We start from the raw sequence: 57671 nt of genomic DNA on the forward strand, positions 1-57671 counted from the left end.
AAAAAAATAAATTACTCAATTTTGCTTATATAGTTTCTCATAATCTTAAATCACAATCTGGAAATATTAGTTCACTTGTTCAATTAAGAGCATCTAATATGGTTGATGATGACGAGTTTTTCTCTTATGTTAATACTGTTTCTAATGAGTTAACGTCAACAATTGATAATCTTGTAGAATTAGTTAAAATACAAGGTAAGAAAGATTTTGATAGAGAAGGGCTTAGGGTAAATTGCTATTTAGATAAAGTTTTAAATATTTTAGTAGATGATATTCATAAAAGCAAAATTACTATTGTAAATAAAATTGATGAAAATTTCATTGTTAATTTTAATAAAAGTTACTTAGAAAGTATTTTATTAAACTTAACCTCAAATGCTATTAAATATTCCGATAAAAATAAAATAGCGTTTATTGAGTATTCTAAAGAATTGATTGATGGCCATTCTGTTTTAGTTGTGAAAGATAATGGCATTGGCATTGATTTAGAAAAACACAAGGATGAAATTTTTGGACTTTATAAAACGTTTCATGCAAATGAGAATTCCACGGGAATTGGACTACATATAACTAAGAATCAAATTGAATCCATGGGAGGAAAGATTGAAGTTGAAAGTAAAGTGAATGAAGGAACTGCATTTAAGGTTTATTTCTTGTAATAGTTGTATTTTTTTTGGTTAATCATGCAAATAAAAAGCCGTCTAAAATTTTAGACGGCTTTTTTATTTATGAGTTTGAAAAACTTATTTTGCAATATTTACAGCACGGGTTTCTCTAATTACAGTAATCTTCACTTGACCTGGATAAGTCATCTCTGTTTGAATTTTTTGTGAAATTTCAAATGACAAATTAGATGCCATGTCGTCTGAAACTTTTTCGCTCTCTACAATAACACGCAGTTCACGACCGGCTTGAATTGCATAGGCGCTTTTCACTCCATTAAATCCAAATGCAATTTCTTCAAGATCTTTTAAACGTTGAATATATGAATCTAATACTTGACGACGTGCGCCAGGTCTAGCTCCAGAGATAGCATCACAAACTTGGATAATTGGAGAAATTAAATATTTCATTTCAATCTCGTCGTGGTGAGCTCCGATTGCATTGCAAACTTCCTCTTTTTCGCCAAATTTTTCTGCCCATTGCATACCTAATAATGCGTGAGGCAAATCACTTTCTGCATCTGGAACTTTACCGATATCATGAAGTAAACCAGCACGTTTAGCTAATTTTACGTTCAATCCAAGTTCGGCAGCCATGATTCCACAAAGTTTGGAAACTTCTCTTGAGTGTTGCAATAAATTCTGACCATAAGAAGAACGGTATTTCATTCTGCCTACAATTTTTATTAACTCTGGATGTAAACCATGAATTCCTAAATCGATAACGGTACGTTTACCAACTTCGATAATTTCATCGTCGATTTGTTTGGTAGTTTTAGCAACAACTTCTTCAATTCTTGCTGGGTGAATTCTACCATCTGTAACTAATTTATGTAATGACAAACGAGCGATTTCTCTTCTCACAGGATCAAAACATGATAAAATAATAGCTTCTGGAGTATCGTCAACAATAATTTCTACACCAGTTGCAGCTTCAAGAGCACGAATGTTTCTACCTTCACGACCAATAATTCTACCTTTTACATCATCCGATTCTATGTTGAAAACAGAAACGCAATTTTCTACTGCTTCTTCCGTTCCAACACGTTGTATTGTTGAAATGATAACTTTTTTAGCTTCTTGTGCTGCAGTAAGTTTGGCTTCTTCAATAGTTTCTTGAATGTGTGCCATCGCTTTAGTTTTAGCTTCAGCTTTTAAACTTTCTACTAATTGTTCTTTGGCTTCTTCAGCAGATAAACCAGAAATTACTTCCAATTGTTCTACTTGACTTTTGTGCATTTTTTCAACTTCTTGATGCTTTTTGTCAAGAACTTCAATTTTGGCGTTGTATTCTAATGTTTTTGCTTCATAATCATCGTTTACTTTTTTAGCTTTCGATAATTCGCTAGAAACTTGAGATTCTTTATCTCTTATTCTTTTTTCAACTTCAGCCATTCTTTTGTCTTTGGCTAAAATTTCTTTTTCATGCTCTGATTTTAATTCTAAAAACTTTTCCTTTGCTTGTAAAAGTTTGTCTTTTTTGATGTTTTCAGCTTCTAAGTTTGCATCTTTTAAAATAGATGTTGCTTCCTTTTTTGCGTTCTTTATTAGATTAGAAACATTGCTTTTTTCGAGCATTTTTGCTACTGCAAAACCTCCTGCAAGTCCTACTATCACGCCGATAATTATAGATAATATGTCCATGGTTGTTAAAAAAATTTATATATAAAAAAAACCTACATTAATTGCTTGTATAAACTCGTAAGGACAAGTTTTGAGCTAACTCACTGTTCAAGTTTCCCAACTTAATGGGCTTACTATAGAAGCGAAGATTTACTCATTTTAATTTGTTAGTGTTGAGTTTACCAAAAATGAACTAATGTAGGCAGTATTTTTAGCTTATTTAAAAGAACGTGTTTATTGTGATATTATTGGTTGAGATAGTCATCTAGCAAACTATTTAATTTAGATAATCGTTCAATTGATTCTGAACCATCGATGGCGTTTGAAACATTTTTTTGTTCTAGTTGTGATGCAAATTGTAAGGCACACATTGCCAAAACATCTTGCTTATCTCTTACAGAATAGTTTTCTTCAAATTGCTTAATCATTACATCAATTTTCTTAGAAGCACTTCTCATTGCTTCCTCTTGCGACATATTTACCGTTAACGGATAAACTCGATCAGCAATTGATATTTTAATTTTAAGCTTTTCATCCATAGTTTTAATCTGCAAGCTGCGCTATACAGTAATCAATTTCACGAATTAATGAATTTATTTTTAGCTTCGTATCTCTTTTATAATCTTCACTGCCCAATAATGAATTCGTCATTTTTAGCGTTTCATAATCTTTTTTTAGCGTTTCAACTGCTGTATTTTGATTTTGAAATTCTGTAGCAGAAACCTTTAATTCTTGTTCCAACGCTTGATTTTTCCGTTCCAATTCGTTGATTTTTAAAAACAACTTTTGGATTTTACTTTCAAGAGTATCAATTATTTCTACAATCTCACTCATTCACGACACAATTCATTACTTTATCATACAAATTTATAATTCCTAATCTATTAAAGCAATATTTTTTGTAAAAAAGTTGATTTATTTTTTGCTTTACTTCTAATATTTTGTTTAATAGTTAGTTATATATAAGATTCTAACATTTATTTTTGAACTTAAGAACTTTTTTATATTTTAGCCAAAAACCATTTTAGCCATGAAGAACTTTTGTATTATTCTATTTTTTACAGTATTTGCAAGTGCACAAACTAAATATCCAACAGATTATTTTAGATCTCCATTAGATATACCGTTACAATTGTCAGGAAATTTTGGTGAATTACGTCCCAATCATTTTCATGCAGGTTTCGATTTTAAAACACAACAAAAAGAAGGTTTGAATGTTTATGCGGTTGCCGATGGTTATGTTTCCAGAATAAAAATCTCCAATTCAGGATATGGAAAAGCAATTTACATCACGCACTCAAATGGTTTTACCTCGGTTTATGGTCATTTGCAAAATGCAATTGGTGTAATTGATGAAAAAATTAAAGAAACGCAGTACAAAGAACAAGCTTACGAAGTCGAATTATTTTTAAAACCAACCGATTTATTGGTAAAGAAAGGAGAAATAATTGCTCTTTCAGGAAATACAGGTGGTTCTGAAGGTCCGCACTTGCATTTTGAATTTAGAGATTCTGCCACAGAAAAAATTATTAATCCGATGTTTTTTGGTTATGATAAATTAATTCCAGATTCCAAAAAACCTATTGTTTCTTCACTTTTAGTATATCCAATCGATGAAAATTCTGTTGCCAATCAATCGCAAAGACCTGTAAGTTTAAATTTATCCCTTCAAGCCGACGGTACTTATTTATCTGAAAAAGTATTGGCAATGGGAAAAATTGGCTTCGGAATAAGTGCTCACGATATTGATAATGTTTCGTACAATAATAATGGAACTTACAGAACCGAGTTATTATCTAATGGTAAAACAATTTTCGGATATCAATTTGATGAAATGGTTTTTGATGAAGCTCGTTACATTAATTATTTTATAGATTACAAACGATACAAAACAATGCATCAACGTGTTCAAAAATTGTTTTCTAAAAACCCATATCCGCTAAGTAATATATTTTCTCATATAAATGATGGTATTTTAGATATTTCGGTCAATTCGAATCAAATAAACCGTTTAGAAGTTTCTGATTTTAAAAATAATAAAACAGTGATCAATATTCCTATCGAATATTCGGTTCAAAAAACAACTTTGGCATCGGATGTTAAAAAGACACCTTATTTTATTAAATATGATCGTGAAGCCAATTTCGAAAAAGAAAATATATCGGTTTATTTTCCTGAAAAAACATTCTATGAAGATTTTTATTTGAACTTTGATGTAGCAAATAATTTTCTTACTTTACACGAAGATCTTGTTCCAGTTCATTCTAATTTTACTATCTCAATTGAAGACACAAAATCATCAGAAAAAGATAAAGAAAAAATGTTTATTGCTTCGGTTAGTGGAAATAAATTGTATTACATTACAACAAAATTAGTTGGAAACACGTTTTCTTGTAAAACCAGAAGTTTTGGAAAATTTACTTTAGCAAAAGATACAACAGCGCCAAGAATAAGTATTTCAAAACCTATTGAAGGTAAGTGGATTACAAATCAGAAAAGTGTAAATTTAACTATTTCAGATGATTTGTCTGGTATAAAAACCTTTAACGGATATTTAAACGGAAAATGGGTTTTATTCGAATATGAATCAAAACTTAAACGAATAACGCATGTATTTAAAGACGAATTTTTGCTTGATGGCGCCAATAATTTGAAAGTTGTTGTAACAGATAATGTCGGAAATTCAACTATCTTTGAAACTCAATTTAATAGAAGTCAAAAAAAATAAATATTGAAAACAAAAAATAACCTTTTATCCCTAATTTTCGTTTTATTCAGTTGCATCACTTTTGCACAAACAGCCAAAGTTACCGGAGTTGTTGTAGACGTTAATGAAAATCCTGTTCAAGGTGTAACGGTGAGTTATCAAAATAATTCGACAATAACTACAAAAGAAGGATTTTATGTAATTGAAATTCCAGCCAACAAAAAAGTAGTTTTAGTTTACACACATTCTGTTTTAAAAAGTATAACTGCGCCATTTCAATTAAAACAATACGAAATTTTAGAGTACAATCCTATAATGAGTGTTGAAGAACAACTTACTGAAGTTGTAATTACAAGCGATAGAAGACGAGTAGAAGGAATTACAAGTATTTCATCGGATGTTGTGAGAAAAAATCCAAATCTTAGTGGCGGAATCGAAAGCGTTATTAAAACATTACAAGGTGTTTCTTCAAATACCGAATTGAGTTCGGCTTATTCTGTTCGTGGTGGAAATTATGATGAAAACTTAGTTTATGTAAACGAAGTAGAAGTGTATCGTCCGTTTTTAGTACGTTCAGGTCAACAAGAAGGGTTGAGTTTTACAAATGTAGATTTAGTTCAGAATATCGATTTTTCTGCAGGTGGTTTTCAAGCAAAATTTGGAGATAAAATGTCGTCTGTTTTAGATATTACGTATCGAACTCCTAAGCAATTTGGAGCAACTTTTGAAGCAAGTTTCCTTGGCGGAAGCGCATCGGTTGATTTAATTTCGAAAGATAAAAGATGGACAGCAATTACCGGAATTCGTTATAGAGACAATTCGCTTTTGGTAAATAGTCAAGAAACACAAACCAATTACAGACCAACATTTGTTGATGTTCAAACGAATGTCAACTTCGATATGTCTGACAAATGGCAGTTTAGCTTTTTAGGAAATGCCTCTCAAAATAAGTACAACTATCAACCTTTAACGCGTCAAACTAACTTTGGAACAATAAGTGATCCAATTGCTTTACTCGTCTTTTATGATGGACAAGAGAATGATGAATATCAAACTTTATTCGGTGCTTTAAAAACCACTTATGTAGCATCAGAAAATTCAACTTATAAATTTATTGCTTCAACCTATCACACACAAGAACAAGAATACTATGATATTGATGCAGCTTATTCATTAGGTGAAGTGGATACAAATATTGGCTCAGAAACTTTTGGTGATGTAGCATTTAGTCGCGCAATTGGTTCGCAATTAAATCATGCACGAAATGATTTAGATGCGTTAATCATCAATGCTGAAATTAAAGGTTCACATAATGCTAAGAAAAAATTTCAAATAGATTGGGGTTTAAAATATACTCGTGAAGACATTCGCGATAGAATAGTAGAATGGGAAGTGATTGATTCGGCTGGTTTTTCTATAAATCCGCCAATTATTGATATTCCTGTAAATGACCAACCTTATAATCCTTATGTTGGTCCGCTTGTGCCTTTTCAAGATGTTCGCGCTACCAATTTTGTTACGATTGATCGTTTTTCGGGATTCGCACAGTTTAATACTAAAACGAATATAGGTTCGAATCAATTGAATATTAATTTTGGGGTAAGAGCGCACAATTGGTTGGTTTCTGGAGATAATATAAATGATTCTAAAAGTCAGACCGTATTTTCACCAAGAGCACAATTTGCACTTAAACCAAGTTGGAAAAATACCGATATGTTATTTAGGTTTTCAACTGGATTTTACTATCAACCACCATTTTACAGAGAACTTCGTGATTTAAATGGAGCAGTTCAACCCAATGTCAAAGCTCAGAAATCGGTGCATTTTGTTTTTTCAAATGATTATAATTTTACCCTTGGTGATGGCGATAATAAGAAAAAGTTCAAATTAGTTTCTGAAGCCTATTACAAAACAATGGATGATGTAAATACGTACACATTAGAAAATGTAAGAATTCGATATAGAGCTAATAATGAAGCAACGGCTTATGCTTACGGATTTGATGCTAGAATTAATGGTGAATTCGTAAAAGGAACCGAATCATGGTTTAGTTTTGGCTATTTAAAAACCGAAGAAAATCAAAATGGTAGAGGAAATATTGCTCGTCCAACAGATCAACGATTGAAATTTGGAATTCTATTTCAAGATTACATGCCCAACATTCCTAATGTGAAATTATATCTGAATTTGGTTTACAATACTGGTTTGCCTGGTGGTTCGCCATCGTATGCCGATGTGTATCAATACCAAAGTCGTCTTAGAGATTATCGTCGTGCCGATGTCGGATTTTCTTATGTATTTACAGAAAAAAATAATGAAAGAGCCGATGGACATTGGATGAAACGATTTCAGGATTTATCACTTGGTTTAGAAATTTTTAATTTATTTGACAATCAAAATGCGATAACAAATACATGGGTTCGTGATGCTTATACTAAAAATCAATACGGAATTCCAAACTACATGACAACGCGCGTTTTTAATTTGAAACTCACAGCGAAATTGTAGAAATATTCACTATTTTTGAATAAATAATTATACGAATGAAAAATTTCTCAACATACTTATTTCTTTCATCAATTTTACTTTTTGTAAGTTGTAAAGAAGAACCTAAAACTCCTAAAGTAATTTACGACGCAACTAATAAAGAACGATCACAACAAAAAATCGATACTTCAAAAATTTTAGTTTCGGATTTACCAATTCAAATGGAAGGAACTTCGGTTTTATTGTTTCCAATAGGCGAGTTTAGTGTTTCTAACGGAAGTTCTAAAGTGAAATACTCAAGTTCAGAAAGAGAGAGTTTTGTGGTTTCTAATTCAAGTGAATATGAAATTACTGGTTATTTGAGTAACTTCAAATTTCAACAAGTTGGATCAGATTCGTTATCTGTATTAACCGATAAACCAGTTTTAATAGAACGAGTAACCTACTTAAAAACATTTGCAGATAAAACAAAAAAGCATTTTCTTGTTTACGTTCTAGAAGACATGGATTCTAACAAAGACGGAAAATTAGACAGTAACGACATCAAAGATTTGTACATAAGTGATATCAGCGGAAGTAACTTCAAAAAACTTTCGACAGACTTTCAAGAACTAATCGATTGGAATATTATCGATTCACAAAACAGATTGTACTTTAGAACGATTGAGGACATTAATAAAAATGGCGCTTTCGACAAATCAGACAAAGTGCATTATCACTATGTAGATTTATTGGATAAAGAGTTGAAAGTTCTGGAGTTTAATCCTATTTAATTCAAGGTTTTAAAATAATATTAAGCTAAAAAAAACAATAGAAAGTTTCAATTTCTATTGTTTTTTTTAGTTTAATAATAAACACATCTATTTCGATAGTAGTTTTCTTTTTTACTTTATTTCATCATAACTGTTAATAAAGTTCCATGAAATTAATCCAGTTATATTAAAGAAGCAGTGCTTTTTTAATTCGTTGAATCATTTTTTAAAATTTTGTAGTTAAAAAAATATTTTGTGTATAGGAATGAAAGCGAAATCACAAATCCAATGTTTAAATAAGTATCGAAATTAAAAATAAATAATAAAATTAATATCGGGAAAACCGTTCCTAAGCATAAAACTGATAATGTTGAAAATTTAATCATATAAATAATTACTTTAGTTTTTCTTAGTTTTATGAATAAGAATTCTAAAATATAATGATAAACCACAAAAAATAAAATTGTATAAACTATTTTCATAAGTTAATTTAAGTTACCATAATTATCAAAGTTGAAAGGAATGATTTTTCTTTTTACTATAAGTCATTATATAAGAAATCACCTATTTTGATATTTCAAATATTGTAATATTGCGAATTAACTAAAATAAGTTTATTCTATTATACTTATTATTGACCTGCATAACTTAAAATTGATTTTTTTTAATTTTAATTTTTTAAAATATTTTTTTCTTCAATTAAAATGTCGCTTTCAACAAATCAGACAAAGTACATTAATACTATGCAGATTTATTTGATAAAGATCTGAAAGCTGTAGAGTTTTCGATAGTTAATTAATATGTATTTGTCCGGTTTTTGACAAGTAATAAATGTAACAAAATAATCCCAATGTTAAAACGATAAAAAAGGTTATCATTGCCAAGAATCCAAATAAAAGCAGTCGCACAATCACATCTCCTATAGTATGTTTTTTGTATAATTGAAGGTAAAGCCAAATCGTTGCTAAATAAATTGGAATAGACAAATAAGTTGCCACTGTCATGGTATATTTTGAGTCTACCAAAAGTAAGATAGGAGCAGCAGCTATTCCAATTATTAAACGTTGAGCAGATGCAAAGCAGTTAATTATTATATTTTCAATGTAATTATAACCATATTTCTTGAAAGATAGCCAAGACCAAATAGATAGTAACGGAATTAAAGTTAGTTCAAATAGTGCGTAGTGGCCAAAAAGCCAATGTATTATTTTAGGTATTTGATCAGTGATTTCATTTTTTTCAGCAACCATTTGTGAATAATCCATCTCTATATATAGGGATAGGAAACCACTCAAACCTGCTAATATAAATACCAATAAAATTGGTTTGTAATGTTTTATTCGTTTTCCTTCTAAAAATTCTCTAACGGTATCACCAGGACGAGTTAATAACTCCTTAATACTGTATAAAAAACCTTTGTTAACGTGCAGAAAGGTATATTGTAATTCCTCTTTAATAAAATGCCAATTTAACCGAACTGTATTGGTTTTTTGCCCACAATTAGAGCAAAAAATTCCTTCAAATGTATGTTCGCAGTTTTTACAAAGATTATGGTGCATAGTTTTTGTGTTTGTTTAATCAAAAATAGAATTTGTTTTGATTAATTCAAATTATTCGCAATGATTTATGTTAAATTATCAATTTAATAATTTAAATGTAAAAGTACAATTAACATAATGTCAATTCATTAGTTTATACTAATTAATAATTTAAAACAAACAGCTGATAACCAACGTTAAAGCGGTAACAACGATTTTAACAACTAGATTTATCATGATTTTTATTTTTTTAATTGTGAGTAAACATAGTCAATCCAATTTTTTGTAGTTTTATCGATGTAAACATCGGGTTTTATACCTTCTTTATCTACAGAAAATCCTTCATCAAGCCAATTTTGCCTATTTATTGGAATTCTCAAATTAATTACTTTACAAGGTGTTTTGTATGTCACTAGATTTCCATAATCCATCATTCCAGTCGAATTTTCTCCATAAACGCTAACTTTATCACTCTGTCTTGCAAGCATAGTAAATAATTCACCACTGCTTAAAGTGTTTTTATTTATCACTATTCCTACTTTTTTGGGAAAACTCATTTGTGAATCGAATTTTAAAATTGAAGACGCTGGTTTGTCGTCATAAATTTCATTATTGTGATTTTGCAAAAGATTTTTAAGTTCTAAATTTAAAGCTTCTTGTTTTTCTTTTGTCAAATTATTATAGTATTCTTGTAAATAGGTATCAAACCAAAGCTGAATATTACTTTTTGTAATTCGCATTTTAGAATTATAATCTACAATTGGTTTGGTGTACAAATAGGGCAATAATTGTTTTCCCACACTGTAGTCGCCGCCATCATTATCTTGTAAATCGATAATCCAATAAGGAGTTTTTTCAAGTTTGTCTTTATTATGTTTTAATAAAAATTCCAGTTGCTCGTAAGAGTTTCCATAAAAATTCGGAAAACTAAAAACGGCTAAATCCGAATTTATAAAATTTAATTTTGGTGCCTGTTTATCTTGCTGAATTTCATATTCGACAATATTTCTAACAACTTTTGAAGCAGAATTTTTATTCTCAAAAAAGATAATATCAAAATCTAAAATGTTATCTACAACTTTTACAGGATGATTAGATGTATCGTCTTTATCTCCAGCATAGAATGTTCCATTATAACTAGAATCTTTTTTTTCAATTACCATTTTTACTTCACCAGCTTTCCAATTGGAATTTTTAGATTCTAAAACAGTAGCATAAAATAAATTAGGTTGCATTTTTTTAACGGCTAATTTATAGTTGCTATTTTCCCAAATGCCTTCAACTTTGTCTTTTTTTGCATTTGATTTTAAGTATTTTTCAAATTCTATTTCAGAAATATTCAATTGTAAAATCTCTATTGTTTTGGATGTTTTTACAATAGCTGTTGTAGTTTTTTTTGGACTTATAAACTTTAATTGAATGTGTTTGTCTTTATAAAATGTCAACCATTTTTTTGTTTCAGCATAACACAAACTATCTGATTTTATGGTTGACAATTTTTCAATTGAATTCTTGGTCCAAACCTCATATTCTATTTGAGTTTGAGAATTGACTTTATCAAAATATCCTGCATAATTTTTTTCTACAGTATTTTTAACTGAATAGAATATACTATCGCAATTGCAATCTTGAGCATTAGAAGCGGTATAGATTACAATAAAAAGAAATGTATAAAATGATTTCATGTAAAATATTTTTATCAAATGTAGGATTAACATTGAACAAAAAATTGTAAAAATGTAATCTTATACAAATAACCAATTTACTTCACCATTCTCTTGTGATGAAATGTTTTTGAAGAACTTTTTTGGAGTTAAACCTGTTAATGATTTAAAATCTTTAATCAAATGCGATTGGTCATAGAAAAGCATATCATAACTCAAAGTTGTTAGATTGTTTTTAGCTTTGCTAGTCATCTGAGATTTTAAAGCTTCTCTAAACCTCTGGATTTTTTTAAAATCGGATGGTGATTTGCACAAATGCGACTCGAATTGTTTGCTTAAATTCTGACGAGAAGTTGCATGCTTTTTTGCTAATTCACTTATAGAATAATCTTTCTGAATATCAATTAGTAATTCATGTAAAAACGGATGTTGAAATCCAATTAGCTTTGACAACCAATAATTTTCAATCATTTCGCATTTTTTTTGAATTTCAGACTCTTTTAAAATAGTAGTAAAAGTGGTTTTATAATCATCAAATGGCTGAAAGTTAGAAAAAAAGTTGGAAGTAAAATTGCTTAATGTTTTATCGAGAAAGGCATTTATGCCAAGTGGTTTGAAATAAAAAGTTATTTCATTAATGTTGCCTTCGTAGCTTAGTTTGATGGGTTTTTTGTAGTGACAAATTAAATCAGAATTAAAATTGACTGTACTTTTTTCCTTTATAATTCCTTGATTTTCTAAATAAATAATTTCTGCATTTTCTACGATTGAAATGATGCTGTAATTATTTGGAAAAGTATAATATTCAATCGGTAAATCTGATTTAGAATTAGTCAAGAAGTAATAACCTTCAATGTAATTTTGAAGAATTTCATTTTTCGGTTTAAAGAATTTTATCTCCAATGTTTAGTTATTACGGAATTAAACTATCTACTTCTTGCTATATCAAAATATCACTTTCTAAATCAGATTTTTCTATTTCAAAATCAAATCCGAGTTTGTCTACCAATTCAATTACCAATTTTTTATACCAGTTTTCTGATTTTGGATGGATGTAAATTTTTTCTATTAATTGACAAATATCAACTTCAATTTTCAATCCGTCGTTTATTTTAATATCTTGTTCAGATAAATCAGCGATGATTCGAACCTCACGTTCATATTGAAAACTTTTTCGTTTAAATAAGAAAGGGAAGAACATATCGTCAAACGGAATGTACTCTTTTTTGTAATCGATATAATTTACTTCACCAATGTATTGATTAAAATCTTTCTCAACTTCCATAGCTTTTTGCAATCGCCCAATGGTAGATTGAATCGCCAAACCTTCACTATTTTGTGTAAAAATTTGCCACATTGCAAATGATTCATATTCGTTAATGTGCCAACTGCTTATCACAACTTTTTCACGATGCGATTTATAATAATTTAAAAATTCGGGATTGTTTACAGACAGTTTTTTGATTTCCTCAAAGGTTGGTTCGCTAAATGTTCCTTCGTATTGATCTTCAAATTTATCCGATCGTGACATGAATAATTTTCTAGAAAGAAGTAAATCCAAAAATTTAGATAAATCCAAGTACTTCCAAACAATTGTATCTGGATTTTCTGGAAGTGTAATATTTGGATTGTTTTTGTACATTACTCAAAACTTTGCATCATCACCAATTTAGAATAATTTCCGTTTAAAGCAAGAAGTTCATCATGTGTTCCTTGTTCTACAATTTTTCCTTTATTCATTACCACAATTTTATCTGCCTTTTGAATGGTAGAAAGTCGGTGCGCAATAACAATTGATGTTCTATTTTGCATCATATTTTCTAAAGCAACTTGAACAAATTTTTCACTTTCAGTATCTAATGCAGAAGTAGCTTCGTCCAAAATCATGATTGGTGGATTTTTTAGAACTGCTCTAGCGATAGAAAGACGTTGTTTTTGTCCGCCCGAAAGTTTGTTTCCGCTATCGCCAATGTTGGTTTCGATACCGTTTGGTAAATCTTTTACAAACTCATAGGCATTTGCAATTTTTAACGCTTCAATTATTTCATCATCGGTTGCATCTTGTTTGCCAATTTTTATATTATCTTTTATTGTTCCGTTAAACATGATACTGTCTTGAGTAACCAAGCCAGTTAATCCGCGCAACGATTGCATTGTTATATCTTTTATATTATGATTATCAATAAGAATTTCACCTTCATTTACATCATAGAAACGAGTTAATAAATTGGCAATCGTACTTTTTCCGGAACCTGATTGTCCAACAAGTGCAACTGTTTTTCCTTTTGGAATAGTAAGTGAAAAATTCTTTAAAACTGGTTCATCATTGTAGGCAAACGTAATGTTTTTTAAATTTATGTTTTCACTAAAGTGTTTTAATTCTGTAGCATTAACTTTGTCAGTTATTGTATTTTCAACTTCTAAAACTTCAAAGACACGTTCGGCTGCTGCCAACCCATTTTTAACTTGATACGATGCTTTTGAAATGGCTTTTGCGGGTGTTAAAATGTTGTAAGCTAAAGCGATGTAGGAAATAAACAAAGAGCCATCTAAAGATTTTTCGACTAAAACTAAATTTCCTCCGTAAAAAAGTAATACAGCAATAACAATGATACCTAGAAATTCTGACATTGGTGAAGCCAAATTATTCTTTTTTCCAATACTATTGGTTAATTTGTATAGTCGGTTTACAGAATTATTAAATGTTTGCGAAAAAAAGCTTTCAGCATTGTAGCTTTTTACTACTTTTAATCCTGATAAAGTTTCCTCTACAACAGAAATTAATTGTCCATTCTCTTGTTGTGCTCTAGCTGATTTACCTTTAAGGGATTTACCTATTTTAGAAATAATAAATCCAGAAATAGGTATAAATATAAATACAAATAAAGTTAGCTTCCAGCTTATATTAATCATCGCGATTAAAGAGAAAATAATTGTAAGCGGTTCTTTAACAATGAGTTCTAAAACCATGAAAAATGAATTTTGAACTTCATTAATATCACCCAACATTCGCGACATTATATCTCCTTTTCTTTTTTCAGAATAATAAGGAATAGGAAGTTCAATTATTTTTTTAAACATTTTCTCGCGTAAATCTCTAAGAACACCAGTTTTTAACTTTGTGAGATGTTGTAACCCTAAATATCCAAATAAATTTTTAAATAAAAAAGTTATTACAACTAGAGAAACTGTCAATAACAACGCATAATTATCACCGTAGGTTTCTGAATAATAATTTACATAGTAAAAAAGAGTATCGTTTAGGTAAGAATCAATTGTTGTAATTCCACCATAAACAGGTAATTCAGTGATTTTTTCCTCATTTCCGAAAAGCACTTTCAAAACTGGAAAAATCATCACCATTCCAATTGTTCCAAAAAGAGCATATAAAATATTATGAATAACGTTCCATACTACGTTATGCTTATATTTTTTTGCAAAAGGAATAATTTTTTTTAAATTTTCGTCCATTAGATCAAATTCATTCCAGCGATTATATTTTTAATTTTTTCGTCCAATTCTACTTCTACAGATTTAGCATCTTCAACCGAATCTAAAGTGGTATTTACACTAAAATAGAATTTAATTTTTGGTTCAGTTCCGCTTGGACGAGCGCAAATTTTAGAACCATCTTCAAGGTAATAAATTAAAACATTCGATTTTGGAATATTCAAAGATTCAATTTCGCCAGAAAACATATTTCTTGAAGTTGAATTATCGTAATCTTCAATACAAACCACTCGTTGTCCATCAATTTCAGAAACAGGATTTTCGCGTAAATCAATCATCATCTGATTAATTTCTTTCAATCCGTCAATACCTTTCTTGGTTAATGAAATTAGGTGTTCTTTATAAAATCCGTGGTCTACATATAAATTTAAAAGCTCATGGTATAATGTACTTCCAGCGGCTTTTGCTTGAGCAGCAATCTCGCAAACTAATAAAGTAGCGCCAACTGCATCTTTATCACGGACAGCAGCACCAACCATAAATCCGAAACTTTCTTCACCACCACCAATAAATTTCTGATTAGGAAAATCTTTAATCATTTTGGCAATCCATTTGAAACCTGTCAATCCAACTTTGCATTCAATTCCGTAAGCCGATGCTAATTCTTGCATCATCGGCGTTGAAACAATTGTTGAACCAATAAATTCGGTTCCAGTGATTTTTTCAGCACGTTTCCATTGTTCTAATAGAAATGCTGTCATGATAACCATGGTTTGGTTTCCGTTAAGTAAAACCATTTTACCTTCGGTATTTCTCACGGCAACACCAAGTCTGTCTGAATCTGGATCGGTTCCAATAACAATATCAGCATTTGTTTTCTCGGCTAATGCTAATGCCATTGTCAATGCTTCGGGCTCTTCGGGATTTGGAGATTTTACTGTTGGGAAATTTCCGTTTGGTTCAGCTTGTTCAGCAACAATATTTATATCGGTATAACCTGCTTTTGTCAAAACACTAGGAATCGATTTAATCGAAGTTCCATGTAACGAAGTGTAAACTATTTTTAAATTTTCTTTAGCCGATGTTGGCGTATTGAAACTACAATTTTCAACTGTAGATTTTTCAAAAGCGGCATCAACTTCAGTGTCAATATATTCTATTAAATTTTCGTTGGCTTCAAACTTAATTTCGTCATAATTCAATGCTTCAATTAGCTGAATAATTTCGCCATCTTGCGGTGGAACTAATTGTCCGCCATCTTGCCAATATACTTTGTAACCATTATATTCTGGCGGATTGTGAGATGCTGTCAACACAATTCCTGCATGACAATTTAAATGTCGCACAGCAAACGATAATTCTGGAGTAGTTCGCATATCACTAAATAAATACACATGAACTCCATTTGCAGAAAAAACATCAGCAACTACTTTCGCCAACGTGTTACTGTTATGACGACAATCATAAGCAATTGCCACTTTCAATTGTTCGCCAGGAAACGATTTTGTCATGTAATCAGACAAACCTTGCGTGTTCTTTCCTAACGTATATTTGTTAATTCGGTTGGTTCCAACGCCCATAATTCCGCGCATTCCACCAGTTCCAAACTCCAAATTTTTATAGAAACTTTCTTCCAATTCTTTCGGAGAAGAAGTCATCATTTCCTTAATTGCGTCTTGTGTAGATTCGTCAAATGTTGGTGTCAACCACTCATTAACTTTGTCTAATATATTTTGTTCAATGTGCATATACTTATTTTTTATTTGAAGCTATTCCTGCTTTCCATTTCAATCTTTTCCTTTTTAAAGAAAAAAGTAAAAGGATTTCCATTGCAATCAGGGCTAAGCCAATTTGTTAACTTAATTTTTTAAAATCAAGGTAGTTTTAAATTTGTAATCTTACATTTTCAAAACTATATCAATTCTCAAGTTTATAAATTTACTTCGGTAGCCACTTTATAACGTTCTTCATTGTTTTTTGTTCTAAGAATAATCTCGCCCAAAAATCCTGCAAGAAACAATTGTGTACCAATAATCATCGCCGTTAAAGCAATATAAAACAACGGATTATTAGTTACTAAAATTGTTTCGTAACCATTATACAATTTAAATAGTTTGAAAAATATTATAAAACCAGTTGAAACCAATCCAAGTAAAAACATCAACACTCCAAAAGCACCAAATAAATGCATCGGACGTTTTCCGTAACGTGATAAAAACCATATAGTTATCAAATCCAGAAATCCGTTTATAAAACGACTCATTCCAAATTTAGATTCGCCATATTTTCGAGCTTGATGAATAACAACTTTCTCTCCAATTTTTCCGAAACCAGCATTTTTTGCCAAAACCGGAATATAACGGTGCATTTCTCCCGAAACTTCTATGTTTTTTATAACAATATTCTTGTAAGCTTTCAATCCGCAATTAAAGTCATTTAAGTGAACGCCAGAAGTTTTTCTCGCAGCCCAATTGAATAATTTTGACGGTAAATTTTTAGAAACAACAGAGTCGTAACGTTTCTTTTTCCATCCAGAAACTAAGTCAAATTTTTGCTCAGTAATCATTTTAAAAAGTCCCGGAATTTCGTCTGGACTATCCTGCAAATCGGCATCCATTGTAATAATGACATCACCTTGAGCTTTTGCAAAACCAGCATGTAACGCTTGTGATTTCCCATAATTTCTTAAAAATTTGATACCTTTTACATTGGCATCTTTTTTAGAAAGTTCTTCTATGGTTTGCCACGAAGCATCGGTACTTCCATCATCAATAAAAATAACTTCATACGAATAATTGTGTTCTATCATGACTTTATAAATCCATGAATGCAACTCGGGTAACGATTCTTGTTCGTTTAATAATGGGATAACTATAGATAGATTCATTAAAATTCTTCTCTCCTTTTTGTTTTAAAAATTGCAGCTAATATTAAACCGAAGACACAACTTATTGCGATCGTAAAAAACATTCCTTTAAATTGTTCTAAAACTCCAAATTGATCTTGATTTTGTAATTTTTCAATTGTTTCATTGATTGCTTCTCTTGGAGTACCAAAACTTTCCATTAACTCTACTGTAAATTTTAATGTTAGGTCTTTAATAGTTTCTTTGGCTGCAGGATCTATAAAATTAAATAAAAGGACATTAAAAAGTACAGAAATAAATATACCAATTAAAGTATAGATAAAGTAAGTTGTAAATGCATTTTTAAAAGTAAATTCATCTTTAACTTCTTTTTTTGTTTTTACCATCAATATTATTGACAAAGTTAAACTTATAGCAATAGTTAATAATCCTAGCCACCATTTTGTAAAAAATTCTAGATTAATTACATAGATAAAAGTAGTTAATAATATTGATATCAACCCAGAAATAATTCCGAAAGTAACTCCGTTTTTCTTTACAATTGCGTTCATGTTTTTTTTGTTTAGATTAATTTACAAATATAGTAATTATCGATAGATTGTGTTAAAAAATAATTTGCACATAAACACGAAAAAAAATGCAACTAATTATTTGAATTATAAAAAATAGTTGTATTTTTGCACACTCAAATAAAAATATTAATTAAAAGTCGTAGCCAGTTGATACCTTTTAGTGTAAAAGCTTCACAACAAACTACTTCATAAACAAATAAAAGATTTACAAGATGAAACAAGGAATTCACCCAGAAAATTACAGATTAGTTGCTTTTAAAGACATGTCAAACGAAGATGTTTTTATTACTAAATCTACAGTAGAAACTAAAGAAACTATCACTCACGAAGGAGTTGAATATCCAGTTTACAAAATGGAGATTTCTAGAACGTCTCACCCATTTTACACAGGTAAATCTAAACTTATTGATACTGCAGGACGTATCGATAAATTCAAAACTAAATACGCTAAACACGCTAAATAATTATTTAGGTGTTCAAATTTTATTAAAACCTCGAATTTATTCGAGGTTTTTTTATGTAGCAAACTTTTGTAACTTTGACAAAACATTACTAATGATTTTAAATTTTGCTTTAAGCCATTAATCTGAAATCTGAAATCTGAAATCTGAAATTAAAATGAATTATATCTTATTTGACGGAACCGTTAGAAACGCACTTTTACCATTCACATTTACTCGACCTGTTGCCGAAATCCGCGTTGGAATTTTAACTATTCGTGAAAAGTGGGAGAAATATTTAGGTTATACAACTACAACGTTAACCGAAGAATACCTTTCAGAAAAATACCCAATGGTAGAAATGGAAGATAATGTAATGATCAACGCTTCTTTTTTACCCAACGATATTTTATCTGAAATGGTAAAAAATCTAGAGAAAAATCAAGCTATTTTTAAAGCAGATGAAGTAATTGCATTCTATACAAACGATACTCAAGAAGAAGTAGATTTTGATACTTATGAAATCATCGAATTCAATGAAGAATGCATCACGATCGAAAATACTTGGGATATTTTTGCCAAAAATGATATCGCACTAAGAGAAGATTTCGAATTAATTACAGACGATAGAACATCGCAACCCATTCCAAAATCGGTAAATGTAATTGCACCCGAAAATGTATTTATTGAAGAAGGAGCAAAGCTTGAATTTGTAACTTTAAACGCATCAACCGGACCAATTTACATCGGTAAGAATGCGGAAATTATGGAAGGTTCAGTAATTCGCGGACCATTTGCTTTATGCGAGTTTGGTAGAGTGAAATTAGCATCCAAAGTTTACGGCGCAACAACCGTTGGACCACATTCTGTTATTGGTGGCGAAGTCAGTAATTCGGTGCTTTTTGGTTATTCTAATAAAGGTCATGACGGATTTTTAGGAAATTCAGTTCTTGGAGAATGGTGTAATATTGGTGCCGATTCTAATAATTCGAACCTTAAAAATAATTACGAAGAAGTGCGTTTGTGGAGTTATGAAACAGAAGGTTTCGCCAAAACCGGACTACAATTCTGCGGATTAATGATGGGCGATCATAGTAAATGCGGAATCAACACAATGTTTAATACTGGAACTGTTGTTGGTGTTTCAACTAATATTTTTGGAAGCGGTTTTCCTAGAAATTTTATTCCGAGTTTCTCTTGGGGCGGCGCTTCTGGATTTACAACTTACTTAACCAACAAAGCTTTTCAAACTGCTAAAATTGTAATGGCAAGAAGAAATGTAGAATTTTCTGAAGAGGATGCTAAAATTTTAGAACACGTTTTTGAAGAAACTAAGAAATATAGAAAAGAGTAAAACTGTCATTCTAATTTGGCTGAAAACCAAAACTAATATCTCCTGCATATCCAACTTCTGTAGTATCCCATGGATAAAGTTGGGTTTGAGGTTGTACATTCAGAAAATTATATCCAGTTATTGAAATGTTTCCAACAATTACAGGATAAGTAACACTAGAATCATCACTTTTCTTATAATAATACCAATCATTAGCGCAACAAGTAATCATGTATTCTTTGTCCTTTGTCAACGATAGTGGAGTTATGTTTTTTGAAGTTTCTTTGTCCGCTTTTACATAGGTGATAATTTCTGTCTTGTAAACTGCCTGAGTGGCAACATCCCAAATCGTTACACGCAAATTGGTTTGATTATCGGGCAATTTTACCGTTATTTTTTTGATAACTCCATTGGTATTTGGAATGAACCTTAAACCAAATTCAAAATAGTTTGAATTAATATGAGGAGGTTCTTGTTGATCAAAACCTGCATTTTTTATGTAATCTTTCAATGGATTTTCTGTAGCATCGGAATTATCAGTACTGCACGATAGTGCGGCGATTATAACAAATAGCATTACTAGTATTCTAAAATAATTTCTCATAATGATTTATAATAAATGCAAATATATAATCAACTATCGGAAATTTTTCAATTAATTTTTTTATTTACTATAAACAGCGTTAAAATTTATATGTAAATTTGCACTCTCAATTTTTTGACAACGATTTCATTAATTGAGGTTACTTATGGAAAACAGAAAAAAAGTCGCATTCTACACTTTAGGATGCAAATTGAACTTCTCAGAAACTTCTACCATTGCGAGAAATTTTCAAGACGAAGGTTTTGATAGAGTAGATTTTGAAGAAGTTGCCGATATGTACGTGATTAACACGTGTTCAGTAACTGAGAATGCTGACAAACAATTCAAGCAAATTGTAAAAAAAGCCATGAAACTTAACGACAAAGCATTTGTTGCTGCCGTTGGTTGTTATGCGCAATTAAAACCCGAAGAATTGGCTGCAGTTGATGGAGTCGATTTAGTTCTTGGTGCTACAGAAAAATTTAAAATTATCGATTATATCAATGATTTGTCCAAAAATGACATGGGCGAAGTACATTCATGCGAAATTGAAGAAGCCGATTTCTATGTAGGAAGTTATTCTATTGGTGACAGAACTCGTGCTTTTCTAAAAGTTCAAGATGGTTGCGATTACAAATGTACGTATTGCACCATTCCGTTGGCAAGAGGAATTTCAAGAAGTGATGCATTAGAAAATGTATTGAAAAACGCTTACGAAATTTCACAACAAGGTATAAAAGAAATCGTTCTTACTGGTGTAAATATTGGTGATTACGGAAAAGGAGAATTCGGAAATAAAAAACACGAACATACTTTCCTAGATTTAGTAAAGGCTTTAGACGAAGTAGAAGGGATTGAACGTTTACGAATTTCTTCTATAGAACCAAATCTTTTGAAAAACGAAACTATTGATTTTGTTTCAAAAAGTAGAACATTTGTCCCTCATTTTCATATTCCACTACAATCTGGAAGTAATGAAATTTTGGGTAAAATGAAACGCCGTTACCAACGTGAAGTTTACGTAGATAGAGTTGAAAATATCAGAAAAGTAATGCCTCATGCTTGTATTGGAGTAGATGTAATTGTAGGTTTTCCGGGAGAAACCGACGAACATTTTTTGGAAACCTATAATTTCTTAAACGAATTGGATATTTCATATTTACACGTTTTTACGTATTCCGAAAGAGACAATACTGAAGCGGCAACTATGGAAAATGTTGTCCCGATGAATGTTCGCTCTAAAAGAAGTAAGATGTTACGAGGATTATCAGTTAAAAAACGTCGTGCGTTTTACGAAAGTCAAATAGGAACTAACCGAACCGTTTTATTTGAATCAGAAAATAAAGAAGGTTACATTCACGGATTTACAGAAAATTACGTAAAAGTAAAAACACCTTGGAATCCAGAATTAGTAAATACTTTACACGAAATTAATTTGACAAGAATTGACGAAGATGGAAGCGTGCGAATGGAGTTTAGTGAAATTAAGAATTCCAAATTATCGTAATTCGTAATTTTTAATTCGTAATTAATTTAATACTTGTAGTGAAACCTAATCTTAGTAATCCTAAAAACAGTTTCGCTGTATTGTTCGATAAATTCAAATTTGTTTCTGCCAGGTTGTTTAAATTCGATGATTCGTTCACCCGAAATTTCGTAGTACATTCCGTTTCCCTCAAACATGAATCGTTTACCATTTGTTCGATAAGCCGAACGCGTAAATTCAAATTCTGATAAATTCCAGGTAGTTAAATTGGCGTCTAAATCTTCAATATCAGAATACAAACCTTCTGTAATCTCAGTTTTACAACCATAATATTTCTGAATAGTTTCAAAAAAAGCGATAATGTTGAGGTTAAGTTCTTCAGAATTCATTTGATAAAAATAAATAAAAAATCCCAAATTCGAATACTGTTATTGGAATTTGGGATTTGTTTTTTTTGGAATTTCTAATTATATCTTAATTCCCGGAGGCAATAAATCTCTATAAATAGTGTTTTTTCTAAAAAATAATGCAATTTTTGGAAGAATTGGAACTACTTTTAACTTGCGTTCGTAAGCAATTTCCATAATGTTTTTTAGTAAATCGTTGATGAAATTTTCATCTGTAAATCCTTCTGGAACATTAATTCTAGTTAGAAATATTTTCTTTTCTTGGAAAGAATATTCAACCGAAATCAGCTTTCCATCAACTAAAGTTTCAAATTGTCGAGCAAAAGTGTTGTCTTTAATTTCCATTTTTTCTAAAATTAACTCTGAGTTCATGTATAAGTGGGATAAATAAATTAATTTTATGCAAATTTCGGAATAAATTATGGATAAAACTACCGAAAATAAGTTAAAGTTATGACTAAAATTCCAGTATATTTTATGCCAGGATTAGCTGCTAGTTCGTCTATTTTTGAGCGTATTGAATTGCCCAAAGATACTTTCGAAATGCATTTACTAGAATGGTTTTTACCTAATAAAAATGAATCGTTGCAAAGTTATGCTAAGCGAATGGCCGAAAAAGTAAAACACGATAATGCCGTTTTAGTTGGTGTTTCTTTCGGAGGCGTTTTAGTTCAAGAAATGGCTCAATTTCTAAATTTGAAAAAATTAATTATCGTTTCAAGTGTAAAATGCAACGCCGAATTACCACGAAGGTTAAAGCTTGCCAAAACAACAAAAGCATACAAATTATTGCCAACTGGATTGATGCAAGATGTTGAATTACTTACAAAATATGCTTTTGGAGATGTTTTAAAAAAGAAATTAAAACTCTACGAACAGTATTTGCACAGGCGAGAAAAAGACTATTTAGATTGGGCAATTGAACAAATGGTTTGCTGGGAAAGAGTAGAAGTAGACGCTAAAGTCATTCATATTCAAGGTGATGCCGATGAGGTTTTTCCAGTAAAAAACATCAAGAATTTTATAAATATTAAAGGAGGAACGCATTTGATGATTTTAAATCGATTTAGATGGTTCAATCAAAACTTGCCCAAAATCATTTTAGACCAACAAATATAGGTTTTCGGCTTAGTTTTTGTAGTTTTGTATATAACAAAAGAATTGAAAGATGAAAAAGATACAAGTATTTGGAGCTACATTATTTTTAGTATTTGCCAGCGGATTATTTATTTATTCTATAAATGGCAGTCAAAAAGAGAAAATGCTCAAAGAAGGAACAACGCAATACTTTCCAACCGAAGTTGATTTTGCTGGAGAAAAAGCTCCTTTGCAAATTGCCGATGTAAAAGAACGATTTGATAGAGAATTATTGGTAAACGCCAATCTGCATTCGTCAACAATTTTAGTAATAAAGCGTGCCAATCGCGCATTTCCAATCATTGAACCTATATTAAAACAATACGGAGTTCCAGACGATTTTAAATATTTGGCTGTAATTGAAAGCGCATTAGTAAACGCCGTTTCATCAGCTGGAGCAAGAGGCGTTTGGCAATTTATGCCAGAAACCGCGAAAGAAAAAGGAATGGAAGTTAGTGAAACCGTTGACGAACGTTACCATTTGCAAAAATCTACCGAAGCCGCATGTAAATATTTACTAAAGGCAAAAGAAAAATTTGGCTCTTGGACACTTGCTGCTGCATCCTATAATGGCGGAATGACTGGTGTAAACAATAAAATTGATGAGCAAAAAGTAAATGATTATTATGATTTATTGCTTACTGATGAAACATCTAGATATGTTTTCAGAATTTTAGCCTTAAAAGAAATTATGAAAAATCCATCATTGTATGGTTTTGATATAGCTAAATATGAATTGTATTCTAATATTCCAACCAAAATCGTAACCGTTGATAGCACAATTACCGACTTAGCAACATTTGCAAAAGCACAAGGAATAAATTATAAAATATTAAAAATTCACAATCCGTGGTTGCGCGATAAAAAATTAGCCAATCCAACAAAGAAAGTCTATCAAATAGAAATTCCAACGCAAGGTTATTAGTGCTCAGTATTCAGTGTTCAGTTGGCAGGAATATTTTGTCCATAAAAAAAGTTCGCAACTTTTGCGAACTTTTTTATTTAAGTATCATAATAACTGATTACTGAACACTGAACACTGCCAACTAAATCTTTTTCATCTGGTCTTTCATCATTTTAATTTGGTCTTTTAACATACCTTGTTTGTCTAGTTTTTTAACTTCGGCAATCAAGTTGGTCGCTTCTAGTTTTCTTCTTCTAGAAAGCGCTACGCCAGCTAAGTTTAATTTTGCAACAGCTAAATCCATATCCATGCTTAAACCAAGTTCAATTGCTTTTTTAAAGTATTTTTCAGCTTGAATTAAATTGGTTTGCGACAACATAATTCCGTTTAAGTAATTGTAATAACCTTGTTGTTTGCGCACCAAAGCCGTTTCTGGATTTTTAATTTTGTCTAACCAAGATTTAGCTCCAGGGAAATTTTGCTTACGTAATTGTAAGAAAGCCATTAAAATATATTCATTTTTGAAATAAAGAAACAACGGAATCAAAGATAATAATATAAGGAAAATCCCATTTCCAATGTTGCTTTCAGTAAACTGCCATATCGCAGCAATAAAGATTAATCCGGTTAAAACAAGTTTGATATTTTTGTGAAACATAATTTTGTATTTTTGAGGTTGCAAAGATAATAAATAGAAATTAAAATATTTTTAAAAAACTACTTGCAAGTAATAAAAATCATTGTATATTTGCACTCGGTTTAAAAAAGACCTCAAGAAAAGATTATTATACGATTTTAAAGATAAAAAGCAATGAGCAAAAGAACGTTTCAACCATCGAAAAGAAAAAGAAGAAATAAACACGGATTTATGGACAGAATGGCTTCTGCAAATGGAAGAAAAGTCCTTGCGCGTCGTAGAGCTAAAGGAAGACATAAGTTAACTGTATCTTCAGAACCAAGACACAAAAAATAATGATTAGTTTCTAATCAATATCTAGCCGTTACTTTTATTAGTAGCGGCTTTTTTTTAAACTTGTTCATAAATTTTGATAATTTTTAGAAGCTAGTTCCTGCTATTCGTTGCAATCTTTTTAATTTTGCACTCCGCAAGCTCCGAACAAAATTAAAAAGGATTTCCACTGCTATCAGGGCTAAGCATATCAGTAAAGTTCAGTTTTAAATTTATACTATATTTTAAATTTATTAACTAAAGGTTTCATAACAACAACACAACAAACAAACTACAATGCCAAAAGACAATTCAATCAAATCGGTTTTAATTATTGGTTCAGGTCCAATCGTTATTGGGCAAGCATGCGAATTTGACTACGCTGGTTCACAATCGGCACGTTCCATTCGTGAAGAAGGAATTGAAGTAATTCTTATCAATTCCAATCCAGCAACAATCATGACTGACCCAAGTATGGCCGATCATGTTTATTTATTGCCATTAACAACCAAATCCATTATCCAAATCCTAAAAGAACATCCTCAAATTGATGCTGTTCTTCCTACAATGGGCGGACAAACAGCGTTAAATCTTTGTTTAGAAGCCGACGAAAAAGGAATTTGGGAAGACTTTAATGTAAAAATGATTGGTGTCGATGTAAATGCAATCAATATTACCGAAGACAGAGAACAATTCAAACAATTATTAGAACGAATCGGAATTCCAGCCGCGCCAGCAAAAACAGCAACTTCATTCTTAAAAGGAAAAGAAATTGCTCAAGAATTTGGTTTTCCATTGGTAATTCGTCCATCGTTTACTCTTGGTGGAACTGGAGCAGCATTTGTACACAACAAAGAAGAATTTGACGAAAAACTAACCTACGGTTTAGAAATGTCACCAATTCATGAAGTCTTGATTGATAAAGCTTTACTGGGTTGGAAAGAATACGAACTAGAACTTTTACGTGATAAAAATGACAACGTAGTTATCATCTGTTCGATAGAAAATATGGATCCAATGGGAATTCATACAGGAGATTCGATTACGGTTGCGCCTGCGATGACTTTATCGGATACAACGTTTCAAAAGATGCGTGATATGGCAATTCTGATGATGCGTTCTATCGGAAATTTTGCCGGAGGTTGTAACGTGCAATTCGCCGTTTCACCAGATGAGAAGGAAGATATCGTTGCCATCGAAATCAATCCGAGAGTTTCGCGTTCTTCTGCTTTGGCGTCAAAAGCTACTGGTTATCCAATTGCAAAAATCGCTTCTAAATTGGCTTTAGGTTACAACTTAGACGAACTTCAAAACCAAATTACAAAATCAACTTCAGCTTTATTCGAACCAACTTTAGATTACGTAATCGTAAAAATACCAAGATGGAATTTCGACAAATTTGAAGGCGCCGATAGAACTTTAGGACTTCAAATGAAATCTGTTGGTGAAGTTATGGGAATTGGTCGTTCGTTTCAAGAAGCGCTTCACAAAGCAACGCAATCACTTGAAATTAAGAGAAACGGACTTGGAGCAGACGGAAAAGGTTATAAAAACTACGAACAAATTATTGAGAAATTAACTTTCGCAAGTTGGGATAGAGTTTTTGTAATTTACGATGCTATTGCGATGGGAATTCCGTTGAGCAGAATTCACGAAATTACTAAAATTGACATGTGGTTCTTGAAACAATACGAAGAATTGTATTCGTTGGAAAGAGAAATCACAAACTATAAAATAGATACTTTGCCAAAAGAATTATTACTTGAAGCAAAGCAAAAAGGTTACGGAGACAGACAAATTGCACACATGTTGGGTTGTTTGGAAAGTCAGGTTTATAAATTGCGTGATGACATGAACATCAAGCGTGTTTATAAATTGGTGGATACTTGTGCTGCCGAATTTAAAGCAAAAACTCCTTATTACTATTCAACTTTTGAAGCAGAAATTCAAACGGCAAACGGCGAAAGATACGTTCACAATGAAAGTATTGTAACCGATAAAAAGAAAGTCGTTGTTTTAGGTTCTGGTCCAAATAGAATTGGGCAAGGAATTGAATTTGACTATTCTTGTGTTCACGGAGTTTTAGCTGCGAAAGAATGTGGTTACGAAACGATTATGATAAACTGTAATCCAGAAACGGTTTCAACCGATTTTGATACGGCGGATAAATTGTATTTCGAACCAGTTTTTTGGGAACACATTTACGACATCATTCGCCACGAAAAACCAGAAGGTGTAATTGTGCAACTTGGTGGTCAAACCGCTTTAAAACTAGCAGAAAAATTATCTAAATACGGAATCAAAATTCTTGGAACTTCATTCGATGCCTTAGATTTAGCCGAAGATAGAGGACGTTTTTCAGAATTATTAACCGAATTAAATATTCCGTTTCCACAATTCGGAATTGCTGAAAGTGCTGACGAAGCTTCGAAATTAGCAGATACTTTAGACTTTCCGTTATTAGTTCGTCCTTCTTATGTTTTGGGTGGACAAGGAATGAAAATTGTCATCAACAAACAAGAATTAGAAGAACATGTAATTGATTTATTAAAATCGATTCCAGGAAATAAATTGCTACTTGACCATTATCTTGATGGAGCAATTGAAGCTGAAGCCGATGCGATTTGCGACGGAGAAAATGTGTACATCATAGGAATTATGGAGCACATCGAACCATGCGGAATTCACTCAGGTGATTCTAACGCGACTTTGCCACCATTTAATTTAGGTGAATTTGTAATGCAACAAATAAAAGATCACACAAAGAAAATTGCTTTGGCTTTACGAACAGTTGGATTAATAAACATCCAATTTGCGATAAAAGACGATACGGTTTACATCATCGAAGCCAACCCAAGAGCATCGAGAACGGTTCCGTTTATTGCAAAAGCTTATGGTGAACCTTATGTGAATTATGCAACCAAAGTAATGCTAGGCGAAAACAAAGTAACCGATTTTACTTTCAATCCGCAGTTGAAAGGTTATGCGATTAAGCAACCCGTTTTCTCTTTCAGTAAATTTAAAGATGTAAACAAAGCACTCGGACCAGAAATGAAATCGACAGGTGAAAGCATTTTGTTTATAGATGATTTAAAAGACGATCAATTCTACGAATTATACAGCAGACGAAAAATGTATTTGAGTAAATAAAATAAAAAATCCCGAGTAACATCGGGATTTTTTTTTGGAAATGCGCTTCCATTTTATCGACTAAATACATAGCCTGTGTGGTTTAAAGACTATATTTTCCTTTAAACGATTTTTAGACTTGGTTAAAAGTAATCTTTCTAAATTTGATTTATAATTACAAACAAGTAACTGTTGGTTATGAATAAAATTTTCAATCCTATTTACAGACAAGACTATTTTGAGGGTTATTTTGTGGGTGTGAATCCTAATTCTCAAATTGATATAAATATTACAAACGAAGCATTTTCAACAGGATTTAATGCAGGAAGAATGGATTATGAAAGTTGGAACGGAGGCTTATCTAACGGAATTCCAAAACGAGTAATTACCAAAGAAATTCTTGAAGATTTCCTTCTAGCAGGATTATTAGGTTTAAACATCGACACTAACGATTACACACCTTTTCAGTTAAATGTTTTATCCAAATGGTACCAAAGCGGTACAGAAAAATACGAACCCAACCACAGCTTGTATCTATTTTCTGTTCTAGAAGAAAAAGGGATAAGTGTTAAGAATGAGACTTTTTATTTGTAGGTGTTTTTTTTGGATTTGATCTTGGAATGCGGCCACAAGAAGTTGCGTAATTCATTAACTAACAATTATAAATATAGGCAAACCTTTGATTCAGCAAAATGAATTCTGACAAAAACCAAGCCTAGCAATTTCTTGAAACTGCTGTTATGTGACGTTATTATTTCAACGTAACAATTTGTTGTGATTTTTTTTCATACTTTTGTGTCCTGTATTATAATACGGAAGTAAAAAACTTATGGCAATTTATTTAATTACATACGATTTGAGTTCAGAGGATAAGGATTATACATCATTATATTCTGCGATTGAAAATCTTGGGAATGCTAAACGAATATTAAAATCAGTTTGGCTAGTTAAAGTTAAAAATCTGAAAGCTAATGATATTTCTCAAAGCTTAAGATCAGTTATGGACGAAAGAGATTTGCTATATGTTGTAAAGAATGATGATTTGGATAGACAGGGTTGGATGCATTCAAGTAACTGGCAGTGGTTGAAAGATAATACAACTCAATTATGATAAGAGAAATTTCTTTACATAATTATAAGTGCTTTGAAGAGGAAGTTTTTGAGTTATCAGAGATAAATTTATTTTTCGGATTAAATGGGAGAGGTAAGTCAAGCGTATTACAAGCGATTTTGTTAATGTCTCAATCTATTCATGAAATTGATTCTTTAAAGGAATTAATTATATCAGCCAATTTTTTGAAGTTGGGTGGATTCAATGATATAAAGAATTCAGACTCTAAAAAAGAGTTTATTAAGTTTGAATTTAAGACTGACGTTGAAAAAATGGAAAGTTTTGGATTTGAATATATTAAAAATCAGCAATTATCCGAAAGAGGAATATTGAACGAATTTGAGTTAAACGGTATAAAAAGTTCCGAAGAGTCAATTTCTGATTCAGAAACAACAGCAAGTATTAATAAATCTATTAATTATAAAGACGACTCTCGTATTCTTAATATTTTTAAAAACATACATTATGTAAGTGCTGATCGAGTAGGGCCAAGATTATATGTAGATAAATTTGGAATTGGAAATTTAGAAAAAACAGATTCTAGAGGTGAAAATTCAATAAATATATTGTCTTCTTACACAGAAAAGTTAAATGAGAAATTATTCATTGGAAATGAAATACCAAAAAATTTAATTGAATTATGTCAAATGTGGCTCAGTTATATTTTTGATGGAGCAAATATTGAGATAAATAGTAAAGGAGAAAGTGTTTTGACATTAAAAATGAATCCTAGAGATGGAAAATTATATAAGTCAGTAAATGTTGGATTTGGTTATAGCTATATTCTTTCTATTGTATTAACATGTCTTTTGGCAAAAGAAAATGATATCGTAATTTTTGAAAATCCAGAGGCTCATTTGCACCCCAAAGCACAATCAAGGTTAACTCACTTATTTGCCAGATTATCACTTAGTAAAGTTCAATTATTTATTGAAAGTCATAGTGAACATATTTTAAATGGATTAAGAGTTAGTGTGTCCAACAAAAACTGTTCAATTAATGAAAAAACTGTCAGTTCTTATTTCTTTGGGGAGAATTTTAAAATTGAAAAACTAAATATTGATAGTAAAGGTTTTATTAATAATTGGCCAAAAGATTTTTTTGACCAAACAGATATAGATAATTCATTAATATTTAATCATTCAAGAATTTAATGATTGCTAATTTTTATATTATTCCTGAATCTTTAAGTAGTAGTAGCTTGAATGATGAACAGTTTTTATCTTCATTAGAAAATTTTATTTCTGAATATTATAAAATTGTAGAGTTTAAAGAAGAAAACAAGATAATTATTCAAGATAAAATATATGAAATTATTTTACCTAATGGAAAATCTTTAGCGGAATTTATATATTCCGATAATCCAAATTTTGAAGGTAAGGATATATCAATTAAAAAGTTTTTATCAAGTGTTTTTTCTAAATTAGTTCACGAAGAATTTTCTATTGATGATATAAAAGATAGGATTAAAAGTAATTCTATTGATTCTTGTTACGGGATTATTTCTTTGTCAAAAATCAAAGATATTGCTGATGAAAATCAAATTATTTATGATAAAAATTCGTGGTTAAATTTTAGGCGATATCATTTGGGTTTATTTTTTGGCGATGCAAAATACTTTATTGATGAATGCAAGAAGTATTATACTGAATTATTTTTCCACGAAAACAATTACACTTCTACAGGTAAAATTTTAGATGGATTTTCAAACAAAATTATATTTCATTTAAGTTGTTTGAATGACAAGTTGCCAAGTTTATTAATTAAAAAAAATTATAACAATCATACTGAATTACTCACTAATTTTTCAATTGAAGCATCCTTAGATGATCTAGCTTCTTTAGAAGGTGGAAATAAAGATAGATTAAAATTTAGCTTTAAAAATAAAGATGGCAAAATTGAAAGTATAGTTTGTGAACCTCATATGAAATTATGTTGTAATGATACATCAGATGGACATCATTATTATCATAGGATTTACTTTTATTTTGGAAAAGAAAATGTTGAAAATTGTAAAATACTTGTTGGTCATATAGGCGAACACTTATAATGTCACACAACTTATTTCTTGGCACCACAAACAAATATTTACAAACACTTATGGTCATCTGTAAATGTTTGAAAATTGTTTTACATCCGTAAATATATGAAAAATCCTCAACTGCTTTACAATTGAGGATTGGTGAATTTATTAAAATGGGAAAGTTATTTTTTCTTTAAAACTTTGTATTCTTCGTAGCATTGGCTTATCGCGTCCATAATTTGCATATCGTTGGCGGTTTCTATAAACGATTGTGAATAGTTGCAATGTTGTAGAATTTCGGGAATGTCGTTCTTGTCTATTCCTAGTAAAACAGCTAGTGTTTCTCTATCAAATTTAGATTCCAATAAATTACGAACAGTGTCGTCTTTACGCATTTCTTTTAGCTTTTTTAACTCCTTAGGTTTGTTTCCAAAGAAATTATAAAGCATGTCGGCTGGATTAAATATAGAGTTTAAAACTCTTGAGAATGCGTTTGGTGAGCGATCGCCAATTTCGTAAGCATTTGGTAGTCCAGAGATGCTGTATCGGTAATTTTCAACTTCTGGAATTAATTTTGTGTCAATTTCTAAATATCCTGTAAGTTGGTATCGTTTTACTACAACTTCCTCAAGTGCGATGGCTTTTTCTGTAAGTTGTATTTTGGCATTTCCGTTTTTAATCCAGTCGCTTGTTACTCTAACTTTTATCGATTGAAATCCGATAGAGGTAATATGTAGTGTATCGCTTTGGGTTACATCAATTTCAAAATACCCTTTTGCATTGGTCATGGTACCTTTAACTTTATTAACATTTATGATGTTTACATTCGCTAAAGGAAGTAAAGTATTGTTGCTTACAATGGTTCCTGTTACTTTTTTGCTAGTTTGAATTTCCTGCGAAAAAGTTAGTGTTGTGGTAAATAGTAATAAAAAAGCTATAAAATATTTCATGTCTTTATTTGAAGGTTTAAAAGTATAAAACTCTGCAAGAAATCATATAGGATTGGCTAATTATTATAAGAAAATTAACAAATGCGTAAGGGTTTTTAAACGAAAAAATCCAAATCCCAATAGTTTATCATTGGAATTTGGATTTTTAAAAGTTGTTATTTTTGAGAATTAACTTCTTCTTGGTCTTCTAGTTTTAGCATCATCAAATGAACGACTTGCTGGTCTATCAGAACTACCTTCAGAGCGTCTTGGAGCACTTTCTCTTTGAGAAGAACCTGGTTCTCTTCTTGGGGCTGCGCTTTTAAATCCGCCTTCTCTTGCTGGTCTGTCAGATGAAAATCCGCCTTCTCTTCTTGGAGCTGAACTTCTTTCGTTTCTATCTGTTCTTGGTCCGAAACTTCCGCTTCTTGGAGCCGAACTTCTGTCGCCAGAATTTCTATCGCCTCTAAATCCGCCACCGCTTCTTCCACCACCAAATCCGCCGCCACTTCTTCCGTTGTGGTCACGTCTTTCACGGCTTCCGCCATCATTTTTAGAAATTTCTACGTTGATTCTTCTTCCGTTAAGGTCAAATCCGTTAAGAACAGACATTACTTTATCAGTATGTTCGCCATCAGTATTAAAGAAAGAGAAACCTTCTTTAACATCAACTTTAAACACGTCATCACGACCTAAGTCTAACGTTTCTTTCAAGAAATCTTTCAATTGCATCCAATCGAAATCGTCTCTAGAACCAATGTTTACAAAATATCTAACTGGATCACCAGCTCTAATTTCTCTTGGCTCAGAACTTCTTTCGCTTCTTTCTCCTTTTTCACCAGATAAGTCGCGTTTCTTTTTGTAGTAATTGATGAATCTGTTGAATTCTACAGAAACCATTTTCTTGATTAATTCTTCTTTAGTTAAACCATCAAGAACTTCGTTGATTGCCGGTAAATAGTTGTCTATTTCGTGGTCAACTTCGGTATCTTTAATTTTATTAGCTAAGTGCAACAATTGAATTTCACAGATTTCAATTCCAGATGGGATTGTTTTTTCTTCAAATTTTTGTTGGATGATTCTTTCGATAGACGAAATTTTACGCAACTCACTTTTAGTGATAATTACGATAGAAGTTCCTAATTTACCAGCACGACCAGTACGGCCAGAACGGTGATTGTAGGTTTCAATTTCATCTGGCAATTGATAATTTACTACGTGAGTAATATTATCAACGTCAATTCCACGTGCGGCAACGTCTGTCGCAACAAGCATTTGAATTTGACGACCTCTAAACGATTTCATTACGCCATCACGTTGCGCTTGAGATAAATCTCCGTGCAATGCAGCAGCACTATAACCATCTTCAATTAATTTTTCTGCAACAGCTTGTGTATCACGTTTTGTTCTACAAAAAACTACAGAAAAAATATCTGGATTAGCATCGGCTAAACGCTTTAAAGCTTCGTAACGGTCACGAGCATTCACACAATAAAATTCGTGAGAAACTGTAGCCGAACCTGAATTTTTGCTACCAACAGTAACTTCTGCTGGATCGTGCATAAATTTCTTTGCAATTCTTGCTACTTCTGCAGGCATTGTTGCAGAGAATAACCAAGTATTTTTTTCATCTGGAGTATCGGATAAAATCGATACAATGTCTTCATAAAAACCCATGTTCAACATCTCATCTGCTTCGTCAAGAATACAGAAGTTGATGTTTTTGATGTTTACAAGACCACGATTTATCATGTCTTGCATTCTACCTGGAGTTGCCACAATAATTTGTGCACCTCTTTTAATGTCTCGGGCTTGTTCTGTAATGCTTGCACCACCATAAACTGCCACTGTATTAATACCTTTTACGTATTTAGAGTATTGTTTAATTTCGTTGGTGATTTGTAAGCATAGCTCACGCGTTGGTGATAAAATTAACGCTTGTGTACTTCTGTCTTCGGCATCGATTTTCTGTATTAGCGGAAAACCAAATGCTGCTGTTTTCCCTGTACCTGTTTGTGCTAAAGCTACTAAGTCTGTGTTTTTTTCCAATAAGACTGGAATGGCTTTTTCTTGCACTTCTGACGGATTCTCAAATCCTAGATCTTTGATCGCCAGCAGTAACGACTCATTCAGACCTAATTGTTCAAATTTATTCATAAAGTATTTTAAAATTGGGTGCAAAGGTAGGTTTTAAATACGATATAAACTAATTTGTTTGTATTTGATAATCAGTAGGTTGTGATTTTTAACTTTAGGATAACAAATAGAAAAACTATTTTGTCTTTACTATTTGTAAAAAAAAATACGGTTATTGTAAGAATTCAATCAATTGTTTTACGGCAATTCCTCGGTGACTTATTGTTGACTTTTCTTCAATGGTAAGCTCTGCGAAAGTTTTAGTGTATTTATCGGCTACAAATATTGGATCGTAACCAAAACCATTGTCTCCAATTTTTTCATCAATGATTTTTCCGTTGATGATTCCAGTAAAAAGGTGTTGTTCGCCATTTAGATTCAAACAAATAACTGTTTTGAAATTGGCTTTTCGGTTGGTTTTATCTTTAAGATTGGACAATAATTTGTTCATGTTATTATCGTCATTTTTGGGTTCGCCAGCATATCTTGCCGAAAAAACTCCTGGTTCACCGTTTAATGCATCGACTTCTAAACCAGAATCGTCTGCAAAACAATTGAACCCATATTTTTCTGTTACATAATTGGCTTTCAAAACTGCATTTCCCTCAATTGTATCAGCAGTTTCTGGAATTTCTTCGGTGCAACCAATGTCTTCCAAACTTACAATCTCAATAGTAGAAGAAACCAAGAGTTGAATTTCACGAATCTTATTTTTATTATTTGAAGCAAAAACTAGTTTCATAGCTATAATTTGAAAGGATTAACTTGATTTTGTAAAACTACGATAATCACTTTTAATCGACAATTGTAATCTATAGTTTAATCTTATTTTATCAAAATAAAACCATATTCAAATTGTTTCCGTATATAACTTCACCCAAATTAAACTTATAGTTCTATGAAACAAAAATTACTTACCATTTTTGTGACTGCAATTCTGTTATTGTTCTTCCAAAATACAGCTTTTTCTCAGTATATAATAGGCAGTAAAAACATAGATTTCAATCAGAAATCATTGCATAATTTCACTACTATTTTTGATTCCAAGCAAAATCAATTGTCTATTAATGAAGTTCTTAAAATAGATAAAACTAAATTTAATCCGCTAAATGATGAAAATCATGATTTAGGATTTACAGCAGATAACTATTGGCTGCATTTTTCGGTAAAGAACGAAACAAATAGTGATTTAAAATATTATTTAGAATCGTCTCGACCTATTGTTGATGTTGCCAACTTCTATAAAGTGATCGGTAATAAAGTGGTAAGTATCCAAAAAAGTGGCGACAATATTCCGTTTAAGGAACGTAGTTTTAAGCACAGAAAAACATTATTTACTGTTTATTTATTACCAAACGAAACAGCAGATTATTACATAAATCTAAAAAGTGATGGAGAAGTTATAAATGCTCCGGTTATTTTAAGAACGCCAATGAATTTAGTTGAAGTAACCTCATTTGAACAAATCGTTTTCGGATTTTTTTATGGGATCTTAGTAATTGCTTCAATTTTATACTTTTTCTTTTTCTATGCAATGAAAGAACGAGTGTTTTTGTATTATGGTTTATACGTTGTATTTATTGGATTGCTTCAGTTTTCATTGGATGGATATTTTTATCAATTCATTACGCCGAACGCAGGTTGGCTTTCTAATAAATCGGTTTTATTATTTGCTATAATTTCAGGATTCTTTTTAGGAAAATATGCCCAAAATTATTTAAAAGTCGCGCAAGTTAGTGTTCGATTGAATACTTTATTTAACGTTTTGTATGTGTTTTTTGGTTTGTTGTTTTTGGTAATAATTTTTATTCCACAATGGTTTCAATATGGTTATCCAGTGATGAATTTTCTTGGATTGCTTCTACTCATTTTGATTATCAGTTCGTTAATTCATATCTATGTAGAAACTAAAAAAATATATTCATTTTTTACCTTGGGTATTTTGTCTTTAGTGACCGGATTTGTTGTTTTTATATTGAAAAATTTTAGTTTGTTGCCTTATAATTTCATAACAGAAAATAGCTCAAAACTAGGAACTGGTCTTGAAGTAGTATTTCTGTCACTTTCAATGGCAAGTTTGATTAAAGATCTTAAAGAAGAAAGAGAAAATTTGCAAGGATTGGCGCTTCAAAAGTCGGAGGAAATGAACGAAATGAAATCGTATTTTCTCTCTAATATAAGTCATGAGTTGCGAACGCCATTAAACACAATAATGAATTTTATAGAATCTATTGATGGTGAAACTGATAGTAAATCGATTCAAGAAAAATGTGAAGTAATTAGAAGTTCCTCCAGTAGTTTGTTGAGTTCAGTTAACGATATTTTGGATTTTTCTAAAATTGAAAAAGACGAAATTAAATTAGAGGAAGCCGATTTTGATTTATATAGATTATTAAACGAAATCAGAACTGATACTTTAAACAGAGCTCAAAATAAGGGACTAGATTTTCAATACATTCAATGTCAAGATTTACCAAAAATGGTCTTTGGTGATGTAGATAGAATTAGGCAGATTCTTGTAAACTTATTGTCGAATGCATTGAAATTTACAAGTGAAGGTATCGTGAAATTTAAAGTGGATTGTGAAATTATTAACGATAAAGTTGCCTTAAATTTTATTGTTTCTGATACTGGAGACGGAATTTCAAAAGAAAAGATTGATAGTATTTTCGATTCATTTTCGCAACAGTCAATAAACAATTCCAGAAAATACGGCGGACTTGGTTTAGGATTGTACATCGTTAAAGCATTGGTTAATTTGTACAAAGGCGACATTGAAGTTCAAAGTATTGTAAATCAAGGAACGGTTTGTAATGTGAAAATAAATCTAATTAAAGTTGCTATAAAAGAGGAAGTTAAGTTGGAAGAAATAAACAATTATAACCTTCACGGAAAACGAATTTTAGTGGTGGAAGACAATGCTATGAATCAAATGGTATTGAAAATGATTACCAAAAAATGGCTCAATACCGAGGTTGATTATGCTTTTAACGGTGAAGAAGGTTTGGAGTTTTTAAGAAAGTCAAAATACGATGTGATTTTGATGGATCTTCAAATGCCAGTTATGGATGGTTATGAAGCTACAATCGAAATTCGAGGCGGAAATTCGGGAATTAACGATAAAAATATTCCGATAATCGCTGTAACTGCTGACGTTATGGAATCTACAAAAGATAGAGTTAAAGAAATTGGAATGGATTTTTACTTGTCTAAACCGGTAAATAAAGACGTATTATTTGAAATTATTCAAAAATGTGCGTAAAAAAGATGAAAAACACGTAAAACTACGTGGATGCATGAATTTTTAACAACTTATCTTTGCTAACGAAGTAGGTTAATATTTGTTTTGAAAAATTATTTAGACTTTAAAAAGTTTTTTAAAGCGCAAAAAAAAATTTAATAATAGTTCATATCTTATAACTTTTCTTGGATTTTCTTCTAGGGTTATAAATTTGTTTGGGACTCATTTTTTATACTTTTTTAAGATTTGAAACTCATTATTAAATTGGAGAAAGCAACTGTAACAGGTTGCTTTTTTTATTGTTTTTTATTTCAAAACTAATTTTTAAAGTCTTATTTTTGATAAATACTTCACATTAATATGACTTTATCGGCACTTTATAAAAAAATCTCTCCGTTTGTTAAACCTTATAAAAAATTGGTGGTTGCAACATTACTGCTAACTTTTTTAGGTTCATTTGCCGCACAAGTAAATGCATTGATTTTAAAATACACCGTAGATTCTATAAGTGAATTGATGGTTGCCGGCGAGCCATTATCGAAAGGATTTTATTTGCTTACTGTAATTAGTATTGTGTTGTTATCCAAAGAGTTGTTGTATTCTATAATTCAATTTGGACAAAAATTTTATGGTGAGAAACTCCGCATTTACATCACAAGAGATATTTCGCAAACTATCGTAGAAAAAATTCTCACTTATAGAATGGAATTTTACACATCATCAGAAAATGAAAGTGGAAAATTGCAAACGCGTATCGATTTAGGAATTAGTAGTTTAACACGATTAGTTCAAAATTTCTTTATTGATATTTTACCCTTATTTGCAAATGCTTTTGTGGCTTTAATTATAATGTTTTACGCAAATTTCTATGTCGGATTGGTGAGTTTGTGTATTATACCGATATATTTTTATATCAGTCAATTGCAAGCTACAAAGTTGAGTGGTTTTAGAAGGCGAATGCGCAATTATCGTGAAACTAAAAACAACGGAATCATCAGTTTAATTGAATCGATTACTGTCATAAAATCGTTTGTTCGCGAACCAATGGAAGCCGATCGCCACAAGAAAATTCAATTCGACATGACCGAAAATCAGATGCAAACTAGAAAAACCAGCTTTATATTTGATAGTGTAAAAGGTTTTGTAGAACAAATTGGAGTTGTTGTAATCATTATTCTCACAGCTTATTTTGTACTAAATGGTTCGATGACAATTGGTGCAATCATGTTTCATATTATGTTATTCAACAACGTTTCTGCTCCAATAAGACAATTGCATCGAATTTACGATGAGGTAAATGATGCACTAATTTATTCTGAAGGTTTTTTCGATATTTTAGAATCTGAAAAAGAAAAAGAAGTAAGCGGCAGCTTTATTCCTGAGAAAATCACTGGTTTGATAGAAATTAAAAATGTCGATTTTGTGTATCCAAATGGAACGCAAGCGCTTTGGGATATAAATTTCAAAATTAGACCAAACGAAACTACTGCTTTGGTAGGATTAAGTGGCGCAGGAAAAAGTACTATCATCAATTTATTGGATAAATTTTATTTGCCAACAGCAGGAACAATTTATTTAGATGGTGTTGATTTATTCGATTATGATACTGATTTTCTTAGAAAAAACATCGGATTGGTTTTACAAAAAAATCATATTTTTAAAGGAACAATCGCCGATAATATTCTTTACGGAAAACCAGATGCGACGCAATTAGAAATCGAAGCGGCATCTAAGCAAGCTTACATTCATGACCAAATTATGCAATTGCCTAATGGTTATAATTCGGATGCCCATTTGCTTTCAGGCGGACAACAACAACGTATTGCAATTGCACGATTATTTTTAAAAAATCCACCTATTATTTTTCTCGACGAACCAACCGCAAGTTTGGATGCAATTGCTACCGAACAGATTAAAAATTCATTAGACGCCATTAAAAAAGACCGAACCGTAATTATCATTTCGCATAGCATTTCTCAAATAATTGATGCTTCACATATCGTAGTTTTAGAAAAAGGTAAAGCCGTAGAAAATGGCTCACACGACGATTTGTATCAATTGAAAGGACCGTATTTCGAAATATTTACAGCGATGGCAAATAGTTTAAACATCGATAAAATCACACAGACTTTCGATTGATTTCAAATTATTTTTTAAATTACGATTATTAAAAATAGGAACTTAAAATAATTCAAAATCCAAACAAAATTATCATTACTTTTGCATCGTTTTAAAACAACATATTTATCATGGTAAAAGATTTATTTGAAAGAATACAAAACAATAAAGGACCATTAGGAAAATGGGCATCTCAAGCAGAAGGTTACTTTGTTTTTCCAAAACTAGAAGGAGAACTTGGACCAAGAATGCAATTTCAAGGGAAAAATATTTTGAACTGGAGTTTGAACGACTACTTAGGTCTAGCCAATCATCCAGAAGTTCGTAAAGCCGATGCAGAAGCTGCTGCTCAATATGGTGCGGCATATCCGATGGGTGCACGAATGATGAGCGGTCATACTGATGCTCACGAACAACTTGAAAAAGAATTAGCTGCTTTTGTAATGAAAGAATCGGCTTATTTATTAAACTTTGGATACCAAGGAATTATGTCATGTATTGACGCTTTGGTTACTAAAAACGATATTATTGTTTATGATGTAGATGCACACGCTTGTATTATCGATGGTGTTCGTCTTCACATGGGAAAACGTTTTACATACAAACATAACGACATGGAAAGCATGGAGAAAAATCTTCAACGTGCTACCAAAATGGCTACAGAAACTGGTGGTGGAATTTTATTTATCACTGAAGGAGTTTTCGGAATGCGTGGACAACAGGGTAAATTAAAAGAGATTGTTGCTTTAAAAGAAAAGTACAACTTCCGTTTATTAGTTGATGATGCACATGGATTTGGAACTCTAGGAAAAACTGGTGCTGGAGCAGGAGAAGAGCAAGGTTGTCAAGACGGAATTGATGTGTATTTCTCAACATTTGCAAAATCTATGGCAAGTATTGGAGCTTTCCTTGCTGCCGATAAAGATATAATTGATTATTTAAAATACAATTTGCGTTCACAAATGTTTGCAAAAGCATTACCAATGATTCAGACAGTTGGTGCTTTAAAACGTTTAGAATTATTGAGAAATCACCCAGAATTGAAAGACAAACTTTGGGAAAACGTAAACGCATTACAATCTGGTTTAAGAGCTAGAAACTTCAATATTGGTGATACAAATACTTGTGTTACACCTGTTTATTTGGAAGGAAGTGTTCCAGAGGCAATGGTAATGGTAAATGATTTAAGAGAAAACTACGGTATTTTCTTGTCAATTGTAATTTATCCTGTTATTCCAAAAGGAATTATTTTATTAAGAATGATTCCAACAACAACACATACTTTAGCTGATATTGATGAAACCTTAACAGCATTTGAAGCTATTCGTGAGAAGTTAGTAAATGGAACTTATAAGAAAATTGCCGACGCAACAACGGTTGACTTAGACGCATAATTTTAAATATATAATAATAGAAAATCCACTCAATAATTTTGAGTGGATTTTTTTTGTACTTTTATAATTCTAAAATTCAATATGATGAGAAATAAAATTTTATTAGCGAGCGTAGTTTTGTCAGTATTATTTTCGTGTAAAAAAGCAGAAGAACCAGTTGTAGAAGACAATCCAAAACCAGAAGTTCAAGAAGTTGCTACAAAAGAATGTTACGAATATGTTCAAGGAAATGATACTATTCAGGCAAATTTATTAGTGCAATCGCAAACTGTAAGTGGTGATTTGGTTTATAAAATATTTGAAAAAGATAAAAATGTTGGAACAATCGTCGGAACATTAAAAGGCGATACTTTAATTGCCGATTATACTTTTAACTCAGAAGGGAAAGAATCGGTTAGACAAGTAGCTTTTTTGCGAAAAAACAAATCACTTGTTGAAGGTTATGGCGACAGCGAAGAGAAAGAAGGGAAAATGGTTTTTAAAGATTCTAAAACACTAAATTTTTCTTCAAATATGATTCTAAATGAAATTCCTTGTAAGTAAAAAATAAAAAAATCCATTCATTAATTTTGAATGGATTTTCTTTTTTATAATTCTTTTCTATAAGTTTTTCGTCTTCTAAAAATTACTGGATCAAAATGTTTCCATAATTGATGGATGGCAATATTATCGGCTAATTCTGGTGTTCTAATACACTCTTTAATACCTTTTTCGGTAAATGTTTTATAATATTCCTCAAATATTATTGCTGTAACACCTTTACTTTGGTATTCTGGAGCAACACCAATTAGGTAAAATAAAACTTCTTTACTTTCTTTTTTTGCTTTAAGCAAATGATAAAATCCAAATGGAAATAATTTACCTTTTGCTTTTTGCAAAGCTCTAGAAAAACTAGGCATTACAATGCTAAACGCAATCATATTATCGTCTTTATCCATCACAAATTTTATGTATTCGGGATTGATAAAACTGATGTATTTTTTCTTAAAATATTCTTTTTGAACATCATTAATTGCTACAAATGACGATAAATTTGCATAGGATGAATTGAATAAATCAAACATTTTATCCACATAAGGCATAATGTCTTTATTGTTAGAAAAATTCAATTCTTTAAGTTGATAACGCTTTTTTATCAACGGAACAATTTTTTCAAAAGCCTCAGGTTTTACATTTGCGAACGGAAATTTATTTTCGAGATATTCCTTCTCTTGGCTATAACCCAATTCCTCCAAATGTTCTTTATAATAGGGGTAATTATACCAAGTTATCATAGAGCCTAAATCTTCATAACCTTCAGTTAGAACACCAACTTTATCAAGATTTGAAAATCCCATTGGACCTTCAACATACTCTAAATTATTTTTTTTACCCAATTCATACACTTTTTCTAATAATGCTTGAGTAACATCAACATCATCAATAACATCCCACCAACCAAATCGAACTTTCTTTTTTTGTTGATTGTTTACTTCATCCCAATTGATAATTGCAGCAATTCTTCCAACGATGTTACTGTCTTTATATGCCAAATAAAAGTAAGCTTCGGCATTGGAAAAAGCTGGATTTTTGGTTTTATCAAAAGTTTCCAACTCATCTTGAATCAATGGTGGAACCCAATATGGATGATTTTTATATAATGCAAAAGGAAATTTTATATAGTCTTTTAGTAATGCTTTTGTATTGGCTTCTCTAATTGTAATCATTATGGTTTTGTTAATTCTACTTCGTCTAAACGCTTTTTTGTTTTTTCTTTTTCCTTGTCTTTTTTGCTCTTCTTTTTAGAACTTTTATCTTTTGGAGCTTTAAGAACTACGTCTTCGTATTTTCCGGTGTAACGCCATGAAACACCAACTCCACAATAAAAAATAGAAGGTGTATCCTTGAAATTTTTACTTATAGAAGCATCAAGTTGTAAATTATCAGAAAGTAAATAGGCAGCACCAGTTCTAAAAATCAAATCAGCATAATAATCACTTTGTATTCCTTTATTTTCAATAAATCCAGACCATTGTTCATTAAATCCTTTGGTTAAAGTAATCACGTATTCCATTGTTTGATAGTCGGTTGATATTCTGTCGGCAAAAATATTGGTAACAAAAACATATCCGCCAGCAAATTGATTTTGTGTCACCAACATCACTTTTGGGCTAACAACACTTAAATTGTCAGTGTCTGGTAAAAACGGATTGTCACTAAAATTTAAATTGGCTCCAGCATAAACAGCAACTGCAGGAATTAGTGAATTCCATTTAAATTTATGATTGGCTTTCCAGCTGTAAATGTTTACTTTTTCTTTTCTGTTTTTATAAGGATCATAAACTAAATATTTTGCACCAAGCGTTGCCGACTTCACTCCAGATCTTCCTTTAGAACCTAAATCTGTTTGATACGTGTCATTTTGATAATTTATTTCTAGTAATGCTTCTAGTTCTTCTTTAAAAAAACCATATCTAGTTACAAAATCCAATCCCAAACCATTTGCTTTGTAATCTAATAAAGTATGTTTTTCATTTAAATAATTAATTCCCGATTCTAGCTGAACTACTGTTTTTCCTACTGCAAAAGCCGAAAAAGATTCGCCTGGACGATTGGAGTTAATTACATCGGTATGTTGTGCATAATTGTTTTCTAAGCAAAACAAAGCGATTATGATAGTTAAAAATTTTAATTTCATCTTTAATTTGGTTTTAAGATTTCAAAAATAAGAAATTTAAAGGTACAATATTTATTATTTATTTAAGAGCAACTCCTAATTTTGAACGGACTAATTTAGTATTTTTGACAAAAATTATAATACAATGCAAGAAGCAAGCTTTCAAGGTCTAGTAAAAATGTTATTATGGGGATTCGTAATTTACTACATAATCAAGTTTTTAGCTCGATTATTTCTACCTGTTTTAGCAAAAAAAATGGTTGATAAAGCACAACAGCAATTTCAACAACAATATCAAAATCAACAGAATAATCAACACCAAAATACTGCTAAACCTAATCCAAATTTAAAATCTGATAAACCTCGTGAAAAGAACAAAGTAGGCGAGTATATTGATTATGAAGAGATTGATTAGTACTTGAAATTCACATTTCAATAGAACATTATTTAACACTTATTAAAACGTAATGAAGCAAATTCAAAAGTTATATCCTCATTTTTTAGCCCTAATTGGTTTTATAGTAATTTCATTAATCTATTTTTATCCAGTACTTTCAGGAAAAAAAATATACCAATCGGATATTGTGCAATACACCGGAATGGCCAAAGAACAAAATGATTTTAGAGCTGTTGAAAATGCCGAACCATTTTGGACAAATGCAGCTTTTGGAGGAATGCCAACCTATCAATTAGGTGCCAATTATCCGCATGATTACATAGGGGATTTAGATGATGCTTTACGTTTTTTACCTCGTCCAGCAGATTATTTATTTCTTTATTTCTTTGGTTTTTATGCACTTTTATTGGTGTTGAAAATTGATCCGTTAAAAGCTTTTTTCGGAGCTTTAGCTTTTGGATTATCTACCTATTTAATTGTTATTCTGGGCGTTGGACACAATGCAAAAGCACATGCCATTGCCTATATGCCATTGGTTATTGCTGGAGTTATTTTGGTTTTCAAAAAGCGATACATCGTCGGCGGATTGTTAACTATGGTTGCGACAGCTTTAGAAATTAATGCGAATCACTTTCAAATGACGTATTATTTGTTGTTTTTACTGTTAATAATCGGAATTTACTATTGCTACAAATTATTTAAAGACAAAGAGTTAAAAGAATTACCGAAAATTATTGGCGTATTTGCAGTTGCAGTGATTCTTGCAATTGGTGTAAATGCGACCAATTTATTAGCGACAAAAGAGTACGCCGATTTTAGTATTCGTGGTAAAACCGAGCTTACTTTCAATCCAGATGGAACAAAAAATAATGCTACAGCTTCAATGTCTCGAGAATACATCACTGAGTATAGTTATGGTATTGCAGAAAGTTTTAATCTAATTGCTCCTCGACTTTTTGGTGGCGGAAATAGCGAAAAATTAAACGAAGATTCTAGCGTTTACAATTTCATGTTACAATATGGAGCATCGCCAGAAGAAGCCAAACAATTTACAGAAAGTTACGGAATGACCTATTGGGGCGACCAACCAATCGTTGCAGCGCCAGCTTACATTGGTGCGATAGTTTTCTTTCTTTGCGTTTTAGGATTGTATCATGATAAAAGAAAAATTAAATATGCTTTCCTTGCTGGAGCTATTTTTTCACTGATTTTATCTTGGGGAAAAAACTTCTCATTGGTAACCGATTTCTTTATTGATTACGTTCCGATGTATGATAAATTTAGAGCGGTTTCATCTATTCAAGTATTGCTAGAATTGTGTATTCCAGTTATTGCGATACTAGGATTTCATTCGTTTTTTACAACCGATAAAGAAAAGCAGTGGTCAAGTTTATGGAAAGCTGGAGCTACAACTTTAGGATTACTAATCGTATTATTTTTCTTTAGAGGAACTTTCGATTTTGCAGGTTCAATGGACGGACAATTGTTGCAAATGTTCAGTCAAGGTGAAGATAAGTCTTTCGGAGTTAATTTCTTAGATGCTTTAAAAGAAGATAGAAAAGCTTTGTACGCAGCCGATTTATTGCGCTCAGGTTTCTTTATTGCAATTGCATTTTTGGTTTTATGGTTGTACACTAAAAACAAGCTAGCACAATATACAGCTGTTGTTTTGGTAGGGATTCTTATGGTTTCTGATTTGTTTTTTGTGGATAAAAATTACGTTAGTAAAAAGGATTTCGTAAGTGCAAGAGAAGTAAACGAACCATTTCAACCAACTCCAGCCGATCTACAAATTCTTAATGATAAATCAAATTATAGAGTTTATGAATTGCAAGGAAGATTACAAGGACGAAATTCGTATTTTCATAAATCCGTTGGTGGATATAGTGCCGTTAGACCAAGAAGATTTGAACAATTATTTGAATATCAAATTGATAAAAAACTTACCGATTTGGGTAAAATGATCGATCCACAAACGATGACGTTAACTAAAAGTGTCTCATTATTGGATGCCTTGAATGTGAAATATTTAATTGTTCCAACAGAAAGCGGTGATGTTTCAATTGTCAATCCGTTTATTAATGGAAATGCTTGGTTTGTTTCTGATTTGAAAGTAGTAAAATCTGCCGATGATGAAATGAAAGCTTTGGATAATTTGGATACTAAAAAAGAAGCAGTAACTCAAGTTGAAGCAAATTCGAAATTTGGAATACCAAGAAAATATGTAACCGATTCTACAGCTACAATTAAGTTAACAGAATATTTGCCAAATCATTTGACTTATGTTTCTAATAACAAAAATGAAGGCTTAGCGGTTTTCTCAGAAATGTATTATAAAAACGGATGGAATGCCTACATCGACGGAAAATTGACAAGTCATTTTAGAGCAGATTATGTTTTGAGAGCAATGACAATTCCAGCAGGAAATCACAAAATTGAATTTAAATTTGAGCCACAAGTTGTAAAAACAGGAAGCACCATTGCATTAATCAGTACTATTGGAATGCTGTTGTTATTGGTTGGCGGCATTTATTTTGAGAGAAAGAAAACTACCAAAATAGAGTAAATAATATATAATTTTGAAACAAAAAAAACTACTAATTATCACTTACTATTGGCCTCCAGCTGGCGGACCAGGAGTGCAACGTTGGTTAAAGTTTGTAAAATATTTACCCGATTTTGATATTCAACCGATTGTTTATATTCCCGAAAATCCTACTTATCCAATTATTGATAAACAATTGATTGAGGAAGTTTCTGATAAAGCAATTATTCTTAAAAACAAAATTTTCGAACCGTACCAATTAGCTGGTTTTTTTTCGAAAAACAAAACTAAAAAAATCAGTTCTGGAATAATTCCTAACAAAAAAAAACAATCCATTTTAGAACGTTTTTTACTTTGGATTCGTGGTAATATTTTTATTCCCGATGCTCGTTTCTTGTGGATAAAACCATCGGTTAAATATTTGAAAAAATACATTCAAGAGAACGACATTGATACCATTGTAACTTCGGGTCCGCCGCACAGTTTACACTTAATTGGATTAAAATTAAAAGAAGATTTAAACGTAAAATGGTTTGCCGATTTTCGTGATCCCTGGACTACAATAGGATATCATAAAGAGTTAAAATTATCATTGTATGCTAGTAAAATTCACAAAGAATTAGAAAGCAAAGTATTGAATTCTGCCGATACAATTATTGTTACAAGTAAAACTACCAAAATCGAATTTGAAGCTTTAACATCTAAACCAATTGAAGTAATTACCAATGGTTATGATGTTGAAAAAGTTGATAAAAAACCTTTAGATTCTAAATTTAGTTTGGCGCATATTGGTTCGTTTTTGTCGGAAAGAAATCCGGAAATTTTATGGCAATGTTTGTCAGAATTAATTGCAGAAATTCCGAGTTTTAAGAATGATTTGGAGCTGAAATTAATTGGAGCTGTAAGTCAAGAAGTGTTAAAAACGATTTCTAAATATGAATTGGATTTGTACCTTAATAATCTCGGATATGTTTCGCACAAAGAAGCGGTTTCTCATCAACGAACTTCACAGATTTTATTATTAATCGAAATTGATTCTGAAAATACCAAAAGCATTTTACCCGGAAAATTATTTGAATACATGGTTTCCGAGCGACCGATAATTGCTATTGGACCAAAAGATTCTGATTTTGCTGAAATTATAAAATCTACTAACACCGGCGTCTTCTTTACTTATGATGAAAAGGAAGCTTTAAAGTCAGTAATTACAGCACATTATAATTTATTTTTAAAGCAGAAATTGAAGGTTTTCCCTGTTGGATTGCAACAATATTCTAGAAAATACTTAACGGAAAATTTAGCCAAACTTATAACTTCTTCATGGGAATAGTAATCAACCAATCTATTAAAAACCTTGTTATTACCTATGTGGGTTTTGCGATTGGCGCGGCAAATACTTTGTTTATGTATCCGCATTTTTTGGGAGAAGATTTTTATGGATTAACAGGTTATATTTTATCTTCGGCTAATGTTATTTTTCCGCTTCTGGCGTTTGGAGTTCATAATACTTTGTTTAAATTTTTCTCAGAATACAAATCTGATAAAGAGAAAAGTCAGTTTTTAACATTTGTTTTATTTCTTCCTTTTTTGGCAATTATACCTATATTTTTAGTTGGAATAATTGGTTACAATCCGATTGCAACTTTTTTAGCAAGAAAAAATTCGATAGTTTATGATTACGTATGGCAAATTCCAATTATAGGATTGTGTATGGGTTATTTCGAGATTTTCTATGCTTGGGTAAAAGTGCATTTTAAATCGGTTTTTGGAAATTTTATTAAAGAAATTGGATTACGAGTTTTGATTTCTATTTTGCTTTTTGCGGTTTATTTTAAATTCATTACCGTTGCACAATTTATTACCGCGACAATGTATGCTTATTTGGTTAGTACTTTAATTATGTTGTTCTATGCCAACAAGGTGCAGAAAATAAATTTTAATTTTAAATTGCCCAATAATTATAAGCAAGTACTTATTTATTCTAGTTTTATAATATTATCTGGAAGTGTTGCCAACATGCTTTTAGACCTTGATAAAACTATGTTGAATCAATATTTAAAAATAGGAAACATTGCTTATTATTCGGTTGCCATTTTTATTGCTACGGTAATCGCGGTTCCAAGTAGAGCTATGCATCAAATTACGTATCCTATTACAGCAAAGCTAATGACCGAAGGAAAGTATGATGAATTAAATGATTTGTACAAAAAAACTTCTATTACTTTACAGATTATTGGAGGTTTGGTTTTGGTTGGAATTTTGGTAAATATCAATCAGTTGTATTTGTTGTTGCCAAAGAATTATAGTGGAGGAGTTTTTGTTGTTTTTATCATTGGTTTATCTAAATATTTTGATTTGATTTTGGGTAATAATAATGCTATCATTTTTAATTCGAAATATTATAAAGCGGTTCTTTTTCTTGGGTTATTGCTTGCCTTTTTGGCTGTAACTTTAAATATGATTTTTATTCCTATGTATGGTATTGATGGTGCGGCAATTGCTACATTGATTTCCATAACTTTGTATAGTATTGCTAAGTTGCTTTTTGTAGTTATAAAGATGAAATTATTTCCGTTTACAAGTAAAACATTGATTTCATTTGCAATACTAATTTCACTTTTTTGTGCATTTTATTTTTGGGAGTTTTCGTTCCATCCAGTAATCAATATCATTCTTAAATCTACTATAGTAACAATCATTTATGTATTTGTAAATTATAAATTGAAACTTTCCTCCGATTTTAATGCTGTTGTGAATTCTATATATAAAATGGTAAAGTTGTAGGAGAGTTTAGAGTTTAAAAGGATAAATACTTAAAAAAAAACAGCATCAAAATCATAAAGTTTTTGATGCTGTTTTTTAAATTTAATATTTTTTTATTCTTTAATGAATTTTTGACTGTAGGCTTTTCCGTTATCGTCTTTCATTAAAAGAATATAATTTCCAATTGTTAATGAGGAAACATTTATTGAGTCGTTAGTTAAATTTGATTCTAAAACCATTCTACCAGTTAAATCATATATTTGAGCTGATTTCATAGAAATTCCGTCTACAATTTTAATATTTAGAATGTCTTTTGCTGGAACAGGATATATACTAAATCCGTTTGTAGCAAATTCACCTACTGCCAATGTTGAGCCTTCAACTACATTTACTACTGAATTGATTGTTGGATTATCGATAGTATCCACAATTCCTGATGGCCATTTGATAATAATTTGAGTAATCGCTGTTGCAGTTCCAATTCCGAAATGAGCATTCAATGAACTCATGTATTTAAATCCTTCACCACTGCGGATATCTCTAATTTGTTTTCCCCAAGCGCCATAGATTTCAATTCGTGCTCCAATTCCGTTTTTATTACTTTGAATTCCGTCTAAAGTTACCTTAACCCAGTTATTTCCGTTTGGAATTGCGTATTTTATTGTTGTTCCATTTTGAATATCAAGGAATCCATCATTATTTAAATCGCCAACCGCACCAACAGAAATCCCAGGATAATTTATAGGTGCAAACACATTATTTCCTTGATTAAACATTATTTTCCCTCCTGCACCAAGAACATCTACACGGCCATCATTGTCAAAATCATAAGCAATGTTGTCAATATTTGTTGATGTATTAGTATCCCAACCAGAACCCGCTGTAATATTTGTGTAAGCTTCTTCAACACTATTTGACGTATTCAATTCGTTTCTAAAAAATCTATGTGTTCCAGCACTTGCGGTAATAATTATGTCCATATCACCATCATTGTCGAAATCGGCAATTGCAGACGACCAAGTTTGAATTGGAGTGACGTTTACTTGAGCTGTAGCAGAAATATTTGTGTAAACACCATTGCCATCATTTCTAATAAGTTCACAAGGTGGACCAGAACATTTTGAAATAAAAACGTCTGAATCGCCATCATTGTCGAAATCTGTAAAGAGAGTAGCATAATTTCCACCGGATGCGCCTAAATTCATCGCTCCAGGTGTAACACTAGTTTGATAATAAGTTAAGTTTGCTGCGTTGTCATTTAAGTAATAAACGTTTGGTGCAATATCGTGGCATGAAAAAATGTCTAAATTTCCATCATCATTTAAATCTGCAAAATTGGTTCTCTGGCAAAAAATATATTGTCCTGGAGTTATTCCAGTGTAAGCAGTTCCGGTATTATTAGATCTTAAAATTGATAATCCGCTTCCGCTACCTAAAACAATATCGTTATATCCGTCTTTGTTATAATCTCCAGCAGCTAAACTCCAAGTTGGTAAGTAAGTAACACCAGTAAGAGGGAAATTAGTTATTGAAAATGTTCCTGGTGTTGCAGTTTGATAATGTACTTTTAAGTTGTTATTATTCACACCTACAATATCATCTTTATGGTCACCATCCATATCAACAACACAGATATTATAATCACTATTTATAGTTGAAATGGATTGAGTTGTATAGTTAATTGGTGAAGATGGAGTAGGTGTTTGAGAATTTTCAATTATTTGAAAAGTAAAACCATTAGAAGTCCATCTATTGTCCCATCCAATATAATATGTTGTTCCAGCTGTAACATTAAATGTTGCAATAGACGAATAATTTGCTCCGGAATCATCATCTCCAGAATAACAAGTTAGTGTATTACAAGTTCCTGTGTAAACGTGTAATCTTGTGTCAACTCTTGGAGTATTTGCAGTTATATCTGTTGTGATAGTTACTGTTGTGTTAATTGTTGGAGTGTAAGTATACCATTTTCCAAAAGTAGCTCCGCCACCATTCTCTGCCGCACAAAGAGGCGCCGGAATTTGAGTTCCATTTATAGAAACAACAACTGTGTTTCCAGCTGTAACTGGAACGGCAGTTGCACAAGTACTTTGTGACCACGAAATAAATCCTGTCATGAAAAGTATTAAAAGTAGTAGTTTTTTCATTGTTTATAGTTTGGTTGTTTTTAGTTGATTTACGGACATGGTTGTAATGAATTTATCCAGTCTTTTATTAAATTTATTCCTTCAGTATGAATTATTGTTCTTCCATGAAGAGGCATTCTTATTGCTTCATTTTCAGTATTTAATCTATGGTACATCATCGACCTGTTGATGTTAGCTGGACTCACAATTTTACTTAAAGAAGGACTAAAATCTTGCATATCTTGAGTGTTTACACATACACCCATGTTGGTTAAATTATTTGCTGTTTCACTAAAAGCGTATCGCATTGGTCTATAATCACAATGTCTTTCGTTTTGATGACAATGTGCGCAGTTTATATCTACATAAGATCTTGCTCTTAATTCTACCGATTTAGAAGCATCATTATAATTTACAGTAGTATTTTCTGCAGTAGGTAAACTAAAATTGTTATTCAAATATCCTTGCTCAATCCATTTAGTTAATTGATTTTTGGTTACACCATTATAGTTGTAATTGAAATTCAAATTTTGAGGTTTGATACCTATTGGAATGTGCTTTATAACTTCGGAACCATTTACCATTTCTTCACTTTTGTGACAGATTATGCACTGCACCTCATTGGGAATTCTATAGTTTGTAGATTTTGGAATACCATCTTCTAACCACGAGATTTCAGTAAAACTACCATCTAAGTCAAGAAAAGCTTCTGTTTGTTCAGCATTCCAAACGTACTCAGCAAATATCCATCCTGATGTTTTTCTTATCATTATACGCGTTTCAATTATTCTTGTTGCTCCAACTGGAGTGACATTTTGAACATTGTCGTAATAAAATGTTTTTATTAAAACAGAACCTACAGGTAAGTCTAATACATTTCCATCACCATTGTAACTTGCTTTAGTACCAATTGGCATCCACACAAATCTTTTTTTATGGGCGTAGTCTGTAAATAATGATGATGCAGGTTCATAAGGAAGCACGTTTAATGCTGGCGTTTGATTTTTCATGTCGCCTTCAAAAAACTTATAATCTGATAATTTGGGGTAGGGAACCTGAGTTAGATCTACAACTACAGGTGAAACTGGAATATATTGCTCTTCATCATCATTATCTGTACAAGAAAAAATTAATAATGATAGCGATATAACAAGCGAGAATAGGAGAATGTAATTTTTTTTCATGATTTTTTTGTTCGTTTCAAAAATAAGAAAAAAAATGTAATTTCCTAATATTAATTAGATTGTGACAATATATTTTGAGTAATTATTGTTATTTATTCGTAAAAATCTTAATTTAATTCGACTTTAACATTGTGTTCTTTTAATGCTAATAGTGCTTCGTCCGACTTATAATCGAAGGCTTCTTCATACTTATCAAATTCTTTTTTAGTGGCAATTTGCTTTAAGCAATTATAAAATCGCCTTACTTCATCCTGATTTTTAATTATCAATCCGGGAACTTTTGTGTTTTTTCCGTTTTCATCTTTGGCAACCATAGTAAAATAAGACGAATTGCAGTGTTTTACTTTGCCAGTTTGAATGTTCTCAGCTTCCACTCTAATGCCAACAATCATGGAACTATTTCCAACATAATTGACACTTGCTTTTAATGTAACTAATTCTCCAACTTCAATTGGAGCCAAAAAATTTACCGTGTCAACTGATGCAGTTACGCAATAATTCCCCGAATATTTACTAGCACATGCAAATGCAATTTGATCTAATAAAGAGAGCAAATAACCACCGTGAATTTTTCCACTAAAATTAGTATACGACGGAAGCATCAATTGTGAGATTGTTACACGTGAAGAATTTACAGTTTTAAATTTACCTTCCATTTATTTTACTTTAAATGGTGAATCTTCTTTTACAACTTCTTGAATATAGTAGTTTGTTTCGCCCCACCAAGGAAAAGTTCTGTAACGTTCAACATAAGTTACTTTTACATATTCGCCTTGTAAATCTTTCATTTGCTGAATTACTTCTTCTTCGTTATCCATAACTGAAAACTTAAAGATTTGAGCACCAGAAATTCCTTGACTCAATTCGCCTTCCCAAGTTTTAAAAACATACCCTTTTTTACTAAATTTTATCAATTCACCCGAACGATTTCCTTCGCTATAAGTAGCAAAATATACAAATGAAAAATAAGCGGTAAATACTACAACTGTGGCAAGTATAAAATACATAATGGCTTTTCGTAACATAATTTTTTCTTTTTTAATTTGAATTATTTTCAGATTCGGTTAATGAATTATCGAATGCATTGGCTCTGTTTACAATATTTTCTGGTAAAGATTTTTTAGCTTTAGCACCCATTTTTTTCAATTTTTCAACGCTTGTAATTAGGTTTCCTTTTCCGTCTACAAGTTTATTCATAGCGCCTTGATATTCTACTTTGGCCTCGTCCATTTTCTTTCCAATTTTTATTAAATCAGATACAAAACCTTCGAATTTATCATATAAAGCTCCAGCTTGTCGTGCAATTTCTAATGCATTTTCTTGTTGTTTTTGATTCGTCCACATACTATCAATTGTACGCAACGTTGCCAATAGAGTAGAAGGTGTAACGATTACAATATTTTTTTCAAATGCTTTGTTGTATAAACTCGTGTCTTCGTTTAATGCTAAAGCAAATGCCGATTCGATTGGAATAAAAAGCAATACAAAATCAGGACTTTCCATTTGATACAAATCGTGGTAATTTTTGCTTCCCAATTGTTCAACATGACGGTTTATAGAAACGACGTGTTCTTTTAAAAATTGTGATTTTAAATTGTCATCTTCTTCATTTATATAGCGCTCATAAGCAGTTAAAGTTACTTTAGAATCGACAATCATTTTCTTTCCGTCTGGCAAGTTGATGATTACGTCAGGAAAAACACGATTTCCGTCTTCGGTAACAAAACTTTGCTGTACAAAATATTCTCTGTCTTTTTCTAATCCCGATTTTTCTAAAACACGTTCCAAGATCAATTCACCCCAATTTCCTTGCATTTTGCTGTCTCCTTTTAATGCTTTGGTTAAATTTAAGGTTTCCTTACTCATTTGCTCATTCATTTCGCGCAAGCCCAATATTTGCTGGCGTAGAGCTGCATGATAATCAATACTTTCTTTGTGAGTATCTTCAACTTTCTTTTCAAATAGCTGAATTTTATCTTGCAGTGGCGAAAGAATATTTTTTAAATTCTCCTTGTTTTGCTCAGTGAATTTTGTGGTTTTTTCGTCTAATATTTTGTTAGCCAAATTTTCAAATTCTTTAGTGAATTTCTCTTGCAATTGCTCCACTTCTTGCTTTTGCTCTTTGTTGCGTTCCCAAAGGTTTTCAAAATCGGTTTCTTTTTTAGACAATTGAATGGCTAAGGCATCTTTTTCTGAACGAATAGTTTCTTTTTCGAAATTGGTCGCTGCGAGTTGTTTTTCAAAATCTAATTTGTCCAGTTGAATTTGTTTTTCAAATTGATTTCTTTCGATTTGGAATTGCTCTTTTTGCTGATTAATTTGGGAGAATAAACCATTGATTTTTTCTTCTAATGATGCTTTTTCCGATTTAGAATTGGCTGAAAATAATAATTTACCAAGAAAAATTCCAATGGCTAAGGCGATAATAAAAACTACTAAAAATGGTAAAACAGAATTCATAAAAATAAAAGTATAAGAATGTAAATGTACTAAAAAATGTAATAGTTGTTTACCAGATTAAATAGTATTTTTGCCACAAATAGATTTCATGTCGCAACACCATCACTTTATAATTTTTAAACCTTACGGTTATTTATCGCAGTTTATTTACGAACTAAAACGTCCTAAAAAGTTGCTCGGAGAATTATACAATTTTCCCGAAAATACTATGGCAATTGGTCGATTAGACGAAGATTCAGAAGGTTTACTTTTGCTTACAACCGACGGAATGATGAGCGAAATTGTTCGTAGTAAAAAAGTAGAAAAAGAATATTACGTTCAAGTGGATGGACTTGTAACTCAAGAAGCTATTGAAGAATTAAAAAGCGGCGTTTTAATTGGTTTTAACGGAAAGAAGTATTTAACCAAAAAATGCGAAGCTCGAATTTTACAAGAAGTTCCAAACTTCCCAGATCGTGCAAAGAAGATTCGTGATGAACGTCATGGACCAACTTCGTGGTTATCCATAACAATCAATGAAGGCAAATTTCGACAAGTTCGAAAAATGACGTCAGCTGTTGGATTTCCTACGTTACGATTGGTAAGAATTCGCGTTGGAAACATCCATTTAAATGAATTAAAACCTGGAGAAGTTCTCGAAGTTGGAGATTTTTCAAATATTAGTAATTCTTAAATCAAAAATCAAAATTCTTAAATCGTTAATCCCATGTTAAACATAGTTTTAGTAGAACCAGAAATCCCAAACAATACAGGAAACATAGGTCGTTTGTGCGTTGGAACCGAAAGTCGTTTGCACTTAATTCATCCGTTTGGATTTGTAATTAATGATAAAAACTTGAAACGTTCTGGGCTTGATTATTGGGTATATCTTGACGTTACCGAATATCAAAATGTTGCCGAATGGATGACTCAAATTCCAGATAAATCAAGAGTTTTCTTGATGAGTTCGCATGCTACAAAATCTATTTATGAAAATGAGTTTCAAGATGGCGATTGGCTGGTTTTTGGAAAAGAAAGCGTAGGTTTAAGTCAAGAAGTATTATCCCTTTTCGAAAATCATTTAACGATTCCAATGTCGAAATTAATTCGTAGTTTTAACATTGCCAATTCTGTTGCTTTTGTAGTTGGAGAAGCTAAAAGACAGATTAATTTAAAGTAGTTATGAGAGAAAATGTTACCGTTCAGCAAGCATTAAATAAAGGAAAAATAAAGTTAATTTATATTCCACTACTTCTTATGTTGTTATCATTTGGTGTCGGATTTTATCTAAATTCAGTTGAACTATATAGTGGTTGGGCAATCGGGATTTCGGGTATTGTTGGTTTTTTACTAAGTTGGTTGGCATGGAGTTATTTTGTTGTTGAATGGAAAGTTTGGGCATTTGAAAATGTAAGAAACGTACATGAACTAAAAAGAAAAGCCATTGAACAAAGGTTGATCTGGAATGATGATAGTTGGTTTAACAAAACTGAAATAGTTTGTTATGAGCAAAAGCAAAAACTCAAACATTTAGAAAAAAAATTCTTAGAAAAGGATGTTTATCATGACGATATTAGCGTTCCGAAAGAAACAGCTATTTACTTTTCAAAAACTACTATGGTTATTGAATTTATAATTGGAGTATTTATGATTGGTTCTGGTCTTTTTTTTTATTGGACTGATTCTTCTGGATTTTATTGGATGATTTTACCTCTAATTGGAATTTATAGTTTTTATTCGTGCTTCAAAAAATATTTGGATAAATCGCCACAAATTATTATTAATAATGAAGGAATTAAATTAAAAAATTCAAGTTTAACAGCATGGAATCAGGTTTACAACGATAGAGTTTTCAATGAATCTCATGGTAAACATTCTACAAATTATCTTTCTTATAATAGTGAGAAAATTTCTATTGAT

The 57671-nt window shown here is 31.2% G+C and carries 51 protein-coding genes (2 of these 51 only partly in view); 26 read left to right on the forward strand and 25 right to left on the reverse strand.

Translation table 11 applies throughout. The features are described 5' to 3' along the window. Window positions 1-659 carry the 3' portion of a sensor histidine kinase gene (locus tag LG45_RS02305; RefSeq protein ID WP_052087454.1) on the forward strand. Its footprint begins 469 nt before the window's first position, so 659 of the gene's 1128 nt are visible here — the last part of the coding sequence; its start codon lies off the left edge, out of view; the stop codon is at window positions 657-659. An 84-nt stretch (window positions 660-743) separates the two neighbouring features. Here LG45_RS02305 and rny read toward each other — a convergent pair whose 3' ends face one another. The 3 genes from rny to LG45_RS02320 all read right to left on the reverse strand — a co-directional run bounded on the left by rny (window position 744) and on the right by LG45_RS02320 (window position 3119). Continuing rightward, complete coding sequence (gene rny, locus LG45_RS02310; protein WP_035123999.1) at window positions 744-2306, reverse strand: ribonuclease Y; 1563 nt, start codon at window positions 2304-2306, stop codon at window positions 744-746. Window positions 2307-2530: 224 nt separating this feature from the next. After that, window positions 2531-2824, reverse strand: a complete 294-nt coding sequence (locus LG45_RS02315) for a cell division protein ZapA (RefSeq protein WP_035124001.1) — start codon at window positions 2822-2824, stop codon at window positions 2531-2533. A 4-nt stretch (window positions 2825-2828) separates the two neighbouring features. After that, window positions 2829-3119, reverse strand: a complete 291-nt coding sequence (locus LG45_RS02320) for a hypothetical protein (RefSeq protein ID WP_035124003.1) — start codon at window positions 3117-3119, stop codon at window positions 2829-2831. Between the two features lie 196 nt (window positions 3120-3315). On the opposite strand from LG45_RS02320, the gene LG45_RS02325 reads away from it, so the two are divergent. Genes LG45_RS02325 through LG45_RS02335 form a run of 3 tightly spaced genes read left to right on the forward strand, consistent with a single transcriptional unit; the run spans window position 3316 to window position 8252 of the window. Next, window positions 3316-5013 carry a M23 family metallopeptidase gene (locus LG45_RS02325; protein WP_035124005.1) on the forward strand — a complete coding sequence of 566 codons (1698 nt, stop codon included), beginning with the start codon at window positions 3316-3318 and terminating at the stop codon, window positions 5011-5013. Window positions 5014-5016: 3 nt separating this feature from the next. Next, a complete protein-coding gene (locus LG45_RS02330; protein WP_052087455.1) occupies window positions 5017-7500 on the forward strand; it encodes a TonB-dependent receptor plug domain-containing protein in 2484 nt (827 codons plus the stop codon). A gap of 35 nt (window positions 7501-7535) precedes the next feature. After that, window positions 7536-8252 carry a CREC-EF hand family protein gene (locus LG45_RS02335; protein ID WP_035124007.1) on the forward strand — a complete coding sequence of 239 codons (717 nt, stop codon included), beginning with the start codon at window positions 7536-7538 and terminating at the stop codon, window positions 8250-8252. A 770-nt stretch (window positions 8253-9022) separates the two neighbouring features. On the opposite strand, the gene LG45_RS02345 is transcribed toward LG45_RS02335, so the two are convergent. The 8 genes from LG45_RS02345 to LG45_RS02380 form a co-directional block, all read right to left on the reverse strand. Beyond that, window positions 9023-9790 (reverse strand): DUF3667 domain-containing protein, encoded by a 768-nt coding sequence (locus tag LG45_RS02345; protein WP_035124011.1) that lies wholly within the window; start codon window positions 9788-9790, stop codon window positions 9023-9025. Window positions 9791-10011: 221 nt separating this feature from the next. Then, the gene (locus LG45_RS02350) at window positions 10012-11454 is read right to left on the reverse strand and encodes a S41 family peptidase (protein ID WP_035124013.1); all 1443 of its coding nucleotides are present in this window, start codon (window positions 11452-11454) and stop codon (window positions 10012-10014) included. A 60-nt stretch (window positions 11455-11514) separates the two neighbouring features. After that, a complete protein-coding gene (locus tag LG45_RS16330) occupies window positions 11515-12336 on the reverse strand; it encodes a helix-turn-helix domain-containing protein (protein WP_035124015.1) in 822 nt (273 codons plus the stop codon). A gap of 37 nt (window positions 12337-12373) precedes the next feature. Beyond that, a complete protein-coding gene (locus LG45_RS02360) occupies window positions 12374-13075 on the reverse strand; it encodes a hypothetical protein (protein WP_035124016.1) in 702 nt (233 codons plus the stop codon). Continuing rightward, window positions 13075-14904 (reverse strand): ABC transporter ATP-binding protein, encoded by a 1830-nt coding sequence (locus tag LG45_RS02365; protein ID WP_035124019.1) that lies wholly within the window; start codon window positions 14902-14904, stop codon window positions 13075-13077. The genes LG45_RS02360 and LG45_RS02365 overlap by 1 nt, the downstream gene beginning before the upstream one ends. Next, window positions 14904-16631, reverse strand: coding sequence for a phospho-sugar mutase (locus LG45_RS02370; protein ID WP_035124021.1), 1728 nt, complete (start codon window positions 16629-16631; stop codon window positions 14904-14906). The genes LG45_RS02365 and LG45_RS02370 overlap by 1 nt, the downstream gene beginning before the upstream one ends. 182 nt (window positions 16632-16813) lie before the next feature. After that, entirely contained in the window at window positions 16814-17770 is a 957-nt protein-coding gene (locus LG45_RS02375; RefSeq protein ID WP_035124023.1) for a glycosyltransferase family 2 protein, read from the reverse strand. After that, window positions 17770-18300: a DUF4199 domain-containing protein gene (locus tag LG45_RS02380; protein WP_035124025.1), complete on the reverse strand. Its 531-nt coding sequence runs from the start codon at window positions 18298-18300 to the stop codon at window positions 17770-17772. The genes LG45_RS02375 and LG45_RS02380 overlap by 1 nt, the downstream gene beginning before the upstream one ends. A 233-nt stretch (window positions 18301-18533) precedes the next feature. Between LG45_RS02380 and LG45_RS02385 the strand changes: the two genes are divergently transcribed. After that, window positions 18534-18785 carry a type B 50S ribosomal protein L31 gene (locus tag LG45_RS02385; protein WP_035124027.1) on the forward strand — a complete coding sequence of 84 codons (252 nt, stop codon included), beginning with the start codon at window positions 18534-18536 and terminating at the stop codon, window positions 18783-18785. A 154-nt stretch (window positions 18786-18939) separates the two neighbouring features. Next, window positions 18940-20115, forward strand: coding sequence for a GlmU family protein (locus LG45_RS02390; protein WP_035124029.1), 1176 nt, complete (start codon window positions 18940-18942; stop codon window positions 20113-20115). Window positions 20116-20125: 10 nt separating this feature from the next. Here the strand turns inward: LG45_RS02390 and LG45_RS02395 are convergent, their stop codons facing one another. Next, on the reverse strand, window positions 20126-20698 hold the full coding sequence (locus LG45_RS02395; RefSeq protein ID WP_035124032.1) for a DUF4082 domain-containing protein: 573 nt from the start codon (window positions 20696-20698) through the stop codon (window positions 20126-20128). A gap of 145 nt (window positions 20699-20843) precedes the next feature. On the opposite strand from LG45_RS02395, the gene mtaB reads away from it, so the two are divergent. After that, window positions 20844-22184 carry a tRNA (N(6)-L-threonylcarbamoyladenosine(37)-C(2))-methylthiotransferase MtaB gene (gene mtaB / locus LG45_RS02400; RefSeq protein ID WP_035124034.1) on the forward strand — a complete coding sequence of 447 codons (1341 nt, stop codon included), beginning with the start codon at window positions 20844-20846 and terminating at the stop codon, window positions 22182-22184. Window positions 22185-22210: 26 nt separating this feature from the next. On the opposite strand, the gene LG45_RS02405 is transcribed toward mtaB, so the two are convergent. Together LG45_RS02405 and LG45_RS02410 are read right to left on the reverse strand one after the other, a co-directional pair. Beyond that, window positions 22211-22552, reverse strand: a complete 342-nt coding sequence (locus tag LG45_RS02405) for a hypothetical protein (protein WP_035124036.1) — start codon at window positions 22550-22552, stop codon at window positions 22211-22213. A 78-nt stretch (window positions 22553-22630) separates the two neighbouring features. Then, entirely contained in the window at window positions 22631-22942 is a 312-nt protein-coding gene (locus LG45_RS02410; RefSeq protein ID WP_035124038.1) for a GNAT family N-acetyltransferase, read from the reverse strand. 81 nt (window positions 22943-23023) lie between these two features. Between LG45_RS02410 and LG45_RS02415 the strand changes: the two genes are divergently transcribed. Then, window positions 23024-23689, forward strand: coding sequence for an alpha/beta fold hydrolase (locus LG45_RS02415; RefSeq protein WP_035124040.1), 666 nt, complete (start codon window positions 23024-23026; stop codon window positions 23687-23689). A 49-nt stretch (window positions 23690-23738) separates the two neighbouring features. Beyond that, window positions 23739-24632, forward strand: coding sequence for a lytic transglycosylase domain-containing protein (locus tag LG45_RS02420; RefSeq protein WP_035124042.1), 894 nt, complete (start codon window positions 23739-23741; stop codon window positions 24630-24632). Between the two features lie 121 nt (window positions 24633-24753). Here the strand turns inward: LG45_RS02420 and LG45_RS02425 are convergent, their stop codons facing one another. Then, window positions 24754-25269: a membrane protein gene (locus LG45_RS02425; RefSeq protein ID WP_035124044.1), complete on the reverse strand. Its 516-nt coding sequence runs from the start codon at window positions 25267-25269 to the stop codon at window positions 24754-24756. A gap of 153 nt (window positions 25270-25422) precedes the next feature. On the opposite strand from LG45_RS02425, the gene rpmH reads away from it, so the two are divergent. The 6 genes from rpmH (at window position 25423) to LG45_RS02455 (ending at window position 31850) form a co-directional block, all read left to right on the forward strand. Next, window positions 25423-25584, forward strand: a complete 162-nt coding sequence (rpmH, locus tag LG45_RS02430; RefSeq protein ID WP_008464848.1) for a 50S ribosomal protein L34 — start codon at window positions 25423-25425, stop codon at window positions 25582-25584. Window positions 25585-25857: 273 nt separating this feature from the next. Beyond that, on the forward strand, window positions 25858-28710 hold the full coding sequence (gene carB, locus LG45_RS02435) for a carbamoyl-phosphate synthase large subunit (protein WP_035124046.1): 2853 nt from the start codon (window positions 25858-25860) through the stop codon (window positions 28708-28710). 177 nt (window positions 28711-28887) lie between these two features. Beyond that, window positions 28888-29283 carry a hypothetical protein gene (locus tag LG45_RS02440; RefSeq protein ID WP_035124049.1) on the forward strand — a complete coding sequence of 132 codons (396 nt, stop codon included), beginning with the start codon at window positions 28888-28890 and terminating at the stop codon, window positions 29281-29283. Window positions 29284-29518: 235 nt separating this feature from the next. Then, window positions 29519-29800, forward strand: a complete 282-nt coding sequence (locus LG45_RS02445) for a hypothetical protein (RefSeq protein WP_035124051.1) — start codon at window positions 29519-29521, stop codon at window positions 29798-29800. Continuing rightward, entirely contained in the window at window positions 29797-30954 is a 1158-nt protein-coding gene (locus tag LG45_RS02450; protein ID WP_035124054.1) for an AAA family ATPase, read from the forward strand. The genes LG45_RS02445 and LG45_RS02450 overlap by 4 nt, the downstream gene beginning before the upstream one ends. Continuing rightward, on the forward strand, window positions 30954-31850 hold the full coding sequence (locus tag LG45_RS02455) for a hypothetical protein (RefSeq protein WP_035124056.1): 897 nt from the start codon (window positions 30954-30956) through the stop codon (window positions 31848-31850). Before LG45_RS02450 ends, LG45_RS02455 begins: the two co-directional genes overlap by 1 nt. 155 nt (window positions 31851-32005) lie before the next feature. Here LG45_RS02455 and LG45_RS02460 read toward each other — a convergent pair whose 3' ends face one another. The 3 genes from LG45_RS02460 to LG45_RS02470 all read right to left on the reverse strand — a co-directional run bounded on the left by LG45_RS02460 (window position 32006) and on the right by LG45_RS02470 (window position 35630). Then, entirely contained in the window at window positions 32006-32773 is a 768-nt protein-coding gene (locus LG45_RS02460; protein ID WP_035124058.1) for a carboxypeptidase-like regulatory domain-containing protein, read from the reverse strand. Window positions 32774-32941: 168 nt separating this feature from the next. Then, entirely contained in the window at window positions 32942-34909 is a 1968-nt protein-coding gene (locus LG45_RS02465; protein ID WP_035124061.1) for a DEAD/DEAH box helicase, read from the reverse strand. Between the two features lie 151 nt (window positions 34910-35060). After that, the gene (locus LG45_RS02470) at window positions 35061-35630 is read right to left on the reverse strand and encodes a non-canonical purine NTP diphosphatase (RefSeq protein ID WP_035124064.1); all 570 of its coding nucleotides are present in this window, start codon (window positions 35628-35630) and stop codon (window positions 35061-35063) included. A gap of 156 nt (window positions 35631-35786) precedes the next feature. Here LG45_RS02470 and LG45_RS02475 point away from each other — a divergent pair, with 156 nt between their 5' ends. The 4 genes from LG45_RS02475 to LG45_RS02490 all read left to right on the forward strand — a co-directional run bounded on the left by LG45_RS02475 (window position 35787) and on the right by LG45_RS02490 (window position 42184). Then, the gene (locus LG45_RS02475; protein ID WP_052087456.1) at window positions 35787-38150 is read left to right on the forward strand and encodes a hybrid sensor histidine kinase/response regulator; all 2364 of its coding nucleotides are present in this window, start codon (window positions 35787-35789) and stop codon (window positions 38148-38150) included. A 339-nt stretch (window positions 38151-38489) separates the two neighbouring features. Then, the gene (locus tag LG45_RS02480) at window positions 38490-40268 is read left to right on the forward strand and encodes an ABC transporter ATP-binding protein (RefSeq protein WP_035124066.1); all 1779 of its coding nucleotides are present in this window, start codon (window positions 38490-38492) and stop codon (window positions 40266-40268) included. Window positions 40269-40378: 110 nt separating this feature from the next. Beyond that, the gene (gene capB / locus LG45_RS02485; RefSeq protein ID WP_035124068.1) at window positions 40379-41641 is read left to right on the forward strand and encodes a cysteate-C-fatty acyltransferase; all 1263 of its coding nucleotides are present in this window, start codon (window positions 40379-40381) and stop codon (window positions 41639-41641) included. An 84-nt stretch (window positions 41642-41725) separates the two neighbouring features. Then, window positions 41726-42184, forward strand: a complete 459-nt coding sequence (locus LG45_RS02490; protein WP_035124282.1) for a hypothetical protein — start codon at window positions 41726-41728, stop codon at window positions 42182-42184. 44 nt (window positions 42185-42228) lie between these two features. Here LG45_RS02490 and LG45_RS02495 read toward each other — a convergent pair whose 3' ends face one another. Together LG45_RS02495 and LG45_RS02500 are read right to left on the reverse strand one after the other, a co-directional pair. Beyond that, window positions 42229-43347, reverse strand: a complete 1119-nt coding sequence (locus tag LG45_RS02495) for a hypothetical protein (RefSeq protein WP_035124070.1) — start codon at window positions 43345-43347, stop codon at window positions 42229-42231. After that, a complete protein-coding gene (locus LG45_RS02500) occupies window positions 43347-44318 on the reverse strand; it encodes a transporter (RefSeq protein WP_035124072.1) in 972 nt (323 codons plus the stop codon). Before LG45_RS02500 ends, LG45_RS02495 begins: the two co-directional genes overlap by 1 nt. A 124-nt stretch (window positions 44319-44442) precedes the next feature. Here LG45_RS02500 and LG45_RS02505 point away from each other — a divergent pair, with 124 nt between their 5' ends. The 4 genes from LG45_RS02505 to LG45_RS02520 are packed head-to-tail and all read left to right on the forward strand — an operon-like array spanning window position 44443 to window position 50023. Next, window positions 44443-44712, forward strand: a complete 270-nt coding sequence (locus LG45_RS02505) for a DUF4834 family protein (protein WP_035124074.1) — start codon at window positions 44443-44445, stop codon at window positions 44710-44712. Window positions 44713-44764: 52 nt separating this feature from the next. Further along, window positions 44765-47260 (forward strand): YfhO family protein, encoded by a 2496-nt coding sequence (locus LG45_RS02510; protein WP_035124076.1) that lies wholly within the window; start codon window positions 44765-44767, stop codon window positions 47258-47260. 13 nt (window positions 47261-47273) lie between these two features. Further along, window positions 47274-48569, forward strand: coding sequence for a glycosyltransferase family 4 protein (locus tag LG45_RS02515; RefSeq protein WP_035124078.1), 1296 nt, complete (start codon window positions 47274-47276; stop codon window positions 48567-48569). Beyond that, on the forward strand, window positions 48560-50023 hold the full coding sequence (locus tag LG45_RS02520; protein ID WP_035124080.1) for a lipopolysaccharide biosynthesis protein: 1464 nt from the start codon (window positions 48560-48562) through the stop codon (window positions 50021-50023). Before LG45_RS02515 ends, LG45_RS02520 begins: the two co-directional genes overlap by 10 nt. A gap of 92 nt (window positions 50024-50115) precedes the next feature. Here the strand turns inward: LG45_RS02520 and LG45_RS02525 are convergent, their stop codons facing one another. The 5 genes from LG45_RS02525 to LG45_RS02545 all read right to left on the reverse strand — a co-directional run bounded on the left by LG45_RS02525 (window position 50116) and on the right by LG45_RS02545 (window position 55772). Further along, window positions 50116-52149 (reverse strand): FG-GAP-like repeat-containing protein, encoded by a 2034-nt coding sequence (locus LG45_RS02525; protein ID WP_081932018.1) that lies wholly within the window; start codon window positions 52147-52149, stop codon window positions 50116-50118. Between the two features lie 29 nt (window positions 52150-52178). Further along, window positions 52179-53312: a hypothetical protein gene (locus LG45_RS02530; RefSeq protein ID WP_035124082.1), complete on the reverse strand. Its 1134-nt coding sequence runs from the start codon at window positions 53310-53312 to the stop codon at window positions 52179-52181. A gap of 107 nt (window positions 53313-53419) precedes the next feature. Beyond that, window positions 53420-53968, reverse strand: a complete 549-nt coding sequence (locus LG45_RS02535; RefSeq protein WP_035124085.1) for an acyl-CoA thioesterase — start codon at window positions 53966-53968, stop codon at window positions 53420-53422. Then, on the reverse strand, window positions 53969-54337 hold the full coding sequence (locus tag LG45_RS02540; RefSeq protein ID WP_035124088.1) for a hypothetical protein: 369 nt from the start codon (window positions 54335-54337) through the stop codon (window positions 53969-53971). A gap of 13 nt (window positions 54338-54350) precedes the next feature. Then, entirely contained in the window at window positions 54351-55772 is a 1422-nt protein-coding gene (locus LG45_RS02545; protein WP_035124090.1) for a DNA recombination protein RmuC, read from the reverse strand. Between the two features lie 88 nt (window positions 55773-55860). On the opposite strand from LG45_RS02545, the gene LG45_RS02550 reads away from it, so the two are divergent. The 3 genes in view from LG45_RS02550 to LG45_RS02560 are tightly spaced (at most 33 nt apart) and all read left to right on the forward strand, a layout consistent with a single transcriptional unit that may run on beyond the window. Further along, window positions 55861-56445, forward strand: a complete 585-nt coding sequence (locus LG45_RS02550; protein ID WP_035124092.1) for a pseudouridine synthase — start codon at window positions 55861-55863, stop codon at window positions 56443-56445. 33 nt (window positions 56446-56478) lie between these two features. Continuing rightward, the gene (locus tag LG45_RS02555; protein WP_035124094.1) at window positions 56479-56931 is read left to right on the forward strand and encodes a tRNA (cytidine(34)-2'-O)-methyltransferase; all 453 of its coding nucleotides are present in this window, start codon (window positions 56479-56481) and stop codon (window positions 56929-56931) included. Window positions 56932-56933: 2 nt separating this feature from the next. Beyond that, window positions 56934-57671: the 5' portion of a hypothetical protein gene (locus LG45_RS02560; RefSeq protein ID WP_035124096.1), read on the forward strand. 81 nt of this gene lie beyond the right edge of the window; 738 of the gene's 819 nt are visible here — the first part of the coding sequence; the start codon lies at window positions 56934-56936; its stop codon lies beyond the right edge, outside the window.

Source organism: Flavobacterium aquatile LMG 4008 = ATCC 11947 (assembly GCF_000757385.1).
GTDB classification, from domain to species: Bacteria; Bacteroidota; Bacteroidia; order Flavobacteriales; family Flavobacteriaceae; genus Flavobacterium; species Flavobacterium aquatile.

Bases quoted from the DNA above. Each gene is read 5' to 3' on its own strand.
- rny (WP_035123999.1), bottom strand. From the start codon at position 2,306: ATGGACATATTATCTATAATTATCGGCGTGATAGTAGGACTTGCAGGA.
- LG45_RS02315 (WP_035124001.1), bottom strand. From the start codon at position 2,824: ATGGATGAAAAGCTTAAAATTAAAATATCAATTGCTGATCGAGTTTAT.
- LG45_RS02320 (WP_035124003.1), bottom strand. From the start codon at position 3,119: ATGAGTGAGATTGTAGAAATAATTGATACTCTTGAAAGTAAAATCCAA.
- LG45_RS02325 (WP_035124005.1), top strand. From the start codon at position 3,316: ATGAAGAACTTTTGTATTATTCTATTTTTTACAGTATTTGCAAGTGCA.
- LG45_RS02335 (WP_035124007.1), top strand. From the start codon at position 7,536: ATGAAAAATTTCTCAACATACTTATTTCTTTCATCAATTTTACTTTTT.
- LG45_RS02345 (WP_035124011.1), bottom strand. From the start codon at position 9,790: ATGCACCATAATCTTTGTAAAAACTGCGAACATACATTTGAAGGAATT.
- LG45_RS02350 (WP_035124013.1), bottom strand. From the start codon at position 11,454: ATGAAATCATTTTATACATTTCTTTTTATTGTAATCTATACCGCTTCT.
- LG45_RS02360 (WP_035124016.1), bottom strand. From the start codon at position 13,075: ATGTACAAAAACAATCCAAATATTACACTTCCAGAAAATCCAGATACA.
- LG45_RS02365 (WP_035124019.1), bottom strand. From the start codon at position 14,904: ATGGACGAAAATTTAAAAAAAATTATTCCTTTTGCAAAAAAATATAAG.
- LG45_RS02370 (WP_035124021.1), bottom strand. From the start codon at position 16,631: ATGCACATTGAACAAAATATATTAGACAAAGTTAATGAGTGGTTGACA.
- LG45_RS02375 (WP_035124023.1), bottom strand. From the start codon at position 17,770: ATGAATCTATCTATAGTTATCCCATTATTAAACGAACAAGAATCGTTA.
- LG45_RS02380 (WP_035124025.1), bottom strand. From the start codon at position 18,300: ATGAACGCAATTGTAAAGAAAAACGGAGTTACTTTCGGAATTATTTCT.
- LG45_RS02385 (WP_035124027.1), top strand. From the start codon at position 18,534: ATGAAACAAGGAATTCACCCAGAAAATTACAGATTAGTTGCTTTTAAA.
- LG45_RS02390 (WP_035124029.1), top strand. From the start codon at position 18,940: ATGAATTATATCTTATTTGACGGAACCGTTAGAAACGCACTTTTACCA.
- LG45_RS02395 (WP_035124032.1), bottom strand. From the start codon at position 20,698: ATGAGAAATTATTTTAGAATACTAGTAATGCTATTTGTTATAATCGCC.
- mtaB (WP_035124034.1), top strand. From the start codon at position 20,844: ATGGAAAACAGAAAAAAAGTCGCATTCTACACTTTAGGATGCAAATTG.
- LG45_RS02405 (WP_035124036.1), bottom strand. From the start codon at position 22,552: ATGAATTCTGAAGAACTTAACCTCAACATTATCGCTTTTTTTGAAACT.
- LG45_RS02410 (WP_035124038.1), bottom strand. From the start codon at position 22,942: ATGAACTCAGAGTTAATTTTAGAAAAAATGGAAATTAAAGACAACACT.
- LG45_RS02415 (WP_035124040.1), top strand. From the start codon at position 23,024: ATGACTAAAATTCCAGTATATTTTATGCCAGGATTAGCTGCTAGTTCG.
- LG45_RS02420 (WP_035124042.1), top strand. From the start codon at position 23,739: ATGAAAAAGATACAAGTATTTGGAGCTACATTATTTTTAGTATTTGCC.
- LG45_RS02425 (WP_035124044.1), bottom strand. From the start codon at position 25,269: ATGTTTCACAAAAATATCAAACTTGTTTTAACCGGATTAATCTTTATT.
- rpmH (WP_008464848.1), top strand. From the start codon at position 25,423: ATGAGCAAAAGAACGTTTCAACCATCGAAAAGAAAAAGAAGAAATAAA.
- carB (WP_035124046.1), top strand. From the start codon at position 25,858: ATGCCAAAAGACAATTCAATCAAATCGGTTTTAATTATTGGTTCAGGT.
- LG45_RS02440 (WP_035124049.1), top strand. From the start codon at position 28,888: ATGAATAAAATTTTCAATCCTATTTACAGACAAGACTATTTTGAGGGT.
- LG45_RS02445 (WP_035124051.1), top strand. From the start codon at position 29,519: ATGGCAATTTATTTAATTACATACGATTTGAGTTCAGAGGATAAGGAT.
- LG45_RS02450 (WP_035124054.1), top strand. From the start codon at position 29,797: ATGATAAGAGAAATTTCTTTACATAATTATAAGTGCTTTGAAGAGGAA.
- LG45_RS02455 (WP_035124056.1), top strand. From the start codon at position 30,954: ATGATTGCTAATTTTTATATTATTCCTGAATCTTTAAGTAGTAGTAGC.
- LG45_RS02460 (WP_035124058.1), bottom strand. From the start codon at position 32,773: ATGAAATATTTTATAGCTTTTTTATTACTATTTACCACAACACTAACT.
- LG45_RS02465 (WP_035124061.1), bottom strand. From the start codon at position 34,909: ATGAATAAATTTGAACAATTAGGTCTGAATGAGTCGTTACTGCTGGCG.
- LG45_RS02470 (WP_035124064.1), bottom strand. From the start codon at position 35,630: ATGAAACTAGTTTTTGCTTCAAATAATAAAAATAAGATTCGTGAAATT.
- LG45_RS02475 (WP_052087456.1), top strand. From the start codon at position 35,787: ATGAAACAAAAATTACTTACCATTTTTGTGACTGCAATTCTGTTATTG.
- LG45_RS02480 (WP_035124066.1), top strand. From the start codon at position 38,490: ATGACTTTATCGGCACTTTATAAAAAAATCTCTCCGTTTGTTAAACCT.
- capB (WP_035124068.1), top strand. From the start codon at position 40,379: ATGGTAAAAGATTTATTTGAAAGAATACAAAACAATAAAGGACCATTA.
- LG45_RS02490 (WP_035124282.1), top strand. From the start codon at position 41,726: ATGAGAAATAAAATTTTATTAGCGAGCGTAGTTTTGTCAGTATTATTT.
- LG45_RS02495 (WP_035124070.1), bottom strand. From the start codon at position 43,347: ATGATTACAATTAGAGAAGCCAATACAAAAGCATTACTAAAAGACTAT.
- LG45_RS02500 (WP_035124072.1), bottom strand. From the start codon at position 44,318: ATGAAATTAAAATTTTTAACTATCATAATCGCTTTGTTTTGCTTAGAA.
- LG45_RS02505 (WP_035124074.1), top strand. From the start codon at position 44,443: ATGCAAGAAGCAAGCTTTCAAGGTCTAGTAAAAATGTTATTATGGGGA.
- LG45_RS02510 (WP_035124076.1), top strand. From the start codon at position 44,765: ATGAAGCAAATTCAAAAGTTATATCCTCATTTTTTAGCCCTAATTGGT.
- LG45_RS02520 (WP_035124080.1), top strand. From the start codon at position 48,560: ATGGGAATAGTAATCAACCAATCTATTAAAAACCTTGTTATTACCTAT.
- LG45_RS02525 (WP_081932018.1), bottom strand. From the start codon at position 52,149: ATGAAAAAACTACTACTTTTAATACTTTTCATGACAGGATTTATTTCG.
- LG45_RS02530 (WP_035124082.1), bottom strand. From the start codon at position 53,312: ATGAAAAAAAATTACATTCTCCTATTCTCGCTTGTTATATCGCTATCA.
- LG45_RS02535 (WP_035124085.1), bottom strand. From the start codon at position 53,968: ATGGAAGGTAAATTTAAAACTGTAAATTCTTCACGTGTAACAATCTCA.
- LG45_RS02540 (WP_035124088.1), bottom strand. From the start codon at position 54,337: ATGTTACGAAAAGCCATTATGTATTTTATACTTGCCACAGTTGTAGTA.
- LG45_RS02545 (WP_035124090.1), bottom strand. From the start codon at position 55,772: ATGAATTCTGTTTTACCATTTTTAGTAGTTTTTATTATCGCCTTAGCC.
- LG45_RS02550 (WP_035124092.1), top strand. From the start codon at position 55,861: ATGTCGCAACACCATCACTTTATAATTTTTAAACCTTACGGTTATTTA.
- LG45_RS02555 (WP_035124094.1), top strand. From the start codon at position 56,479: ATGTTAAACATAGTTTTAGTAGAACCAGAAATCCCAAACAATACAGGA.